The following is a 57,671-nucleotide window of genomic DNA, read 5'->3' as shown; positions in this document are numbered from 1 at the left end:
TTCAAGGCGAACAGCTCTGGGTTGTGGGTCACATCTAGTTCTTCTATCGGCGTGTTATTACAGTCTAGCCGGATAAGATTGGCATTTTGGCTAACGTCCAGCTCAGAGATAAGGGTCTCGTAACATTCCAATTTTTCCAGAGATGTATTTTGCCCCACATCCAATGAACGAAGTTCTGTATAAGAGCAGTTCAGTTCCTTGAGGTTAGAATTATGTGTTATATCAAGTCCCGTGACTGAAGTGCCTGCACAGTTAAGTGATTCTAAGTTTGTAAAAATCGAAAGTCCTTGAAGATTTGATACAGAATCATCCCACTCAAAATCAATCTGAACTGCATTTTCTATTTCTTCCACAGATAAAAAGTTATCTTTGTCGGTGTCAAAGTTTTCGGACACATATTGTCGGAAGGATTCATCGGGGAAAGTTGTTTCACTGACAGCAATGGTCTGAGCCGAAGCTATCATTTCCGGGGATTCCGGTTCGGCATAAACAGTCATCGGGCAGATACATCCCAATAAAAATGCCGAAAAGATAAGAGGGGTTGTTTTTGTCTTTCGTGTTCGTTTTGGTTTCATAGTTTTCTCCCATTCCTTTATTGAATTTGTTGCACTTCTATTATTATACAGGGGATATAATAGGGGTGTCTAATCGGCAATATTGATAGGCTGCATAGGATTATAGATAGAATGAATAAAAGAGTAATGATGTGTGAGAAATGACTCTCTTTCCAAGAGACGAGATATTTGTTATAATACTAACGTGCATTTTGGAATAAGGGATATCCGGCAGCATGGAAGCCGGAGGCATTTCCCAGAGTAAGAGAGGAATTAACTAGATATGGATATTAACCAGAAGATTACGGAAGAATTGGGTGTGAAACGGTGGCAGGTAGATGCAGCGGTCAAATTGATCGACGAAGGAAACACAATACCGTTCATCGCGCGATACAGGAAAGAGGCTCACGGAACGCTGGACGATGAACAGCTGCGTAAATTATTTGAGCGCCTCACCTACTTAAGGAATCTGGAGGAGAAGAAGGAACAGGTACTAGGAAGTATAGAGGAACAGGGCAAGCTTACAGAGGAACTGAAGGCGCAGATTCTTGCCGCAGAGACGCAGGTGCTGGTGGATGATTTGTACCGGCCTTACCGCCCGAAGCGAAGGACACGGGCTACCGTTGCCAAGGAGAAGGGGCTGGAGCCGCTGGCCGCATTGATTACCCTGCAGAACGCGGACAAGCCTTTGGAGGAACTGGCGGCAGCTTACATTTCGGAGGAGAAGGGTGTGGCTGACGCGCAGGAAGCGATTCAGGGCGCCATGGATATCATTGCGGAATCCATATCCGATGAAGCGGATTACCGGACTTACATCCGAAGCATGACAGTGAAAAAAGGGAAACTCATTTCCACGGCCAAGGATGAAAAGGCAGAATCCGTGTATGAGATGTATTATAACTTTGAAGAACCAGTGTCAAAGCTGGCCGGACACCGTATTCTGGCATTGAACAGAGGAGAGAAGGAGAAGTTTCTGACGGTGAAAATAGAGGCGCCGCAGGAAGACATCATCCGCTATCTGAATAAAAAGATTATCCACAAAGAGAATCCATATACTACGCCGGTTTTAAGAGCTGCTGCGGAGGACAGCTACAGTAGGTTGATTGCGCCGGCAATAGAGCGGGAAATCCGCAATGACTTGACTGAGAAGGCGGAGGACGGAGCGATTCTTGTCTTTGGCAAGAATCTGGAGCAGCTTCTGATGCAGCCGCCGATTGTGGGGCAGGTCGTACTGGGATGGGATCCTGCCTTTCGTACCGGCTGCAAGCTGGCGGTGGTAGACCCCACGGGAAAGGTCATCGGGACGACGGTTATTTATCCCACTGCGCCGACTACTCCGCAGAAAATTCAGCATGCCAAAGATTTGCTAAAGAAGATTATTGCGAAATATAATGTAACCCTTATATCAGTAGGGAACGGTACCGCATCCCGTGAGTCCGAGCAGTTCATCGTGGAACTGCTGAAAGAGATACCACAGAAGGTACAGTACGTGATTGTAAACGAGGCGGGGGCATCCGTTTACTCTGCGAGTAAGCTTGCAACGGAGGAGTTCCCCAAGTTCGACGTAGGACAAAGAAGTGCCACCTCCATCGCGAGAAGACTTCAGGACCCGCTGGCGGAGCTGGTCAAGATAGACCCTAAATCCATCGGTGTGGGACAGTACCAGCATGACATGAATCAGAAAAAGCTGAGCGAGGCATTGAGCGGAGTTGTGGAAGACTGTGTAAATAAGGTTGGGGTAGATTTGAATACTGCCTCGGCGCCCCTGCTTTCCTACATTTCCGGTATCTCAGGGACCATTGCCAAGAATATTGTAGCTTACCGGGAGGAAAACGGTAAATTTGCAGACCGCAAAGAGCTGTTGAAGGTGGCAAAACTAGGGCCAAAGGCATTTGAGCAATGTGCCGGTTTCATGAGGATTCAAGGCGGCAAAAATCCACTGGATGCGACGAGCGTGCACCCAGAATCCTACGAGGCCGCGAAGAAGCTTCTGGACAAGCAGGGATTTGCCCTCGCAGATGTGGCAGAAGGCAGGCTGACCGGGTTATCGCTCACAATCAAGGATTATAAAAAATTGGCGGAAGAGCTGGGGATAGGAGAAATTACCCTGCGCGATATTGTAAAAGAGCTGGAAAAACCGGGACGCGATCCCCGTGACGAGATGCCCAAGCCTATCCTGCGTACCGATGTGCTGGATATGAAGGATTTGAAGGAAGGCATGATACTGAAAGGAACTGTGCGCAACGTCATTGATTTCGGCGTGTTCGTGGATATCGGCGTTCATCAGGACGGTCTGGTCCATATTTCCCAGATAACCGATAAGTTTATCAAACATCCACTGGAGGCCGTGAGCGTCGGCGATATCGTAGATGTGAAAGTGATGAGCGTGGATTTACAGAAGAAACGGATTCAACTCACCATGCGGGGAATTTCCCAGTAAAAGGGATACAATGGGGACACAATGGGGACAGGTCCCAACGCGTTGGGGACAGTCCCCGATGACGTTAGGGACAGTCCCCGATGAGTTGGGACCTGTCCCCATTGAAAAAGTACTTGTATATTATGGTGTAACGCGCTATAATAATCACGTAAATAAAATAAGGAATAAATCTTCGGGGTCGGGTGCAAGTCCCAACCGGCGGTATAGTCCGCGACCCGCGGTGAGCAATCAAAGCGGCTGATTTGGTGTGATTCCAAAACCGACAGTAAAGTCTGGATGAGAGAAGAAATGACGACAGTTACAGTACGGATGTAACGCACAGGCAGTATTTTGACCCCGGTATTTTACCGGGGTTTTTATTATAACATAGGAAACTTTGTTCCCTATGTTATAAAAACCCTCCGGGGGGAGGCGCACTCGCGCGAAGATGTAATATGTCGCGAGCGACCGCTCTCGGCGCGAGAATGTGCCAAAGCACATTCTTTATTATAATATAGGAAACTTCTTTCCCTATGTTACAAAAACCCTCCGGGGGATGCACACAATGTGCAGAGGAAAGCTGCTTCTGCGCAGTCTCATATTTCCAAGAAGATTTTCTTTCCTGACGAATTCAATTATCAAGCATGAAAAGGAGAGAAACAAGAATGAGTACAAATGTAATGACAAATCCGAATGCAAAAGCAAAAATGAGCACAAGAAGCATTGCGCAGATAGGGGTACTGGGAGCGCTTGCCGGAATACTGATGTTATTTGAGATTCCGCTGCCCTTCGCACCGAGCTTTTATCAGATTGATTTCAGTGAAGTACCGGTCTTGGTCGGGGCGTTCTCCATGGGGCCCGTGGCGGGAGCACTGATTGAACTGGTGAAGCTGGTGATTCACTTTATTATGAAAGGGTCTGCGACGGCCGGAGTGGGAGATTTGGCGAACTTACTCATCGGATGCGCGTTCTGCCTTCCTGCCGCCATTATTTACCGCAAGTTCCATACAAGGAAAGGAGCGCTCATAGGCATGGCAAGTGGAACTGTCCTCATGACAGTCGTAGGCTGCTTCCTCAATGCATATGTGCTGCTTCCGGCTTATGCAAAAGCATTTGAAATGCCGATAGATGCGCTGGTGGGCATGGGAACGAGCGTGAATGCAAAGATTACAGACTTATTCTCACTGGTAGTGTTTGCTGTAGCCCCATTTAATTTACTGAAGGGAATACTCGTTTCGCTGGTGGTGTTATTGATTTATAAAAAAATAAGTCCGATTTTGAAAATGGCACGCAGATAATTGCAGGTGGAGAAATATCCGGGAACACGGGAGCGCAGGCGCCCGTGTTTCTTTTGAGAATTGCTGTAAATTTGACAATTACAGTAAAATGGAGGGGAAATATCATGGCAGAACAGAATTTCGCAAAGGACACATCGTCAAGAACAGGAAAAGAGTGGGCACAGGGCTTAAGCGTGCTTCTGGCCGGGCTCATCATTGCCCATCTGGGGGTCACACTTTTTGTGCTCACAGAGCTTGGGACGGATACTTTTACTATATTCGTACAGGGAATTGCCAGAAGCGTAGGACTGACCATAGGCACATGCCATGTAATCATATTGATTTGTCTTATGATTGTCATGGTGCTTACAACAAAAGGTTATGTAAAGCCCGGCACAGTTGTCTGTGCGTTTTGCGGGGGATGGATAATCGACTTCTTTATGTGGCTTCTGAAAGACTGGATAAATGCGGGGCTTGCCATGCCTCTCAGAATCGCCGTGATGGCGGCGGGATGCATTATCCTGAGCTTCGGAATGTCTATTGTAATCAAAAGTAATTCGGGAACTGGCCCCAATGACTTGATTGCTATGATTCTCACGGATAAACTGAATGAGAAGAAACAGATTTCATTTCGCTGGGTAAGGATAGCATGCGATGTATTTTTTACTGTGAGCGGACTGTTGCTCGGCGGAACAGTAGGAATTGGAACCGTAGCCGCGATTTTACTCACGGGGCCAGTGGTACAATTTTTCCTTCCCAAAAGTGAAAGGATGATACATAAGATATTTCCGGCATTATAATCTTATACCGATAATTGCAGTACAACTGGAATATACAGACACAGTTGTGTTTCGCGTGAATGTGAAACAATTATTTGCGGATTTGTGATAAATTGTTAGAAAAGGATACGTTGAAATTAATGAAAGGATTGGAGAACTCTGGTATCACCATAATATAATTTTGTTTTGAAAACTCAACGATTGGAGGAGAGACTGTGGGAAACAAATATAAAAAAAGCAAATCAAATTGGATATATGTGCTGGGAGCATTATACGTGGTAGCCGCTTATACCTTTATCTTTCTGGCAGCATACATAAGTGAGATTGGACTGAATGAGAAATCAGGTGTAATATCGCAGTGGATTATCTGGTTATGGCCTATTATCTTAGGAATCGTCAATCTGGCCGCGATGCTGATTACGGGAAAAAAATGTGACAGAAACCAGTTGTTGAATTGTGTGATTTTAATCAAATATGGTATGATTCCGTTCTATATTATTGGTGGTGGGTGTGTATTTCTGTTTCTTGTATTTTCCTTTATTCCTGTGCCGTTCATGATTTTTGTGGGACCGTATATGGCAATGGTCTTGTGTATATGCGGCTGGCTGATTATGGTCGGCACTGCACCCATTACACTTGCATATATCATAAAGTCCTATAAAGAAGGCCTGCACGGAATCATATCCTCTGTGATAGCGGGCGTGGCACAGTTCTTTTTTATTTTTGATGTTCTCTCTATTATGGTCATGGCTGTAAAGGAAGGCCGGTGGAAGAAATTGACGATTACCATAATAATTTTAGTTTTGATTTTGTGTAGTACTCTTATACTAGGTGGTGTCATGCTTTTGAGGGGGGTGTAGGTGTAATCATCCTTCCGCAAGTTATCTTAATTTGCGTGGTATTGGGCCATGATGCAGTTAGAATGAACAGCGGTTGACAGGCTGTTCCAATTATTACACTAGGAGGTTTGGCTTTGAATGGTGAACTGCTGCGAATTACTTTATATGCCATCTTTCCTGCATCCGAAAAAAATCCCACTTTCTGAAATTGACGAAGTCGTGATTTATCATTCGTGGTTTGAACCAACCCGCAAGGGTGTCAGAGGACGACGGTGGACAGTACGGGTCCGGCATTCCAACAATAAGCATACACGCTTTATGATTTGCGACAAGGAGATACCTAATTATGAGCGTCTCTGGGGAAAAACTTTTTGGGGTATTCAATGCGGGCTGGGCCAATCAGGCGGGGCAACATCTTATTGACGTGATGAAGAGCCACGGTGTCAAATGCAGATGGGGGATAAAAATCCAAATTATGATACGAAAATAATCACTGCAATAATAACAGAAATAAGCAATATCACTATACCCAAAATATAAAATAGAATTACCAATAAAGATGTACCGAAAGGCTTCTTTTCTGCATATGCCTGTTCGGGGAAAGACGGATTATAATAAACAGTCATCTCACTTCCTATAGGCCATAAGTCTTGTGCCATCTGTTTCATATTTGTTATAGTACCTATTGGTACATAGAGATAATCTTTATCTGTCACATATGCCCCTTTAGTTACATATAAATTATTCAAAGACACATTTGTTCTGGTGATAATGCCGCGAAAGCGCCGGACAACCGTGTAAATCTTCCCATTCACCTGATATTCCACAACAGGTTTTATGTTTCCGTTGCTGTTCAAAATGTGCTTCACTATATGCCCCGTGGTTAAATGTGTACATTTTTCTGAATTAGTCTTTTTAGAATACTGAAGTACGACTCCGGTTATTATTAGTGCAGCTCCCAGACCTCCAGCGCTCAAAAGTTCTAGCAAAGCAATCTGCATATTTCCCATGATAAACAATCTCCTCTCAACTTTTTTAAAACTTTGTTTCTTTTTAATATTAACATGCATGATCATGGAGAACAATTTTAAATTGTCCATGTGGCTTGCAGTTCAGGCACTATTTTTTGCGGTTCATAGCACTACCCCCCTTTTTTCTTCAAAAACATGCTAAATAATATAGTAAGGAAAAATAAATTAGGAGGGATAAAAGTGGGCGATGAAAATAAAATACCGGCCTATTTATCTGACGCAGACTTATTATGGAGAGCGTCTTTGGACAAAAGTGAGGCTATATGCGCCATTGATTACATTTACAGTGAAGGCTGGCTGAACGAAAAGATTTACAGGCAATGTGTAGAATATATAAAGCAAAGAGATACAGGTAAGGACGAAGCCAATATTGCAGTTCTTGGTTTCACCACAAAAATCAGAAGATGCTTAAAGAGTGCCAAAATAACTACAGTAGGACAACTGCGCTATATGCTGAAGGGCAACGCACACCCGCAGAGCGGAATAGACTTTTTCGACACAAGAAACATAGGGGCCAAGAGTGGAATCGAGATAATGCAAATCGCGATTGAGAAAGGTGTAATAAAAAAAGAAGAAATCGGAGTAAATCACAAGAAGCGAAATAAAGCAATATGGAATACCTGCCGTGATTTTTTCGGACATGGACCTAGGAACACACAAACATAGGGTCGAAGAGAAAGTGAGGAAAAATGATTGATATTGTATTTAACATAATGGACAACCCCGGAGCGATAGTTATAGTAGTGACAATTTTGATTATCGTACTCATCTGCATGTGCGGTTATGTAAAAGCGCCACCGGACACAGCATTTATCATCTCAGGCTTTAAAAAGGAACCCAAGATACTTATTGGCCGTGCAGGAATCCGTGTACCGTTTCTAGAGCGGCTGGATAAATTATCATTAAGACAGGTGACTATAGATATCAAGACAGAAGGATTCATCCCTACACTCGACTTCATCAATATTCAGGTGGACGCTGTGGCAAAGGTACGTGTAAGCGTTGAAGCGGATATGATTAAGCTGGCCATGAAGAATTTCTTGAATAAAAAACCGGAGGAAATCATCTTGGATCTTCAGGATTCCCTTCAGGGAAATATGAGGGAAATCATTGGTACACTGGATTTGAAGACCATATGTAACAACCGTGATGAGTTCGGAAATCAGGTGCAGGACAAGGCAATGGTGGACATGCACAAGCTTGGAATTGAGATTATTTCTTGTAATATCCAGAACGTAGAAGATGAGAGTGGCCTCATCAACGACATGGGTATGGATAATACCGCCAAAATCAAGAAGGATGCAGCCATTGCAAAGGCAGAGTCAGAAAGAGATATCGCCATGGCTCAGGCGGATGCCGACAAGCTGTCAAATGAACGTCAAATCGCATCCCAGACTGAAATCGCACAGCGAGAAAACGAGCTGGCAATCAAAAAGGCAGAATTAAAAAAACAGGCAGACATCAAGCAGGCAGAAGCGGATGCGGCATACAAGATTCAGCAGGAAGCCCAGAGAAAAGAGATAGAGATAACGACGGCCAATGCAGATATTGCCCGGCAGGAAAGAGAAGTGGAGCTAAAAGCCCGCGAGGTCGAGGTAAAAGAAAAGGCATTGGAGGCCGAAGTGAAGAAAGAAGCAGAAGCGAAAAAGTTCGAACAGCAACAGCGCTCAGATGGAGAGCTGTACAGAAGACAGAAGGATGCAGAGGCAAAGAAGTTCGAGATGGAGCGGGAAGCCGATGCGATGAAGATTCAAGCGGAAGCGGATAAATATACTCTTGAACAGGAGGCAATCGCCAAAAAGGCTCAGGCTGAAGCAAATAAATATTCGATGGTACAGGAGGCGGAAGGTATTCAGGCTAAAGGAGAGGCCGAGGCTGCGGCAATCCGGGCCAAAGGTCTGGCGGAAGCAGAATCTATGGAGAAAAAGGCCGAGGCTTACCAGAAGTATAACAAGGCTGCCATGGCGGAAATGCTTATCAAAGTACTGCCGGATATTGCAGGCAGTATAGCAGAACCACTGAAACAGATTGACAAGATTACCATTATCGGCGGCGGCAGCTCCGACGGCATGGACGCCGTAGCAGGAAATGTGCCTATAGTCATGTCAAAGTTATTTGAAAGTATGAAGGAAACCACAGGGATTGATTTGGGCGATGTAGTCAAGGCCGAGACAATTGACGCGAAGACGAACCGTAATATAAATATTGCGGGACTCGATGAGTCGGAAGGGTAGTGGGAAAAGTTATCCTCTGATATACGACACAATATGGCAGTGTGTGGCATCAACCATCCACTGCCCTTTTATTTTTAAAGTATAAAAATCAATATGTAACCTTTCTGGCCGCAGAGTGGTATTAATAGTGAAAGGGTTAAGAGGAGTGGGAAATTTGACGGAAGAGGAAGTGGTTCAGAAGTACGAAGTTTTTTGAAATATATAAAAGCAGGAACACATATTAAGGATGAAGAACACTTAAAAGCATGGCTCATCCGAGTCACGATTAATTGCTGCAACAGTGTACAGACAAGCTGGTGGAGAAAAAAAGTGGTGCCGGCAGAAGTACCGGGCAATATGGCGGAGACGGCGGACGGGGAAGAGAACAGCCGTATTACAGAGGCCTTAAGAAGTCTGCCGGGCGCGAAAGCGGCTTCAAGACATTTTAATGAGAGGAAGTGAGGGAGTGTGAATATTGAGAAGTATCGAAAGGCAGTAGAGAATATACATGCACCGGAAGAATTAAAAAAGACGACCATACAGAGAATGCGGAAAACTACAAAGAACGAAAGGCGTACACTCCGCTATATAGGTATTCCGGCAGCCGCGTGTCTGCTTCTCTTTGCCGGCGGATATTTTGTCCTGCATAACAGCAGCTCTGGTATCGAACCGGTACCCGGCCGGAATACAAAGATTGGAGAAATCAACACTCACACGGCAAAGGATGAAATAGCTGTTGAAGGCAAGGAGATGGATGTCAACAGCGACACAGTCCAATGGTTCTGCTCCGCCTATGCTATTTACACACAATTCAATAAGAAGGACTTAGGCATTGTCGGAGGACTTGGAAAAGAGAATGAGCATCTGATACCGTCAATCCGGAAGGCTCTCTTAATCGGATGGGAGATTAAGAATCGAGAAAGCGCCATAGAGGGAACAGACTGGCTTGTATCAGAAGGTCACCGGACAAAATACCGTGTACTGGCAGCCGAGATGCAGGAAAAAGGCTTGCTGGAGATGTCAGAAGAGGAACTGAAGAAAGGTACGTCGGCAAGTGATATCCCACTCTACCGTCAGATCGCAATCTCGCGGGCATGGCGCGCATTTGGAGAGAAGGGAATCGACGCATGGGACTACTGCAGGGCGCTTCAAGTTCTGGGAGACTGCTATCAGGCAGGATACATCAATCTGGAGGAATGTCTGGATTGCTCTCTCGTCATAGCAAAGACACTATAGACGGAGTACGAAAGCTGGGATGAGGTGGCGCAGAGCTACCTCTATGGTATACTTATTGGATGAAGGACAACCCCGACATCTCATGGTCAGAGTCGGGAGAGCACTGGAAGGTGTACGAAGAACTAAAGAAAATGGAGGACGGTCCCTACTCGATTCCCTATGACACGGATCTGTCCGCTGATTGGAAACAGTCCAAGGGTACAAAGCCGAATCTATGGGAGAATAAAAGATGAAGTGGAAGAAAAGAATCATGATGTTAATGGGAATGACAGTTATATGTACAAGTGTGCTGGCAGGCTGTCGGAGAGCAACACCACAGAGCGTGATAAGACTGGCACAGGAAAAATCCCGCAAATCGCAGTCCATAGAAGGAAATGTTCAGGTGGACATGGATATGGAGATGACCAACGACCCGGCGGTATATCATATGAGCGGAACGATGAGCGTGCTGCCGCCGGGGCAAACGCAGTGTTTTGAGCTGTACGGCGAAAGCGAGAAAGATGAATCCACCGGTTATATGAAATTGGAAAGAGGATAGAAGAAGACGGTGTAGAACTGAAGGGTGATAAGCTGGATGTCAATATCCGCTTTGACAAATATGACAGTGTTGATAAAATCAAAATCCCAGAAGAAGCAAAAAAGGCCGAGGAGGCAGATGTGGAGGATGACACAGACAACACTGAAAACAGCGGTCAAAATGCGGGGGACGATTACGACCCAAGAGATGAGAAGCTAGAAGAGGGCCTTTTAAAGGATGAAGAGGATAATTGTTATAGCATGAATGCAGAGAACTACCCGGAAATGGAAGGACACGCAAAGACGAAATAGAGAAAAATAGAGAAGAAATAGAGGAGAGAACGAGTATGAAACGAAAAAGAATCATCAGTATGCTTCTGTGCTTGGCAATGCTGCTGTCGGCGGCAGGCTGCAAGAAGCAGGAACAAACCGGTACAGGAGCGGACGAAGAGACGGCAAAGGTAAGCGCAGATAAGATGGCAAGCTCCATCAAGGACAAATACGCAAAGTCAGAGACAAAAGAGTATCAGGAAGGAGTCACAGATATTGAAAGAGACCAGCCGCTTGAAGTGCAGTGGGGGGTTGATATTAAAAATGACAGATTTGATGATTACACCCAGTTAGTTGAAGTCTTTCAGGACGCAGAACTGACACAAAGCATAGGGACACATTTTGAGTGGGACGAAGCAAGCAAGGTCTTATCCATCACACCTCCCAAGGCGCCGGCAGGCACCATTTCCAATGCCGAGCTTGACAAGGATACGCCGGGAAACGACCCAGTGTCCTATCATCTGTTCGATAAAGGAGAGCTGAAGGACTGGGGGAATCTGCCACAGTATTATCTGGTTCAATACGTAGATACGGACACAGGAGAGACTCTGGAAAAGCCACTTGTCACCGTGTTTACTGTCAAGCATGAGCTTCAAAGCGCGCCGAAGGTACGGATGGAGATTAACGAGGAGGGTCTTCCCACATTTACATGGGATGAGGTAGCGGGAGCAGACACCTACTATGTGATGAGCATGGATTACACGGAGGAAAGAGGCTATTATGGAAACGGCTGGGTTCAAGGAATTACGGATGAGACCTCATGGACGCCTGAGGAAGCCACGCATCTCAGAACCTATGATGTGTCAGAGGCCGAACGTAGTGAGGATTACATCATCGAGCAATACGGAGAAGGGACTGAGGCTATTCCAAAGGAGAGGGCAAGCGATACCTATTACTGTGTTATAGCCGCGTCAGACGATGGCACATCTGCAGTCAGCAATACCTTCAGTCTGGAAGAAATCGCAAGAAAGGTACCTTACACGGAAGAGGTGAAAATGAGTCTGGACGAAGAAGGCTCTAACTACGCCCAAAGCTTTGACAGCATGCCGGCCTACAAATGGGTTACTATGTGTGACGGAACATTGGTTCAGAAGCTGATCAATTATGATTTTGATAAGGCAAAGGTCAAAAAGGAAACATGGGCTCAGTATGAGAATCCCGATATGTCGGATTTGGAGACAAAGGAGCTGGATATTTTAAATGTACCCTACACCATCGACGGCACCGGTTACACAGGTGTTGTCAAGCTTGAAGAATTTGATGAAAAGACATGGGAAGCTGAGCTTGACAAGGTGCGCGAACGGCAGGAAAAGCTGAGAAACAGAGGCGGAAGCCGTCAGCCGGATGTAGAGACTGCGGCAGAAGACAATGAGGATAGCGCCACGAATAAGGAAAGTGTAGAGGTTCAAGAGTCAGGAGACAAAATATCGGCGAACTGCGCATTGAGCGAATATCTGGCAGCCAATATGCTCTCGGGAAATGCTAAAATTGACTTAAGCCGCTTCCCGGAGAGCGCAGATCAGGAATACCTTGCGGATGCGTGGATGGAGGCTGTCTATCAGAATCCGTTGATTCTCGGGGCAAAAAGTGCGTCAATTGCTAAAAATGGTAAGCTTCTGCTTGTGGAATATGACACAGATACAGAAACCATGCATAAGAAACAGGAGGCAATCCGTAATGAAGTGGAGTCTGTCATTGGAGAAATCATCACAGACGACATGAGTGATGTGGACAAGGAATTTGCAATCAATGAGTACTTGTGTGCCAGCGCAGAATATGATATGGACGCACTGGCGAATGCAGAGGAAAATGATTTCGTGACGGTGGATGAGGAATTCAGCGACTCCTTTACCCCTTATGGTATTCTTATCAATAAAAAAGGTGTCTGCGCCAGCTATGCGGGTTCATTAAAACTCCTCGCAGATGCGGCAGGACTGGAAAGCATTGTTGTGACAGGCTATCTGGACGGAACGGTTCCCCATGCATGGAATAAGGTAAATGTAGACGGACAGTGGCAGATTGTAGACAGCACAAACAATGATAATGAGTTTATATCAAACGCACTTTTGAATCTCTCCAATCAGGCGGCGGATAAGGTTCTGGTAGAGGACGATTTATATCTGCTCAACAGTGTAATAAAGGACTACGAGGCGACCACGGAGGACAAGGAATATTACAGAGTGAATCAGAAATATTTTGATACTGGGTCCGTGACAGGCCCACTTGCAGAGCAGTTGAAGACAGAAGGAACGGCGGTTCTGCGGACAGACTATAACTTGGATGATGTGATGTTCAATCAAATCGGTCAGGCGGCGGCACAGGAGGCCGGAAGCAGCGAACTGTACGGGTACTACTGGCTGGGAGTCATATACCTGACCGAGGACAGCAGTAATGTAGAATAGACAAATGATATGTGAAAAATGCCAGAAAGAGAAAAGTAAGAAGCTGCGGAATGGCATCATCGCCGCAGTGATAGTTGCAGTCATAGCTGCGGCAATACCACTCTCCTTCATGGCGGTGCGAAACTACAACTATAAAGAGGCAGTAAGCCTTTTGAAAGCGGAGAAGTTCGAACAGGCCGGAAAGATATTTGAGAAGCTGGACGATTACAAGGACTCCAAGAAGAAGAAAAACATATGTGACATGGGAATTCAATACAATGAGGCAATTGCACTGATGAAAGAAGAGAAGTATGGGGAGGCTCGCGCCTTGTTTGAGGAGCTTACAGACTCTGCTTATGAGTACAAGGATTCCCGCAAGCAGGAAGAATTCTGCGGGAACAAGCTGGCATATGCGGATGCACAGGCTCTGCTGGATGCGTCAGAGTACTACGAGGCGTATAATGCATTTCAAGAGATTCCAGACTTCGAAGATTCAGCTGAGAAAGCGCAGTCCTGTATCCAGCCGATGCCGTCTACAGGGGAGCTGTACAGAAATGAAGCCTACGCAGGGATGGACTGCCCAATCGAAATTTCGAGGACTTCCGCTACAGAGAAGTTGCCCATTATATTGCGGATTAGGACTACGGATGACACTGCTGTGGCAGATATCTTCATGGCGGCAGGCGAAGGATATAACATCAGCCTTCCTGCCGGAAGCTACAAAATCACACTGATTATGGGTGTAGATCAGTGGTTTGGTATAGAAGACATGTTTGGCGATCTTTCCTTCGAAAGAGAGATGAATTCCGGCAAGGACAACGGAGCTTATGTATTACAGACAAACTATACCTACACATTGTCGCTGTAAGAGCAGCTGCTAAGAGTCGGTATCAGGTCAGATGTTCTAAGGCCTGCATCACCAGTTTTTTGTATCGGCGGGATATGGGAAGGACAAGGCCGTTTCGAAGAGTGATAGAGTTGTTGTAAGCCTCCTGAATAAAGGTGGGATTTATACAGTAACATTGGCTTATTTTCAAGAATCCGTAAGGCTCGAATTCCCGACACATCCGGGTGAAGGTATCACGAAAGTTATAGGTTTTATCCTGACAGTGGATAGTAATCGTTTTATCGTATACTTCAAGAAAAATTATATTGTGGATATTTAGGCGGATAATACAAGACGGAGTTTTTAGTATGTATGTCTGCATCGTGTGGGCGGAACAGGAGTCAAGTGCTTCTAGAAGAACCGTTTCGAACTCGGCAGGGGAAAGCTTATCCTTTAACAGATAGCGGAATGGACGGACCTCAAAGGAATCAAAGACATATTTCTTCCAGACAGTGAGAAAAATAATTTCGGTCTGACAGCCAAGCTGGCGGAGTCGTTTAGCGGCAGTCAGACCGTCCACTTCCGGCATGTTGATGTCAAGATAAAGGACGTCAATATGTTCTGGATATTCAGATATCAGAAACAATAGATTCTCAGCATTTACGAATGTCAAAATGCGTATATCAAGTCTTCTCCTTCTCGCGATTCTACGAATAAGGCAGCTGTAACGATCTAGCGCATCAAGACTATCATCACAAAGTGCTATTGTATACATTACATGTTCCCTCCTAAATTGAGGACTGCGCAAGCAGTCCTTTTTATTGTTGCAGATTTAGATTTAATTTTATTTAACCACACACTATGCTTTGAATTTCACCCGCATACTCCCTGAAAACGACCGATTACGACAGACTTCGAGATGCGGAATAGTATTTCGCCTAAAATGTCTTATGAAATTAAATCACGCAGAGTCAGCTAATACAATGCATACCCTCGGTCAATAAATGTAAAGAGTGTGCGAAATATGGCGAAAAAGAGAAAAAATTGCGTTTCAGCAACTTTTTTTTGCGGTTCATGACAGTCAGGCGCACAAGAAAGGAAATCTCAATTAAAATGAAAACGGACAAAATAGAACTCCCTGATAAAAGGAAAATGCAAGAGGTGAAGGTGATGAACATAATTTTTTGCAAAAAAGATGTTGCCAGAGACAGGCATCTTCCGATGCTGCAGGCATTTGTAAAAAAGAATAATTACCAGACGGATATTCGCGTTTTTGGAGATGCGGAGGATATGCTTTTTAAGATTTCCGATATAGAATACAGTATTGATTTACTGTTGTTGGACGTATCGTTTCCGAACATTACAGGGTTTGAAGTGGTGAACCGGATGAAGAAGAACGGGTTTCGAGGAGAGGCGATATTCCTCACCGATATACCGGATCAATGGGACAGGGCATTTGATGTACAGGCATTTCACTATGTTCTGGAATCAAATTGCACCAAAGAGCGGTTTGAAGATATAGTCGGACGTGCCATATTGGAGTCCGAGAAAAAACAACAGGATACGATTGTTTTCACCTGTGCAGGGGAGCGTGTGATTGTTCCGGTGCGGGATATCAGCTATTTCATGGTGACCGACCGGTGGGTGACAGTCCATTACGGACATAATCAGTCCTTTGAATTCTTCTCCCGCATGGGCAAGATTGAACAGCATCTAACAGGAAGAGGGTTTGTTAGGATACACCGCTCATGTATCGTTTCTGTGAGATACATTGCCGCTGTCAGGTACAACCAGGTCATTCTTCAGGACGGGACAGTTTTGGCACTGGCACGCGGTAAATTTGCCACTGTAAAGGAACTTTTTGAACGATACGAGGGATTGGGGGAAGTCCTGTGAAGAAGAAAGGAATCGGGATGGCGGTTGCCTGTATTCTCGGAATCACATTGGCAGGAGCTGGTATAGCAAAAGCAGACTATTATGAGCATCATATAGATTGGCAGGGATATTGCATGCAGGCAAAGGATGTGACAGTGACAGAAGAACAAAAAGAAGAATGGGTGCAGGATGGGGTAATAGAGGAAAAGTTGACAGAAGAAAGCCAACTCCTAACCAGAGAGTTCCGTGAAAGCAACTGGAAAGAGCCATGGCTTACCTATGAAGGCACCTACTATGTAGATATAGGAGAGTTGAATGCAATGAGGCTGGAAGCTGGGGAGACGTCGAAGGAAACAAGTGTAACATTTTATATAGACGAAAACGATAAAGATAAAAACTATATTTCGGTGAATGTAAAGCTGATATCAGAAGCCGGAGAGTCAGGCAGCAAGGGGGAAGCGGAAAGTGAAAAAATCCTCGGTGGAATTGCTCTGACAAGCAGCAATGTACTGAACATGTTCACAGCAGCTAACATTGTACTAACGATGACGGCGCTGGCTGGATTTTCAATAAGTATTTACTCGGATTTCAAGGTATTGTACAGATACAAACTCATGTTGAGAAAAAGAAGGGAAGGCAGACGGTGAAGATGATATGGTGTATTGCTACAGGAATGCTTCTGGTGTCTGTAATTGCTACAGGAATTATTCTGAAGATATATACAAACGGCAAACTTAAAGATATAGACGGCATCAGTCCTGTCATCAAGCAGGAGCTGGGACAGGGGAGTATTATCGACCAATTCTGAGTGGATTTATGCAGGTGATTGAAGATGATTAAGAGAAAGGAGGCGGGAGCATATGAAAAAAACGATAGCGATAGCATTGGTTGGAATTCTCACACTCTCCGTACCGCAAAATGTCATAGCAAGCGGCAATGATTCCGCCGATGACGTGGGTGGGATAGAGGACGCATTTGAGTATACTGTCACGGAGGAACTCGAAGGAAACGGAGAATCTGCGGATATTACTCTAGAGATTATAGAAAAAGAGGGAGTCCTTTTGTCAGAAATCATTCTCCCTGACGGAACAAAGGTCGAGCCGGAGGACACGGGGAACACACCCGGATTCCGGCATACAACAGAGAGTGGAATAAGGAATGTAGTTACATATGAGGCACATAGAAACGGAACGGTTACATTCCGGGTAAAATACCGGATATCCGTATCGCAGACAGAAGGAACGGAAGAACAGGAGCAGGAGGTTGTCTATGACGTGTCTGAGATAACGGAGGAATCTTCGGCAGGAGATACCGCGGAGAATATTGGAAGCGGGACATCGCAGGATACGACAGATAATACCGGAGACGGAACCACGCCGGATGTTTCGGAAAAAACCGGAGGCGGAATAGCTAAGGACTCAGAAGGGAACAAGCCGGACAGTCAGGCTCAGGACACAGAAGAAGATAAGCCGGACAGCATATCCCGGAGGACGCAGCCGAGGGGCAGTGTCTCAGGTGAGCTCAGCTTGTCGGCGGGACAATCCATAGACAAAGAGCATCTGATACCCGGGCAGGAGGAGTATATCAACCTTACCCTCCGATGTGAATTATCGGCACAGGAGACGGAGCAGAAGCTAAGACTCAGCATCCCGGAAGGCTTTGAGGCGGTGAAGGTACCGGGGGCGGCGGACATAGAGTCTGTCTCGGAGGTCAATCTGGCAGGAAACATTCTGGAAATCAGTTTTGATGAGCCGTCGGATAAGATGGTTGTATTTGACATTCAAGTAAAGCAGAATAAAGAGCTTTTGTACCGGAATGCGTGCAGCGGCCCGGCAAGTTATAGATTTTATATGGAGAGACTTGACGGGGAACAGGTTGTATTCACACGAACGCTGGAGCTTAAGACAGCCGCGCTGCCGGAAGCCAGATACAGTATAGACTTTAAGCCGGAGCAGACATGGGAGAGTGTACAGCTCCCCGGAAACCGTGCGGCATATACGGCGGCAGAATATAAGCTGACCGTAACAAAGGGCAAGCAGACAAAAAGTGACGAGGATTTCCTGATACAGGTACCGAAGCTGCTAAAAAGTGGACAGTATACGCTGATCACCGGGATAACACAGATTTTAGTTAACAATGTGGCATACAAGGGAGACGAGCTGGCGCAGCACTTTAATATCAGCGAGGAGGAAGGCTTCTGGAGCCTTGTGCCAAAGACCCCGGAGATACACGAGGCCATGCAAAACGGCTACACAGCAGATAATGTGACAGAGCTTACCATAAGCTGCCGGGAAGAGAACACGCAGACCAGCATGCTTTTCGCGGGAAAGCGCTACGAATCCTCCGGTGCATTGGCAGTCATTGCAGGCGGACGGACACTGTACGAGAGCAGTCTTTCACTTGATGCTACAGCATATAAGAAGGAGATGGCGTTCACGTCACACTCCGGACTTTCGAATTCCATACAGTGGGCCGGGACGGATATAAGTGGTAGTTTCACTGTCAACGTGGAACCTTCCGCCTACAACATAGAGCATGCGGAGGTAACACTGGAGCTTCCGGAAGAACTGAGGCTAACAGCGCTTGGCGAAATCACTGGTATGGCATCCGTTCACACAAAAGCAATCAGGACAAATAAAAACAGAACAATTACGGCAGAAGAGATTCCCGCCCTTTCTGAGGATGAATATGTCACAAGCATAAGATTGTGCGGGAGCTTACTTCATCAAACATATCTCCATGTGAACTTTCAGGCACATATCCAAGAAGCGTACCAGAATGGCTCCGCTATAGAAAACGGCTGTACAACACAGCTTTATATAAAGGCGACAGCTCATGAGGCGGGAACACCGGATTATGAAGACTCGATACCCTTTACGATTGCAAGGAAGGAAAAAGATAATATCAACTTAGCGATAGACAATCTGGAGACAATAAATGCCCGTATTGGGATGAAGGATGAACAGCTTGCATCCATCTGCCTGTCGGGGGACAATAGCCGCCTTGACACACAGGTCTATGCAGACGCAGTACTAACCGTCGAAGGCAAAGAAGGATTGAGCCTGACCGACTACATCCGTTTCCAGTACAGCGGCTCCTCAGCTGTCCGGACACTGGTTCTTACCTATACGACCAACCTGCACCCGGAGGAACGCCGGGAGAGCGTACCGGGAGAAACCCGGGAGCTGCATTTTACTCTGGAGGAGGGAGAGTATCTTACCACACTTACGGTTCGGTGCGATGAGCTGGATTTATGCCGAGGCAATGGAGCTTACCAGTTCCGCGTCGTATTGATGTCTGAGCGGATTCCAGAGCAATTATCGCTGGACGGGACATTGCTTAAGGGCGGCCGTTATGGGATGCGGGCAGTGTTCAATGCGGAAAATGCGGAGCAGGAGAGGGACGCAGAAGGCCTTACCGCAGCGTTTGTATACCCAATAGATAAAGAAGTCATGTCGGTGGCAGATATGTCAGGAGAGCAGACAGACAGCGGCGCAGTGAATGTGACACTTGGAACCGTCAGCCTGTCCCGCATAGAAAGCATGGACAGAGTGACCTATGAGCATCCTGTCATTGATTTTACGGGGACAGACCCGGAGCTTTTAGCGATGATTACTGGATTTGAGGTCTCACCTAACACTTTGTTTTCTCAGTGGTATGTTACCACCAATCAAAGAGAGCAGATTATTCTTGCCTCACATGAAAGGCTGAGTCTAGACGAAGGAGAGTATGTGACGGGACTTAAAATTGTATGGGAAAACTTCCCAGCCTTTACCCCGACAACAGACTATACCATAAAACTTCTGGGGAATCCCAATCCACATTCCAGATTGACGGGAAAATATCTGGGAGATGAGTATACCGCTTATGATATCCATGTATCATTTGGGGCGGACAACCGCAGCCGCTATGAGGCATCCGGTAAGAGTACGGCCATCAGCGGCAAGAGCGGGGTAATTATAACCGGCCTTAGCACAGGTGCGATAGAGATAAGTGACAGCAGCGTATATCAGGGGGAGGAGTTTGTGGTCTCCATGAGCCAGAGCTATCATGTGACAAATCCGGCAGGACGGGAATTTGACATCAGAGAACCTGTATTTCTTATGGAAATCGACTCGGGATATGTCTGCGAAGCCGGAAGCGCTAAGGTGAATGGAACCAACGCAGATATCCAATGGCAGAAGAGAAAGCTGTTAAATGGTAACTCGATTTTGGAAATAACGGCAGTTGATTATGACGAGATATTCCACACAGACAATGTGGAGTTGGAAATAGAATTCACACTGAGAGCTTGCCCGCAGACAGGAGCGTCAAAAGGGCTACAGCCGGTGCGGACAGTCTGGACGGATTTTACCGGTACCGCAAAGTTCATGCCACGGGAGGGTCATGCAGCGGTCAGACTATCCAATACAGTGACCGGGGACACAGAGCTCTTCGAGGAACTTACCAGCGAACTGTATAAATGGGAACCTTGTATTGAAGGAGGACAGGAGATTCTGGAAGCCAACGAGCTCGGAATCGGGGCGCTTGGAATCCAAAATGAGAAATACGGTACGGAACTTATGGGGCATGACAATGAAGACTATGGTCTTCAACTCACAATTCTGTCTGACCCGGATAAGCCTACAAGAGACTGGGTCATCTATATACCGGTACCAAAGGCCGGACAGCAGGTTCTGTACAAAGCTGCTGCGGACGGGACAAGCAGTATAAAGGAGTCGCCTGTCTCCACCTGTGATTTGGAGCTAACCGGAGCAGTGGAGCTTAAGGACGCACCGAAGGAAACTGAGATAACTTATACCACCGAGGATATACCGGAATATGCTGCGGACGGAACAGAGGTGGGTGGCTACACAGCTTCGGTGGATAATTGGAGTGATGTAACCATGGTAAGAATCCGGATTCCTGTTCTTGAGGCAGGTGAAAGAGTTTATCCGGTTTTACATTATAGAAGCCCGGAAAAGACAAAGACTGGGCAGTTCATTACCTATTGTGGAGGGTATTTTAATACAAAAATGGGTGATGCAGAAGATTATCTTTATGGACAGGAAGGAGGATATTTACCACTTATCAGCTACAGACTTACAGACTATCAGGTAAGTGGAAGTGTGTGGGAGGATCTCTCCTCTGCCGGGAACAATGTTCTGACAGACGGAGACAGGCCACGGGAAGGTGCGCTCATAACGGCGTCCGGGACATCCGGGCGGATTTGGAGTGCAGCTACGGATAGCACAGGAAATTACATGCTGACAGTTCCGTCGGCAGGCAGATACACCGTGACAGCCAGACTGCCGGAGGAAGAGAAGGCATACCATTTCGTAGAAGCAGATTACGGAACAAGGGAGAACTCCTCCAAGTTCAATCCGAATACGGGAAGCACTGTTATCACACTGGATAAAGAAGATATCTATTATCTTAATGCAGGCTTTCGTGCGGAAGGTGCGTCTGGGAGCAAGAAGCCAGAAAAAGATGCTCAGATTCAGGTAACTGCACGGGCAGTCAATGGAAAGGCCGGGGTTGCAGAGGGCGGCAAGGCACCGGATATCACAGGGGAGAATACACAATCTGCAAGGATATCGTTGAATGTCAGAGCGGATATGGCTACAGGAGCGGAGGTGTCGCTTAAATGTGCGGCAAAGATGCATAACAGGCTGGCAAGAATTACGCTGTGTGATGAGGAAGGCAATGTGTGTACGCTGGCCGTGTCGGACATATCCGGCGAGGAGAGGAAGATTGGCATGGAACAGATAACGGCAAGATTTGATGAAGGGAACGGGAGCATATACCTGAAAAATGTAACACGGTCGCTTCATGTTCTGGTCGAATTCAGAGCCGAGCCGATTTTAAACACAAAAGAGGAAATCATGGATTTTGATTCAAGCTACTATTCAATGTGGGAGAACAAATAATTTAAGGGGTGACAATTATGAATGGAAAAAGGAAAAAACTAGATGAGATAGCGGCATATATCGATCGGGTACAATTTAGAAAGCAGTTTTTTGGTGTCAGCATTTCAGATGTCTATGAGTCCATGCAAGAATTGAATGAGATGTATCAGGACGAGATGGCACGCTACAGCGCACTTCTGGAAGAAGAGTATGACAATAGGGAAGAGGCAATCGCCAGAAATGAAAAGAAAATCAGAGAGCTTGCCGGCAAGGCCAACTCGGTGGTGGAAACCAGAAAAAGGGACCAGAAGCGCATCAGGGAGTTGGAGGAAAAGCTGAGAAGGGTCACCAGAGAACGGTCGGAATACCGGAGCCAGACAGACATTCTTGCCAGTAGTATTTCGGATACCCAGAAATGTAAGGAGGAGATACTTTTACGTGCCCGTACAGAGGCGGAACAGATTATTAGAAATGCTGAGGAGGCCGGACGGCAGATTGGACAGAGCAATGTCATGTCTATCACAGAGGAGAGAGCGCGTTATGCGGATTGTTTAGAGCGGCTTCATGTGGCCAAGGCGAAGGCTGAAGATAACCTACATCTCATTCGGATTGATTTGTACGACTTATGTGCAATGTTGACATCTCTCCGTGAGGAGCTGCAGGCTGATACACGGGCTGAGGGAGAACAGGAAGTACATTGTGAGGCAGAAGAACAGGTGCGGCAGGTGAATGCCGGCTAGACGAATAAAGGGGAGCTAGAGATGAAAGTTTACATTTGTGACGACAAAAGGGACGACCTTAAGAAATATGAGAAACAAATAAGGGATATCTGTGGAAAGCATGGTATCCAGTTGGAACTTATGCTCTACGAGAGCGGAAAAAAAATGCTTTTCGATATTGAGGATGATGTAAGACAGCCGGATGTGATTTATTTGGATATTCATCTGGAGGGAGAGGATGGCACTGAGGTTGCGGAGGCTCTGCGGCGGAAGCAGTTCAAGAATGAGATTATATTTTTAACTGCATCAGAAAAGGCAAATCATATCTTATACGGCTACGACGTTGAAGCCATGCATTATGTAATCAAGAATAAGACGCCCAAAGAAAAATTTGAGCAGATATTTCTATGGGCATTTGAAAAGGTAAGCAACAGAAAACGCGAGGTCATTAATTTCTCATGTGCAGGAGAAAGTTGTACTGTCCCTGTAGATGAGATTAAGTACTTTGAGGTAAAACGTAAGGTGATAACCGTTTATTACAGAGAAGATTCCTTTGAGTTCTATTCTACGATGGACAAAATCGAGAACATGCTCTGCCGGAAAGGATTCATCCGTGTACATCGTTCTTATATCGTCTCACTGCAGTACGTGGTGAGGGCGGCCTATGATGAGCTTGTTCTGGAAGACGGGACTAAGCTGCCCATGGGACGGAACTATCAGAAGCTGTTCCGTGAGATATGGAACGAGTACCAGATAAAGAAGACGGCCTGATATGGAGCAGAACGTTGTCTGTAGAAAAAAAAACGTTGTCTGTACCGTCGAAAGTCACAGAGGGAAAAAAGTATGGTAGAACATAGAAAAGTAATTACTGGCGGCGGTCGAAGGAGGAGCAGACGTGAATGAACTGGAATAGATGCAAAGGGAAATATTGTCTGTCAGTAGTTCTGATTATCTTTTCTTTGCTTTTTCTCTTGCCGGAGAAAAGCAAAGCCGCCGAATATCTGCATCAGGATGGAACAATCTATTGTGTATGTGCCGGTAATCTGGAAATGACAACGAAAGAACTGGAAATTTTCAAAGAAGAGGGAAGTCTGCAAGAGAATATTCTAAAACGTTCTGCGCCGATTATCCGAATATTAGATTCGATGACAGAATATGAAGGCGGCATGGGGAGAGTCGATATAGAAAAATTTATGAATCTGACTGTCGAATATGGCAGTGTAGCTGTTCCGGTGACAATGTATGTAAATGCAGAAGCTTCGGAAGAAGGCTGGATAACGATACAGGTTACAGTAACCTTCGTTGAAGTAGAACCGGAAGTGCCGGATGGACTAGATGCGCCGGACACACCCGATACGTCAGATGTACCAGATACTCCGAACCAATCGGTGGCAGCGGCTATGCCGAAGTTATACGAGGCGCAGGACACACCAAAGCCCCGAGAGGAGGCATTGCTGCCGGTGGCTCTGACCATGCCAAAGATTTCGGAATTTCCGGCCATGACGGCTGAGGCAGACAGGCAGAAAGCATGGAAGACAGCAGAATACGCTGGAAAAACCACTAAGGCGGAAATGCAGACAAAGAAAGAAACAGAGACAGAAACCATTAGTACAGTTGATGCTGTACTGCTTGTGAGCTGCGTAGCAAGCGCTCTGGTATATGGCATTGTCCTGATTCCGGATTTCAGATTGATACGTTGGTTCAACAGGCGGAAACAAATAAATATGAAGAAAAGTAATGGAGGTTAAGACATATGACATATTATCTTATTGCTATTCTGGCGGTTATCAATGTAACGGGAATTTCCCTTAAGCTGTATACGAATCGCAGGAAACAGGCGATGGATGGTGTCAGTAAGGTCTGTACTTTTGAACAGATAGATGAACATGTAATCGGTGAACTTTAAGGAGGATAAGTACTATGGGAAGAGTACGGGAAGAGGACGAGTTTCAGAAGATAGCGAATTATCTGGACCGGCTTCATTTTAAAAAGAGTATATATGGAGCCAGTCTGGAAGATGTGTACTCTTGTATGAAAGAGTTGGACAGAATGTACAGAGATGTACTGGATGACTATAAGGATTCCCTTCAGCATGAGATGGAAGAACGCAAGCGGGAGATAGAGCAGAGAGAAAGTAAAGTCGAGGAGATGATGGGCAAGCTCTCTCAGATACAGAGAAGCAGGAAAGAAGATCAGGAAAAAATCAAAGAGCTGGAGGCAAAGCTTCAGGATGAAGAGAGGATGCAGAAGGATTACAAGGAGAAGACGGCTCTTCTTGCTGAGACGCTGACAGATACCCAGAAGAACAAAGCATTCGTGCTGGAGCAGGCGAACCGAGAGGCGAGAGCAATCATCTTCGAGGCGAACCGGAAAGCCGAAGACATTATCGAGCAGAGCAAGGCAGCCGCAGCGGCGGAGGAAGAACAGAGTAAATCGGTACTGGAGGAAATCAGCAGACTGCGGGGGAAGGCTTATGACAATCTGAAGCTGATTGAGGTGGATTTACAAAGTCTCAGCGAGGATGTGGTGAGAGTGCAGAATGAAATCAAGGAAGTCCCCGATCACATTGATTCAGTGAAAGTGGAAATCGGACATATCAGAGATATAGATAGAACAGATATCATGAGGTTTGACCAGTATGAAGCAGCAAAGAAATAGCAGGGAGGGAGAGGAACAATCCCCTGCAGAGGTGCTGGCGAGGAAAATTACTAAAAGTGCAAAAAAAAGAGAATGGAGTGTGCTTCTGAGAGATTTGTTTCTGACAATGGCAGCGGTGTATCTGCTATTTGGTGTTATTTTTGGAATATCGTTTGTAAAAGGAAACTCCATGGAGCCAAATCTTCGCTCGGGGGATATGGCCTTGTTTTTGAGAGTTGGTAAGAATTATCGGGCAGGTGATGTTGTCATTATGCATAATACAGCTACCAATGATTACATTAAGCGTGTGGCAGCGGTAGAAGGTGACCGGGTATCTATAGACAATGGGAGCGGAGTACTTATGGTAAATAATAAAAGGGTTCAGGAAGATGATATATATTCAGAGACTTATACAAGGCCAGAGGGAATTGAATTTCCGCTTACAGTAAGTAAAGATAATGTATTTCTACTTGGGGATAACCGTGAAGTGTCCAAAGACTCCAGAGAATTTGGGGTAGTAAGAACAGAACAGATTGCAGGGAAAGTTCTTATTATTATCAGAACCCAGTCAAAATTATAAAAAACAAATTGATAGAAGATTTAAGACGCACAGGATGAAAGGGTGATATGAAAATGAAAGAATTAAGAAAATACAAGGAAAGGAAGAAAGTGCGCAGGCTGCTTTGTGTTGCGGCGGCGATTGCAGTATTAGCAGGATTAAGCGTTATTGCATTTGCGACAAGAACAGAGGAATTTCCATGTCCCGGGCATCAACAGCACGATGAGATGTGTGGTTATCGTGAAGCAACCGATGGGACTGAGGGACATCCTTGTGAGCATGTATGCGAGATATGCGATCCGGTTTTAGAACTGGAAAAAAAGAAAGGGGATTATGATAAATATATAGAGAGTGAATCCCATCAGGAAGTAAAGATTATATACAAGAAGAATCATGACAGTTTAGAAGAAATTAATACCTATGTCTATAATGAAGATGGTGCCCGCCTGCAGGATGAACAGGGAGAATGGGTGAAGGTAACTCTGAATAAGAATATAGATTATACAATACTATCTGTACCAGAAAATGAAGAATTCGAACAGATTGTATTGAAAGATACTTATGTGGACAGTTTGTATAACCTTCCTTACATTTTCAATCTGGAGTTCAAAAGTGGAAATACAAAGGAGTATGAACTGAAGGTTGATGATACGACTCCAATGGAACAGCCGGAAGAAAATGCGGAAAATCTAGAAGAACCGGGAGAAGAGGCCGGATTAGAGGAAGACACGCCTGCATTGTATCAAGATGAAGAAAATAGCAAAGCTGTTGGGGCTTATACGGTAAGTCAGATAGTATCCTCCATGGCAGAAGATGACACCACTTACCGCTTTACAGCGGCAGAGTCTAATGGGATGCTGCAGATTACTGCGAATCTGGAGACATCGGGCGAGACAGGGCGCTATGTATTGATAGAGCTGCCAGCTTACGGGATGGTGCTTACAGACACTCTCCCAGGAACTGGGGGAGGAATCACTCAGGTGACGAAGATAGATGAGAGAACTCTTCGTCTGGATATTGCGGATACGGTTAATGAAATACTAAATATACAGATTAGTTACAAATGGCAGAACCTTACGAAGGAGATGGAGCTTAATTGGCGTAAGGGAATCGTACCGGGGGCAACCGGTTTTAAAACATCTGTCTATGGAACAAAAAGCGGAGTGGAACAGGAGTTGGCCAGCAATACTTATGGGAACTGGAAGATAGATACGTCTGGAACAGATGCAGTCGTTTCAGGTTCTCCATCATATGTTTTATGGCCGGATATTCAGGGTGTGTATACAGGAAATGTGCTGAACCTAAATTCAAGCGGCTGGCCTGAATCACCACCGGCTATTTCAATGAGCTTTCCATTGTCATCAACGAAATATGGAATGCCGGGTTCAGAATCTTTAATGTTAAGCTATTTGAAATCAATTAAATTATATGGTGATCCAAAAGTTTTAGCTGCATTTGACACTAATGTATTTAATCAGAATTCTGCAATTAATGCATTTGGATATGTCCCAAACTGGGATATTCAGAAAGACGCGGAAGGGTATTACTATGAAATAACTCTTCCGGAAGATGAAATGGGATGTACGAATTCAGTAAACAGTACTCAAGTGGGATTTTTCCCGCCTTCAAGTATAGGTTACTATACCCGTTTGTACAATAAGGAAGCGGCAAAGCTGACACCGAATACGACATATCCTATGAAAATGGTATGGACCATAGGTAGGTATACAGAAAGTGGAGTGGCGGACACGAAACGCACGATAGACCTTTCTTTAAAAACGCGGGAAGTAGTGAACAAAGATTTATTCAAACCGGGCTTTAATAACAGTACAGAATTCTTTCAGCCAGCGCAGAGGGCGGCTGTGGCAGATAATGATGAAAATATAAAGACAGCTGCCGGGACTTATACAGAGTCTTTGATGAGCTTTAAGAATGCAGCATGTGGCCTTACCCGTTTGAATCCAACGGCTGTTCAGGAAAATCAGGAAGATTTATATGAAGGTCTGACAGAAGAATATGAATTTCCATATGAGATACAGCCTACTGAGATTACATTTCCAGCGGGAGTTGTATATGTATTTCAGCAAAGCAAGATAGAGCAGGTGTATTATGAATTGTCTAACGGAGTTACAGGGATTATAACGGCTTCAGATTTGGGCTGGGCGGAGTCAGTAGAAGAGATTGGAGAGGATACTTCATATACTGCCTCGTTTAATGTGCCGGATGGAGTGCGGGTTACAAAAGTAAAGATTACATGGGAAAAATACTATCAGACGCATTCTATGTCAAATAATGCGAACTACTTAAGAGTGGATGATATGGGCGCCCTTTTCTCCTACAAAGTAGCAGAAGGGAAGGAGGACGGTTCAGATTTTGAAAGTGGTTACCATGTGAATGTAGGTGCAAAGCTGTCTAAAAAAGATGGAACTGTATTGGCGGAAAGTACTGCAAATGATTTGAACTTTTATTTTAAGAATGCTCTACATACCTGTCCAAGATTAACACATAAAGGTAATAACAAAGCAATAGGAGGTTTGTTATCGGAAGAGGGGAAGACTTCAACTTATACTGTAGGAGCATACAGAGAAAATTATTATACGATTGAAAAAGCTGTGCCAGGAGTCAATTATGTCATGAGTGAGATTGTGAAAAATCCCAAAGTAACTGTTCGCTGGAGGCATGATGGCGCGAATATTTCTGGACTTACAGATGAGGAATTAGTTGGATATTCATTGTCAGGGACGATGAAAGTATATCCGGTTCTGGCGGGATGGAAAGTGACTTATCATACAAGAAACCTCGGAGAACAGTCCTTTACACTTCCGGATGATATACCGGAGGAAGGATATACGATGGTATTGCCTGTCGAAGACAACGATAGACTTGTCGGATTTACTAGTTCAGCGTCAGGTTATTATTCGGTAGTGGAAATTAGCAAGGATGGGGATGTGTCAGGGTGGAAAGCAGCCCAAGGAAAGAGAGCTATTGGAAGTATAGAATATATCTATCCACAGCAGACGGACGATGGACGAGATTTAGACGGAGGCGTCTATGATATAAAAGAATATGAAAAAGGAACTATAGATTTAACACTCACAAATGATACCTGTACGGGAACTGATGACGGAAGTTCAGGTTATAATCATCAGCATGTAAATCCGAGTGCCCAGACGACCTCTATGCCTATATACACGGTATTTGACAGTGAGATTAGGATGGACAGTCAGGATTACTTTGGCAAGAATGCTGACAGTATCTATCAAGATGGTAAGGCTGAGGTGAGTGTGGGTGGAACTATTCAGCTGCAGAATCCAAATGTAAACGTAAGCCCCAAAACATGGTCCGGAGTATATGGAGACGGCGCACTTGTAAATGCCGGACGGGAGACAGCACTGCGTCAGGAATTCAACCCAGTTGTATATGCGAAGATAGATAACCCGGATATGGTCTATATAGGAGATGACGCGACGATTGAAGTGTCACCTACAGGTTCATCACCACTGATGAGCGGTGTGCCGCAACTTGGCCTTGGAACACCTCCTGTAGTGAGTGTACCGGCAGAGGTAAGTATCATTCAAGATAATAGTGGAGCTTCCTGGATTCGTATGGAGGCAAAGACCTCCATAAGTATTGAGGATGTGTTCAAGCTAGTTAACGATAATGTGTTAAATTCTGTCGAGTATGAAAGAATGCTGGGAGTTGGCACATTATATGCATCCATCAGAGGAAAAACAAATATGTATGCTTATGCTGGCGCAGCACTTGGGTCATCACAGCCTGTATTCGGAGATGTTTATATCGAAGAAGATTGGGATGGATGGAGGAACGCTTACCAAAATACGCCGGAGGATCATTATACAAAGTTGGAGATAGATGGTCTTGTGCCAGATACACTTGATCTTAGAGGAACCGGTGATACGGTGACACCAAGTCTGTATTATTACCATGGGACTTCTAAAATAGCTGTACTTCAGAAGGTGTTCGTGGGAATTTCTCTGATTCCCGGTATTGATTCTTCTTATGCAGTGGATACCAGAAGCCAGAATATTTATCCATATAATTATCAGAATGTAAGTGCGCTGGTAAATGTTTCAACGGGCAATGATAACTTGAAAAATCATATTTCAATATATGAGCTGCCAAGAAAGGGTAAGAGCATTACAGGTAACAGGTTTGGAGGTACGACGGAGGAGACACTGGAATCTCAGTTTGACTTATATCTGAGAGGTCCGGTAACGGTAGTAAGCAATCCGGCAGCCGCGTCACCTGTTTATGAATACCGTATTGGAGGCAGTTGGTGCAGTGAAAGTCAGGTGGCAGCAAAGGGTGGCTGGACAGCAGTAGACGCTGTGAAGATTACGATGCCGGATTTGAGAAAAAGCAGTGCGATTTCTTTTAGCTTCCCTCTGGAAACAAACAGTAAAACTGACACGGACATTTTGAAGAGCTATATGGGTGGTACTTATGAGTATACAACAGAAGGCGGCGCGAGTGTGTCCGACATGAAGATAACACTTGCGGAATTTATCTATTATCCATACACTGTGTCAGGACATGTATTTCTGGACAAGGATGAAAATGGTACGCAAGATGGCGCAGAAGCTGGTGAACAAGGAGTTACGGTGAATTTGAAAAACAGCAGAACAAATGTTGTTCTGGCGACGGCAGTAACTGATGCAAGTGGAAACTTTATGTTGGGGACACTGTCGGATAGCAATCTTTGTGTAGAGATTGTTCAGAAGGAAGGACAAAAATGTACATTGCAGAGCAGTGTTTCTCCAGAAATTGCAGACGATGACTCGGATTTTGACCGGGATACAAATCAGTGTATGTTGGAGAACCCTCTTACAAAAGGAAGTTATACCTTAAGCGCAGGAGTAATTAATCTGCCGGTTCTGGAAGCACCGGATGTGGTTGTACGGATGGAAACGCCGGTGAATACAAGCGTGACGTGTATCTGGGATGGAGGAACGCCATCTCTGCAGTTTGAACAGGCAGAGGATATTGGCATTGTGACTGTAGATTCTCTCGCAGAGGGAAATACAGGAGCGCTGACACCTGTGGCGCCGGGAGAGACAAAGGCGAAAGTATGGGTAGAAAATTCCTTGGGAGACCGTGTGGAGAAGACATATAATATTACGGTTATTCCAAGAGAAGTCACGATTGATTTAACGAAGCAGCTTACAGAGGTAGCAGACAGCGACTATTCATTCATCTTTAAGTTTGAGCGTCTTGCAGACGATGGAAGCACTATACAGACATTCTATCAGACGATGAAGATACCGATGGGAAGCAGCAGTGCGGTAATCTCTGTGAAAGAGCTGGTGCCGGGAAATTACAAGATTACAGAACTTGACAGTAACTGGCGTTATGAGGTACAGGGAGCGGCAAGCCAGAATACAAATGCTACCAACCCTGATGAGGCTACAGAAGTAACATTTATCAATAAATATAGTAAGAATGGATGGGTCAGCGATAATTCAGTAGTAACAAATACAATGAATAGGGTGATGCCCTAGATGAGGAGGAATAGGTTATGAAGAAGGCATTCAGGATTATTACCGGTCTGCTAATCACCTTAATGATTACAGCAATCCTCATCTTGGTGGCACCAAGAATATTTGGAGTAAAGCTATACAGCGTTCTCTCGGGAAGTATGGAACCCGCTTATTCTGTCGGAGATTTGCTTTATGTCTTTCCACAGGAAGCTTCAGACATCAAGGAAGGAGATGTTATTACCTTTGTATTGAATGATGACGGCACAGTGGCAACACATCGTGTTGTAGAGGTGGATAAAGAGAATAAGCAGTTCTATACCAAGGGAGATGCCAATGAGCTAAGTGATGGAAGGCCAGTGCGATACGAAAATGTATTGGGTAAAGTTAAGTTCGCAATTCCTGTGATTGGGTTCATAATTGGCTACATGTCGACGGTACCGGGAAAAATTGTGACTATTACTATTATTGTGGCGATTATTCTTTTGATTTTTCTTCTGCAGACGCAGATAGAGAAGGAAGAGGAGGATGAAGAAGAGGATATTTGGGAAGCAAGGCCGGAAAGGAAGAGTAGTTCGGTAAAACGAAGGCAGACACAAACTTCAGAAACCTCACGTATCGTTTTTAATGAACGAAAAAAAGATAAAAAGAAGGAAAATCGTAGGGACAGCAGGAAGGAGGAGAATGATGAGTATAGGGATGAGAAGATAGCTGTACAGAAGAAAACAGCAGCCGAGCCGATGAAAGAGCCGGCAAGAAAATTTGCCAAGGAGTCTGTCCCAAAAGAAAAAATCAAGCATTTTAATCAGGAGAGAAAAAGTTTGCGATTTGAGCCACGACAGACGGTTGATGATAGAGAAGATATTCAAGTGCCGGATACATATAGAAAAAATTCTGGCCGGCCAGTAAGACATGAACCATTAGATGCAAGTCTGGATTATAAATGTCAGAAGTTGCAGGTGTGCTATAAGATGCTTACTTTGATGGAAACTATGTGGGATGACACCATAAACGGAGATTTTAGAGAAACGCAGTCTCAGGAAGTAGGTGTTGTATATGAAGATGAGCCAGAAATATGGAATTTTGATGAAGGGAGTTATATAGATATAGAAAAAAATGAGAAAGGAGGGGAGAAGCCTTATGCGAGAAAAACAGAGGAAAGGTATACCATATCGTAGGAGGAGAAACCGATTTAAGTCTTATCTGCCCCGAGGCCTGCCAGTGATGCTGATATTTGTACTTACAGCAGTAGGAACGATTATGTATCTGACAGCCAGAACCACTACAGCGGTAAATGCATTTAGTGTGGGGGAAGGACAGATTCAGATTGTGGAAGAGGGTATTGATCCGGATGCTGTAGCTTGGGGAAGTGATAGTAAACCAGTGCAGCTTATGAATCCAGAAGATGCTGCGCCGGGTGTAGTTAGAGCCATGGTACTTCCATACCTGACAAATGCAGCTACAGGTGAACGTCTGGGAGGAAATCTTGGGGAACTGACAGCGCCATCAGGAACAACTATGGTGTTGGGGGATATTACCTTTCACTTTGCAAGTGACTGGAGTGCAAACTGGTTTTTTAAGGACGGTTTCTTTTATTACAGAAAAGTCTTGAATCCAGGTGAGAAGACCACAAAGCTTTTATCGGGATTAACTCTTGAAAGCGGGAAAGAAGTAGAGTATGAGAATGTCACTGTTAAAGTGGATATTACTGCTGATATTCTGCAAAAAGAGGGAGACGCACCTCTTACAGAGTGGGGGGTTAATGTTTCTGGTAATACGGTATCACCAAAGTAAAAAAGATTTTGGGCAACAAAAAAAGAAAAGGAGACAAAAAGATGAAACAGAGAACGAGCAAGAAGAAAAAAGTGACTGCCATTTTGCTGACTTGCCTAATCGGTGTGTTGGCGATTGGAGGTACATTAGCTTACCTGACAGCAAAGACTGCGACACTGACTAATAATTTTACATTCAGTGGCGGAGTAACAGCGACCTTAACAGAACCCGCATGGGAGGCAGGGAAAGCTGCAGACGCAAATTATGGTACAAATTTGACACCAGGTACAGAGCTTGGTAAGGATCCAATCGTCACAAATACCTGTGCAGAGGATGAATATGTTGCATTGAAGGTAGTATTCCAGAAAGGTGATGGAACTACATTATCAGATGCAGAATTCGCAAAATTAATGACGATGATCGATATTCAAGGCTGGGGTACTGAGTGGGTAGCGGACGCAGCGGTAGGACCTACAACTATCTACAACTACAATACACAGCTGGTGGCAGGCACTGAAACAACCCCTCTTTTCCAGAAGGTTGTTATCAAGAGTACACTGAGCAATACAGATATTGAGTGGTTAAGAGATGCGGGAACAGGACTTGGCGGATTTAACATCGTTGTATCAGGTGCAGCAATTCAGACAGATGGATTTAGTACATACACAGATGCAAAGACAGACTTAAATGCGTTATTTACAACAACACCTTAATTAGGAAATAAGGACATAGGAGGAAAAAAATATGAAAACAACAACAAAGAGAAATATATCTATTCTTTCAGCCGTAATACTAAGTGCTTCGATAATTATTGGGGGGACACTGGCTTACTTTTATGACAAACAGGAGATTACCAACCCATTTACAACAGCAGGTGGTGCGGGTACAGATACAGGAGTAGACATTACCGTCACAGAGCCAAACTATGATCCAGATACATCTCAAGATATGTATCCTGGAACAACAATTACAAAGGACCCAACTGTAACAAATGATAAGGGTGAGTCCTATGCAAGATTTATTGTAAAGCTGGTAGAAAAAGATACTGATACTGTAATTACAGATAAGGCAAGAGCGGATAAAATCATGAAGACTTTATTCTATGATGTAAAATATGCAACAGGAAAGGGACAGACATTAGATACAGCGCTCGGCTATACGGAAGCTCAGCTTGCCGCTCTGGTTGGTGCAGATGTGAAAACACCAGTTAATCCTGAATTCGTTCTTGATACAACTAGAGGGGGCGTTGGAGAATACTATTTTAATTACAACGGAACATTGCAGAATGGTGATGTAAAGAAGCTTTTTACTCATGTATCTATCCCGTCTGACTGGACACAGGTAGATTTGGCATTAGTAGGCGATTTTGACTTGAAAGTAGAAGGACAGGCAATCCAGAAAGCAAATATTGCAGATGCTGACACAGCATTTACAGCACTGGATGGCGAGTTGGCAACAACACCATAAATATAAGGATTCTGGAGATAGGGAAAGAACAAGTTTCTTTCCCTATCGGATAATATAAGGAGGTAAAGCATGAACAAGAAATTGACAAAGATTATTGGACTGTTTGCTTTGCTTGCGTTTGGACTATTACTGGGTGGGACACTTGCATATTGGAGAATAGAAGGCAGTGCCGCAACAACGTTGGCTACCGGACAGCTGAAAGGCTCTCTTATCAATGAATATCAGGCAGAGTCAGTGCTGTATCCGGGAGGCTCTCTGAATCAAGTCATCAGTGCAAAAAATTCAGGAGATTTGGATATGCTGTTGCGGTTGAAAGTCGATAAAATGTGGGATGATTCACAATTATCTGACGAAAAACTCCATATTAACTATAATAGCAAATATTGGATGGATGGCAGTGATGGATACTATTATTATAAAGGCATACTAGAGCCGGGAGAGGCGTGTGAAGAACCACTTTGCGAATCTATATCTCTGGATGCAGATGCTTCTAACGAATATTCAGCAAAAAGCGGTAAGATTCAAGCAACGTTGGAATGCCTTCAGGCGACATCTGACGCAGTATCTACATGGGACAAGACTTATGCAGATCTGGGGGTAGAGGAGCCGAAGTTACGTAGTGCCGTGCCAAGTACTGTCACAGTAACATCTGATAAAAAAATTGAGTTCTCTCCATCAGGGGAGGCAGCTATGCCAACATTTGCCGGCTTGACGCCGGGAGAGACCTGCACGCAGGTAGTCACCCTCAAGAACGCTTACAGCGAGGATGTCGGCTTTTATCTCTCAGTTACCGGTGATGGTAGTTTGGATAAGAAAGCAGCGGATATGTTAAGCCAATATACTACATTAACTATTCTGGACAATACGGGGAAGGAATTATATAAAGGTTCCGCTGTTGACAGCGCGAAAGCAGAATTTGAGCTTGGAAAAGCTGAAAAAGGAAAAAGCAATACTGTTACGGTGATGCTTTCTCTGGATCCGGAGATGGGTAATGAATATCAGAAACTGTCAGGAAATCTGCAATGGAAGTTTGTAGCTCAGGGGGAAGATATAAAAGAAGACGGGAACGGAGCCGTGGATGACAATCAAGGTAAGGTGGCCAGCGGAACGACAGGACTTCCCAAGACAGGAGATTCCTATGTAATGTTGATTGGAGTCAGCCTGTTGCTGTTACTTACAATCGCTGCAATTCTGTATATATATTATAGGGAGAGAAAGAGCACACAAACAGAATGATGAGAGAGTAGGACAAAACATGAAAAAGCGAAGACATACAAAAGGAATAAAAAGAACACTGTGTCTTTTTTTGACAATCATGGTAATGACCGGTTTAATTAACCGGTCTTTTGCTGATGAAATGGAAGATATTGCAGCCGTTTCGCAGGAGATGTCACAAGAGACGGCAATTACGGTGGCGGAAGAGCCGGTGACAGAAGAAGAGGTGGTAGAAGAACAGGTGACAGAGGATTCTTCTGTTCCGGAAGATCCAGTGGTAGAGGAATCTGAGGCGGAAGCACCGTCAGACATAGAAGAGTCAGTGTCGGAGGAGGTACTTATAGCGGAAAAACCGGTGCAAGAGGAGGTGCCCGCAGCAGAGGAAACGTCAGAAGTTCAAGATCAAGATTTATTGGAAGATGCAGTTAGTCCAGCGGGGGCGACTGAAGCTCAAAAAGTAATGGTACATTGGATGGAGAATGGATTAAATGCTTCAGAGACAATGAGTCCGATTCATTATGCTGGGAGTAAAATTGATGTAGATATCTATCAGGCAGCATCAGCGGAGGGACCATGGACTTATGTGCAGACCATTTCTCCTTTTAAGAATGGTAACCAGAATTGGCTGCAATTTTTTAATCGGGATAGTAGTCTTTACTATAAAATAGAACCGGTTGTGCCGGACGGGTATAGCGCAGTTTTTGAAATTAAGGATTATGCGCCAGGCGTCATCACTGAGGGAAGTAACATTCTGAAGCCGGGCACACCGATAAGCTCGTTCGGAGTAGAAATCTACATGGTATATGGAGAAGTTGTGAAACCGGAATCGCCAATTACAGGTTTTTATGTAGGTGATTTACCAAGTAAAATGGATTATACAATAGGAGAGTCTTTGGACAAAACCGGAATGACATGTAGAGCAAGAAGGTCAAATAATACTTTTGTTGATATTGATCCGGCAGATTGTACTGTAGAACCGGCAGTTTTTACAGAAGTGGGTAAGCAGCTAGTGATAGTAAGCTACTATGATTCCAGTTCGGGAAAGACTTTTAAAGACGCCGGATTTCTTGTAACTGTTACAGCGGGAGAGACGCCAGTCAAAACATTATCAAGTATTGCCATAACCACGGCGCCGGCAAAGATAACCTATACCGAGGGTGAATCATTTGACAAGACGGGAATGGTAGTGACAGCGACCTACAGCGACAACTCTACAGAGAAGCTGGCGGACGGAGCTTATACGTTTGCGCCGAACCGCCCGCTTACGACGGCCGATACCAAGATAATAGTCACTTATCAGGGAAAGACAGCGATTCAGAACATCAAAGTCAATCCTCAGGAAGCGACACTTACGGAGATTTATGTGAAGAACGCCCCGGCAACGGTCAATTATATCGAAGGGCAGAAGCTGTCACTGACGGGAATGCAGGTGTATGCAAAATATTCGAATAAAACAGAGAAGGATGTGACCGGTTCCTGCACGTTCCTGCCTGCAAATGGTGCCGCCTTAAAGACAACTGACACAGCCATTTCCATTTCTTATAAGGAGGGGGCTGTCACGAAAACAGCATCCCAAACTATAACGGTATCTAAGAAAGAGATGACAGGACTTGTCATTACCGGGACAGCAGCAAAGACCAATTATCTGACCGGTGAAACATTTGACCCGGCAGGTCTTACATTCACAGTACAGTATAATGACGATAGCACCAAGGCCGTATCGGCAGATGCATGTAAGATTACGCCAAGTACGCTGACAAAGGAAACGACTAAGGTTACAGTTACCTTCACGGAGGGCGGTAAGAATGTATCCGCAGAATATGGCGGTATTACCGTGGAAGATGACTTGTACGTACTTGACAGTCTTGAGATTACAACACCGCCGTCCAAGATTACCTATATTGAAGGCCAGACATTTGACCCTGCCGGGATAGTGGTTGAGGCAGTATCAAAGAACAGTAAGGGTGAAGAGAAGCGGGAAACAGTGACAGCTAGCTGTACCTATGTACCGTCTCTTACCACACCGCTGCAGACAACGAACAGTAGTGTTCAGATATCTTATTCAGATACATCAGGTAAGGATAAGACTACAAAAACTGTGGTTCAATATATCACGGTGGTAAAGAAGACGCTGACGGAGATTGTTCTTTCAGGGAAAGCGGCTACGACTACTTATATGGAAGGGGAGAGCTTTGAGCCGGATGGAATTACCGTTACAGCTAAGTACAATAATGGCTCTCAGAAGGTTCTAAAGCCTATAGAATACAGTATCTCGCCGGCTGTACTGTCAGTTGGCGACAAAAAGGTAACATTTTCCTACGAAGAGAATGGCGTGAAAAAGACGGCGGATTACACAGGAATTACTGTAAATGCAGTTCCGGCGGTTCTTCAGTCTCTTCAGATAACACATAATCCGGATAAAGTAATTTACACAGAAGGGGAGAATTTTGATCCTACAGGACTAATCCTTACGGCTGTGTATGATAAAGGAGGGAACAAGGTACTGAATCCGGGCGAATATACGGTTACGCCGGACAGAGCGCTTCGGACAACAGATACACAGATGACATTCTCTTATACTGACGGCGGAACTGCGAAGCAGGTTTCTCTTAAGATTACAGTAGAAAAGAAGCCGGAGCCTGTCACACTTACAGGTATCCAAGTGACGACTCCCCCAACGAAAGCCAACTATGTGGAGGGGCAGATATTCAATCCGGCAGGAATGGTAGTGACGGCGACCTACAGTGACGGGACTATGAAGACGGTTACTGGATATACCTGTACTCCGAGTGCGGGCACAGCGCTGACAACAGCTGACACCAATGTTACTGTCGCTTACACAGAGGATGGGAATACATTTACCGCATCTTCGCCGATTCATGTGGCAAAAAAAGAGGTCATAGGGATTCATACCGAAGGAACTCCCAAGGTAACTTATGTTGAAGGAGAAAGCTTTCAAGCGGCTGGTATGAAAGTATTTGCCGATTATAATGACGGCACAAAGGCTGAGGTCAGCGGATATGTAGTTACACCGAATCCACTGACAAAGGAAACGACAGAAGTAACAATTACTTATGCTGGCTTCAGTGTTAAGTATACTGGTATTATTGTGGCAGAAGCGCCGGTTGTACTGGACCACATCTATATCCATGATGAGCCGAAGACAACTACGTATGTAGAAGGACAGAGCTTTAAACCGGAAGGGCTGGTTGTTATGGCGGTCTACAGCAATGATCAGGAAGCAGAAGTAACAGGCAGCTGTTCATTCAGTCCTGATATTGCTGAGAAGCTTAAGACTACCCATACGAAAATTGTGGTTACTTATAAAGAAGGTGATGTAGAGAAGACCACAGAACAGGAAATCAAGGTCAATCCAAAGGTACTCGCCAGCATCCGCCTTGAAGGCAAAGCACAGAGAGAGTACAAGACGGGAGAGAGCTTTAATCCAGAAGGTCTAAATGTGTATGCGGTATACAATGACAACAGTGAAGTTGCTGCGGCACTGGGCGCGTGTACAATAGAGCCAGATCCGCTTACCGCAGGAATTACACAGGTTACGATTACCTATATGGGCAAATCAGCTGTCTACCGCGGACTTACAGTAACCGATCCGGTGGTAGAGCCGACACTTACAGGAATCAGTGTCACCGTTCTTCCAAAGACAAGCTATGTGGAAGGTCAGACATTTGACCCGGCGGGGATAGAAGTAACAGCCAGTTATAGCGATAACACAAGTAAGAAGGTGACAGACGTCACTTACAGCCCGGACGAGAATACGCCGCTGACTACGGATGACACAAAGATCACGGTAAATTACACAGAGAAGGATATAACGGTAGAGACAGAGATACCGGTCACTGTAACCGCCAGAGTACTTGACAAATTGGTGATTACGGGAGAAGCAAAGAAAGATTACAAGGAGGGAGAGAGCTTCGACCCGACAGGGCTGACAGTGACAGCGGTATATGACAACGGAGACGAGGAAGTAATAGACCTTGCGGACTGCACGATCGCTCCGGACCCGTTAACAGAGGCTGACACGAAGGTGACCATCAGCTACATGGAGGATGGCGAGACAAAGAGCGTTGGCTACGAAGGACTGACAGTGACGAAGGAGGAAGCGCCGGAAGAACCACGTATCCTGACAAGCATCAAGATAACAGGAGACGCGAAGAAAGATTACAAGGAGGGAGAGAGCTTCGACCCGACAGGGCTGACAGTGACAGCGGTATATGACAACGGAGAAGAGGAAGTAATAGACCTTGCGGACTGCACGATCGCTCCGGACCCGTTAACAGAGGCTGACACGAAGGTGACCATCAGCTACACGGAAGACGGCGAGACAAAGAGCGCTGACTACGAAGGACTGACAGTAACGAAGGAGGAAGCGCCGGAAGAGCCACGTATCCTGACAAGCATCAAGGTAACAGGAGATGCAAAGAAAGATTACAAGGAGGGAGAGAGCTTCGACCCGACAGGGCTGACAGTGACAGCGGTATATGACAACGGAGAAGAGGAAGTAATAGACCTTGCGGACTGCACGATCGCTCCGGACCCGTTAACAGAGGCTGACACGAAGGTGACCATCAGCTACACAGAAGACGGCGAGACAAAGAGCGCTGACTACGAAGGACTGACAGTGACGAAGGAGGAAGCGCCGGAAGAGCCACGTATCCTGACAAGCATCAAGGTAACAGGAGACGCGAAGAAAGATTACAAGGAGGGAGAGAGCTTCGACCCGACAGGGCTGACAGTGACAGCGGTATATGACAATGGAGACGAGGAAGTAATAGACCTTGCGGACTGCACGATTGCTCCGGACCCGTTAACAGAGGCTGACACGAAGGTGACCATCAGCTACACAGAAGACGGCGAGACAAAGAGCGCTGACTACGAAGGACTGACAGTGACGAAGGAGGAAGCGCCGGAAGAGCCACGTATCCTGACAAGCATCAAGGTAACAGGAGACGCGAAGAAAGATTACAAGGAGGGAGAGAGCTTCGACCCGACAGGGCTGACAGTGACAGCGGTATATGACAACGGAGACGAGGAAGTAATAGACCTTGCGGACTGCACGATCGCTCCGGACCCGTTAACAGAGGCTGACACGAAGGTGACCATCAGCTACACGGAGGATGGCGAGACAAGAATCGCTGACTACGAAGGACTGACTGTAACAAAAGATGCAGAGAAGACACTTACGAATATCATAGTGACGGCACAGGCAGATAAGGTGGCTTACGAAGAAGGCGATACACTTGACCTTACCGGACTGGTTGTGACTGCATACTACAGTAATGGTGAGACAGCAGATGTAACAGCACTTTGTTCTTATGTTCCAGCACAGGGACAGAGCCTTACCGAGTTAGACAGTATTGTTGCGATTGCATACACAGAAGGTGAAGAAACTGTTAATACCACGATGACTATCACAGTGATAAAGCCGGAAGCACCGCGCAAGCTGGACAGCATCAAGATAACAGGAGACGCGAAGAAAGATTACAAGGAGGGAGAGAGCTTCGACCCGACAGGGCTGACAGTGACAGCGGTGTATGACAATGGAGACGAGGAAGTAATAGACCTTGCGGACTGCACGATCGCTCCGGACCCGTTAACAGAGGCTGACACGAAGGTGACCATCAGCTACACAGAAGACGGCGAGACAAAGAGCGCTGACTACGAAGGACTGACAGTGACGAAGGAGGAAGCGCCGGAAGAGCCACGTATCCTGACAAGCATCAAGGTAACAGGAGACGCGAAGAAAGATTACAAGGAGGGAGAGAGCTTCGACCCGACAGGGCTGACAGTGACAGCGGTATATGACAACGGAGACGAGGAAGTAATAGACCTTGCGGACTGCACGATCGCTCCGGACCCGTTAACAGAGGCTGACACGAAGGTGACCATCAGCTACACGGAGGATGGCGAGACAAGAATCGCTGACTACGAAGGACTGACTGTAACAAAAGATGCAGAGAAGACACTTACGAATATCATAGTGACGGCACAGGCAGATAAGGTGGCTTACGAAGAAGGCGATACACTTGACCTTACCGGACTGGTTGTGACTGCATACTACAGTAATGGTGAGACAGCAGATGTAACAGCACTTTGTTCTTATGTTCCAGCACAGGGACAGAGCCTTACCGAGTTAGACAGTATTGTTGCGATTGCATACACAGAAGGTGAAGAAACTGTTAATACCACGATGACTATCACGGTGACAAAGCCGGAAGCACCGCGCAAGCTGGACAGCATCAAGATAACAGGAGACGCGAAGAAAGATTACAAGGAGGGAGAGAGCTTCGACCCGACAGGGCTGACAGTGACAGCGGTATATGACAATGGAGACGAGGAAGTAATAGACCTTGCGGATTGTATGATTGCTCCGGACCCGTTAACAGAGGCTGACACGAAGGTGACCATCAGCTACACAGAAGACGGCGAGACAAAGAGCGCTGACTACGAAGGACTGACAGTGACGAAGGAGGAAGCGCCGGAAGAGCCACGTATCCTGACAAGCATCAAGGTAACAGGAGACGCGAAGAAGGATTACAAGGAGGGAGAGAGCTTCGACCCGACAGGGCTGACAGTGACAGCGGTGTATGACAATGGAGACGAGGAAGTAATAGACCTTGCGGACTGCACGATTGCTCCGGACCCGTTAACAGAGGCTGACACGAAGGTGACCATCAGCTACACAGAAGACGGCGAGACAAAGAGCGCTGACTACGAAGGACTGACAGTGACGAAGGAGGAAGCGCCGGAAGAGCCACGTATCCTGACAAGCATCAAGGTAACAGGAGACGCGAAGAAAGATTACAAGGAGGGAGAGAGCTTCGACCCGACAGGGCTGACAGTGACAGCGGTATATGACAACGGAGACGAGGAAGTAATAGACCTTGCGGACTGCACGATTGCTCCGGACCCGTTAACAGAGGCTGACACGAAGGTGACCATCAGCTACACGGAGGACGGAGAGACAAGAAGCGCTGACTACGAAGGACTGACGGTGACGAAGAAAGACAAACTGGAGAAACCGTCTGACAAACCTGACGATGGGAAGAATCCGGATAACTCCAATCCTTCAGATACTAATAAACCGGGAAGTACCACAGGTACATCTGGTAAAACAATCGTTTCAGGGAATAGTACAACAAAGAATACCTCTGGAAAGGGAAGCTATTCCAATACGGTTAAAACGGGGGATATGACTCCGGTTTTTGGAATAGTACTTGTGCTGGCAGTAGCAACGGTTATTATTGGAGGAGCTATAACTTCGATAGTGATTCGAAAGAAGAAAACTGAAAAAGAGGATGATGAAACAGACGAACAGAATAAGGATGAGTAATTACCGTTTCAGAAGGAGACGATATCGTCTGATAACGGGCCTTCTGGTATTTGTGGCACTCGGCTGTATGCTATATTTATTCAGCCGGTACCGGGGATATCAGGAGGGAATTAGGATTTACGATGCGATTCGGTCGAGCATTACGGTGGAGGAACCGGAGAACCCGGAGCGCGAGGAGGATATTAGAGACATATTGAAGGATAATTTACCCGGGCAGGCATGGATTTACTGCCCGGGAACTCCTATTGATTACCCGGTTATGCAGTCCGGGGACAATCTGTATTACTTAACTCATTTTCCGGATGGAAGGGTAAATGGTAATGGAAGTATTTTCTTGGATTGCCGTAATACTTCGGATTTTACAGATGACAACAGTATATTGTACGGACACCGCATGATGAACGGGACTATGTTCGGCGGAATAGCCAAGTATACTTCGACTGCATATTATAAACGAAATCCATATTTTTATTTATATACAAAGGATGCAAGCTATCGGGTAGAATTGTTTGCGGGTTATGTGTTGGATGGAGGAGACTCTCTACCGCTTAGGTTTGCGGAAGAGGGGCAGCAGGCCTTTATACAGGAGGTTAAGGCAAAGTCTAAATTTCAAAGTGATATTACACCAACCATGGAAGACAGACTGCTGACAATGATTACCTGTGACTATGAGTGGAATAATGCTAGATTTGCCTTGATTGGCAGACTGGTACCGATTGTATAAATATGAGGGAAGAATCAGGTAGAAGGAGACAAACATAAGATGACTATAGAGAATAATGCCGAAAAAAGAAGTATAGCAGGTAAGGGGAGCAATGCAGGAAGACGAAAGATACTGATAATTAGGGGAGTTATAGCGGCCGTTATTGTAATTGCACTAATAATAGCTGTGGTAAAGCTACTGGGAGGAAATTCAAGGAGCACGGCTGCTTATAATAAGCCAGACAAAGCGATAGAAGAGTTTGTGGACAAGCTGGCTTCCGGAGATTTCGAAGGAGTGCTTGGGATATTTGACAGCAAGGAGCGCGCAGAGTCAATCAATCTCCAGAAATATATTGAGCGTATGCAGGTACTTGTGCCCTCAAGTATGCCGGCGTCAGGAGAATACCGGGTGCTTAATGAGGCGGAGTTCCGGGGACAGGCTGCGGCTCAGACAAAGTTTTTTGCCTATAGCCTACAGTCCAAAGAAGAAATCAGAGATTCAGTCTCTGGAAATGTAGCTGTGTCTGACGAATTGTCGGCAGAAGATATTGTGAAAGCCTTGAATCCGGAAAAGCTGAAGGGACTGAAGATGGTGAGCTGTGACGTAGCGGATGAGGTAACCCAGAAGTCAGACCAGTACAAAGCCAACATGAAGGATGTATGCGCCATTTATGGATGTAAGACTATAAAGGAGTATACGGCTTTGTTCAAACTGGGGGATAAATATCATCAGGCATTCTTTACATTAGCCGAATATGAAAAGGGGTGGAAGATTCAGAGCCTTTCCACTACTCTTCTTGAAAATGATATGGGTACGGGTGCGACGATGGAGACGACAGAGGATGAATATAAGCAGCAGCTGAAAGATAAAGAATAGTATAAAAGTTTATCAGGTGGTACAAAAGGAGAGGATAGAATGAAAAAAAGCAGATGGAACATGATACTTTGTGCTGTTCTGGCAACAGGAATACTGGTTCCACTGGCAAACAGTGCTTTTGCGCAGGAAGAACAGAGTAACATGATTGACGGTACCTCCTCAGCAGAAGTTCAGGAGAAACAGGAGGCAGCGCTGGGAAATGAAACAGGAGGAGCGACAGTACCGGGAAACGGAAGCGGGTCCGAAGAAGTAATGACCCCAGATAGTGGAAGCGAGTCAGAAGAAGAGACAACACCGGATAGTGGTACTGAGTCCGAAGAAGTGTCAACGCCGGACGGTGGAAGCCAGTCCGAAGAAGTGTCAACGCCGGACAGTGGAAACGAGTCAGGAGAAGAGACAACGCCGGATAGCGGTACTGAGTTCATAGAAACGGCCACGCCGGACAGTGGCAGAGAATCCGATGAAACAACACAGGGTAATGATACAGCATCCGGAAGTATTTCAAATAGTGAAGCCTCACGTAAAGAGTCCGCAAAATCTTATACAGATGGAAACACGGAAGTGAAAGCGCCGGTATTTGTCTACTCGGACAGCGTTCTTCCACAACAGTTCAAGGATTTGAAATTGTCTAAGACACAGATTGAGGAACTTGTGCGCATGACCCGGGGGGAGATGAGTGAAGAACGTCTTCAGGTCGTACTTCATGCATATTCACTAGTGGGAAAGGTCAATTACTTTTGGGGAGGCAAATCAAGTGCTATAGGTTGGGATTCCCGCTGGGGAATGGCGGCGACTGTCACAAGTGAAGGTAATGACACTACAGGGACAATCCGTACATATGGGCTTGACTGCAGTGGATATGTGACATGGGCTTTCTTAAACGCAGCCGGGAATCGGGATATCATCAAGAGTGTGGGACATGGAACAACAGCACAGTGGGCCAATTCTTCCGCTATCGAAGAAAAAGAGGCACTGCCAGGTGACTTGGCTTTTATGGCCCCGGGAGGCACATCGGTTAATCACGTGGGCATTGTAATAGGAAGAAATATGGATGGCCAGCTCATGTTTGCACATTGCAGCGGCGGATATAACAATGTGGTGGTGACGACCGCAAAGGAAGGCTGCTTCCGATATTTGAGAAGGCCAAATGTTTATACAGACGAGACAATTGAATTCTCAAAGATGGTGCATGGTAATCCGAAAGCAATGACAGAGAATAATAAAGAATTATATGAGAAATATCAGGATTTAAGCCTAATGAAGAATGAGGGATAAAAGAGCATGTGGAAGAATCTGCTGCTTGTAGGAATTTTAGCTGTAGTTGTCTGTACGCTGCGCTGTCTGACCAGACAGCGCAGGAAGGAGAAAGGGATTCCGATTTTTTCTGTCAAGGCAAGGCAGCATGTCATTCTTTCTCAGCCGGTACTTCAGACAACACCGGTATTTACATACGAACATGGAGAGCAGGATCGGATACTTATAAAAAAGTACTATCATGGCAGAACGGTAACGGCAGGATACAGGAAGTTCAGGATTGACAGAGTGAAGAAGATACCGCGGGAAAACTGGAGGAATACCTGTTATTATCGTATGTATTTTCAAGAATATCTGGGTAAAGAACTTCCCTGCAGGATACAGATCGTGGGGCATGTAAGATATTGGAAATGTCTTTGCAAAAAGAATGAAGTTGTTTTGTATGACCACGTGGGCGGTGTGAGAAGACTTGAATATGAGGACGTGGCAGTAATCATTCAGAAGAAAAGAATGGTCATCGGTACGCTTCCAGCGAGAAGACGTTTAACAGTGTTCGACACACATAATTTTTATGGGAATGATTTTCAACTATTAAAAGAACTGCTGATTAAATATGGAAAACTTGGGGTTGGAAGAGATAAAAATTCATGAACATAGAGGAGGAAAGTATATGAGCATAACAGGCATAATGTGTATAGCGATTAAACAGGTTATAAATGATAATGTTATTGGAGAAATTTTTACTGTTTATAAAGAAGAACCGATTCCCTTCCATAATCTTCTGGATATGGTTTTGAAAATTGACTGCCTCATATCCGACATAGAGAAGTTGAAGGCACAAGGAATGAAGCCTGTACCCCGGTGGACAAGCGATAAATTCCAAACCAGCTGGAAGTCATTATACTTTTTTTTGATTGATGTGAAGTACAGCCAACACTCAACATGGCAGGGAACTATGCGGTACTCTGGAAAAGCTGGGGAGATATGCTTTAAAAGTGTACTGGATTTGCTGAAAAAAATGCTGGATATTATGTATATGAAGCCAATTATGGCCGATATGGAGAAGAGAAAACATGGATAGCTGAGATGAAAATTGCATTTCGGAAACTTTTTTTTGCGCTTCATGACAGTGAGACACACAAAAAAGAGATTTTTTGCTAGGATATGCAAGAGAGAAATAGTTGCAGCATCAGGTATTTCTAAGAATGAATAAAACATAGTAGAACAGGAGAAGCCATTATGAAGAGAAAACAATTATACGCGTTGGGGCTGGCTGTCAGCATTGCAAGCTCTGCCATGGCAGGCAGTACAATGAGTGTGGCGGCAATGGATGACAGTATGGACACAGCGATAGTTCAGGAGACAGCTGAGACTCCGGACGCTTCGGTGACAGGAGGCGGAGAAGTAGAAACGGAAGAGAATCTCCCTGCTGAAGGAGACGCTTCTATCGAAGAAAACGTATCCGCGGGAGAGAGCGCATCTATTGAAGAAAATATATCCACTGAAGGGAATACGACGATAGAAGGAAGTATAACAGCAGACAATGCGGTGGCTGCGGAAAATGCACCTGTGAAAGAAGAGACGAATAAAGCATCAACAGGAATGAAGCCGTCAACAACCTATGCAGTAGTTGACAAATCAGAACTGGAGGAAGAGATTCAGCGCGCAGAATTGGTTGAGGAAAATCAAAGCTGGTATACACCGGATTCTTATGCTCCTGTTGAATCAGCCCTGCAGGTGGCAAGAGCAGTTATGAACAACGACTCTGCAACAGAGGCTGAGGTAACAGCCGCTATCCAGAATCTGAGAACAGCACAGAGCGGCCTTGTGCTCACAGCACAAGGACTGCTGGATTATGTAGAGAGCCAGATATCAGGGCCAATGTCCTACACTCCGGAAAGCTGGGACGCATATCAGGCGGAAAAGGCCAAAGTGGAGGCGGTGATAGCCGATCCGGGTGCGTATACAGAACCCCAGTGGCAGCAAATCGCAGCGGATTATCAAGAGGCATACAGAAAGTTGGCCATGTTACCGTCACTGACAGATAAAGCAGGTCTGGAGACTTTGATTGGTAGAGCGCAGTCCGTTGTAAATAACGCAAGTTGGTATGACCCGGCTTCGGTGACAGCTGTGCAGAATCTGCTTAATTCTATCGGTGTTCAACCCGGCGATAATGAAGTTGCTGTCAGCGAGGCTGTTAAAGATCTGGATTCTTATGAGACAGAACAGATGATGAACCAGATTATGAACACATTGAATACTGTGCTTGTGTCACAAGAAGGATTAATACAGCTGGCGGATGAATTGGCGGCTCAGATACAGCAACTGGAAAATACAGGGTATTATGACACTACTGAATTACAGTCACTGGCTACCAAGGTTGCAAATGCCAAAAACGTTTTTGAAGCAGCGACCAGTACAACGGATCAAATTAATGGGGCAGTTCAGGATTTGAGCGATGTACAGGATGCACTGGATACAATTAAAATGAGTGCGGCTGATGTGAAGAATAAGTTGGCAGCACTGGTTGGTGAATCGGCATACGCAGGCCTTCGCACGGCTATTGAGGCGGGAGATAACACATATACGGAAAACAGCAAGGCTTTCTTTAAGGACTCTTATGATACAGCAAAGGCACTAGTGGATTCGACGGATATGGCAGAACCGGAAGAGTATCTAAATGCATATAATCAATTGAAGACAGCTATGGATAAATTGGTAACGACAGAGGACGCTTTTCAAGAAGCCAAAGATGATTTGGATAAATTCATCGAGCAGGAAAAGGACACGGTGGGAGAACCGGGCGGTATCAGCAAGGAATATATGGACAAGTTGACAGAAATGCAGACGAAGTTTGAGACGGCACTGAACGAGACACCAAATGACGTAGACATACTGTCACCATTGGTAGAGGAAGCAGGCGCACTGATTGCGAAAGCGAATATGAATCGAGTTTCTCAGCCGGTGACACCGGAATCACCGGAGCCAGAGAAGGAAACAGTTGTAGTCAAAGAGAAGACAACGGTGCTTACAAACAATAAAAAGACGAAAAAAACCGCAAAGACACCGCAGACTGGTGACCCGGTTTCTGCAACGGCCCTCTTGCTAATGCTTGGGGCAAGCGCGGGTGTGATTGGTAAAATGAAAAAGAAAAAAGAGGAGTAAGAGTATTATGCCGTTGGTATCGACAACAATCAATGTAATTGACGAAGAAGAACTGGCAGAACGTGTTTCGGAAAAATGCAATTATAGCAAAGAAACAATTGTGATGATATGGGATCTCATGTTGAAAGAAGTAAAAAAATCTACGGACAGTGGGGAGAAGATTGAGTTGGGAAAAGGTGTCCGGCTTGTCTTTGGATGCGAGTAAAAGGGGCAGATATATGGGAAAAAAAGTTAGATGTGAATACCAGATATACCTGCAGCCCCAGATACGATTGGACAGCGGAAAAGTAATAGGTGCGGAGGCGCTCGTGCGGGCAACCGAGGTTGGCGGAAAGATTATTGTGCCTAGAGATTTTGTTACTAAGACAGAGATGAAAGAGTACATTTTTAAGCTGGATTTTTTTATCATGGAAAGTGTATGCCGCATTCTGAATAAATGGCAGAGTGCAGTGCCTAATTTTCATTTATCGGTTAATTTATCCCGTGCCACTCTGAACAATCCAGAAGCAGTCAGACGGATGGAAACTTTGTGTTGTCAATACCAACTGAATCCGGGAAGCATAGTGCTGGGAGTTGCGGAGCGTTCTATTGCTATAAAAGAGTTAGACAGGAGAGTTCCAACTTATGTGGACAGGATAAAAAAAATCGGATTTCCCCTTTCGCTGGATGATTATGGAAGCGGTTTTTCGAATATGAAGATACTGTCTGAAATTGGGTTTAGTGAATTGAAGATAGGTAAGGGGTTAATCGACGACATCACCTATAACAAGAAGTCTGGAATCATAGTACAGACCACTATAGATATGTGTTGCCAGATGGGAAATATCCGATGCATTGCGGACGGAATTGAGACAGAAGCACAGGTTCGTCTGTTGAGAGAACTGGGGTGCAATTATGGTCAGGGTTCTTATTTTTACCGGCCAATGTCTGTCAGTGATTTTGAAAAATGCTTTTTTAATGCCGTCCCGCGTATGCGAGGTGGGGGACAAATAAAAGAAAATTATTAAAAATCAGGAGAGAATTATGACAAAAGCAGAATTAGCCGCAATTGTGGCACAAAACACAGAAACATCAACTAATACAACTATGAATGTGACAAATGAAATACTTAAAGTTATTTCTGAGAAACTGGCACAGGGAGAGAAAATTCAACTAGTTGGTTTTGGAACCTTTGACACAAAGCAAGTAAAGGCGCGTGAGGGCCGTAATCCACACAATGGTGAAATATTACAGATACCGGCCCATAAATCTCCTCGTTTCAGACCCGGAAAACAGTTGAAAGAAATGGTACAGCAAGTTTAACGGCAAAATGTCAGGAAACTATTATGAAAAAAATACAGAAAAATAATAGGGCGGTAGCTGACATCAACATTATGATATATGCAAAAACAATGCCGGAGTTGTGGCGATACCGTAATTTGTGCTACAGGATAGAGAAAAATGATAAATATCATATCAAACTTACGTTGACAAAGGATTTGGATACAGTCTTCCGTATTGTCGAGTTTCTAGAGGGAGGAGTGGATCTTTTTATTGCTGCACAGTCGATAGAGAAGTCCCTTTTTACCGTCCTGAGAAAGAAAATATGGGTGCAGGAAGAACAGGCCCAATTTATTATCAATGGAAGAGAAAAATATATGCATTATTATAGAAGTGATGGTGGTTACTCGTTGAAGAAACTGGATATTAAAGATTCCAGTGAGCTTTTAGAGTGTATTGAGACGATTATATTTCAGATGTCTCTGAAGAACTTAGGAGCTTTGACGGCCGGAAAACAATAAAAGGAGTTTAGTTATGAAAAGATTTAATAAAATCAAACTGTTGCTGATAATGCTTGCGTCGGCTATGCTGCTTACCTCGTGTAAGAAGGAGCTTACGGAGGCTGATGCGCAGGAGTACGTGGAAGCATGCTTTAAAGCTTCTCTGGAAGGTGACGTGGACGACTATGCAGAGGTTACAGGTAAGTCAAAAAAAGATGTGAAAAAGATGTATCAGGAAAGTCTGGATAGTCTGGTAGAACAGATGAGCAGCATTGCCGGAACAGGAGAAGAATTTCCCCGAGACTTCGTAGAAGTATGCAAGGAACTGCTTGCCTCTGCAAAATATGAAGTAGGGAAAGCTAAAAAGGATAAGGATGGTAATTTTATAGTAGAGGTGAAGGCATATCCGTCCGACGTTATGACTGTATTTCTAAATAATGTTTCACAATCAGCCGCAGGAACAGATATAGGAGAGGTTCTGCTGGATGCGTTGAAGCAAGCCGTTGAGGAGCAGTCCTATGGTGATGCGGTCAACTATGAGGTGGCTGTCACAAAAGCATCTGATGGAAAGTATTCCATAGACAGCAAGGATGCCAACGAAGTGGTGATAGGACTATTTGCGGAGATGGATACCATGTTTCAGGCATCTGGTAAAGATTATGGAAATGAGTATCTCAACTGGACGAAGTTAGAGTGGGAGGCTGCATCGGAAGATGAGAAGTCTCAGTGCTGTCTTGCAGTTGTGCAGTATTTGATGGGGTACACAGACGAAGAAATGGGGTTAATTGATATGACTGACGCAAATGCACAGACAAGCATTCAGCAGATGAAGGATGGTATCAATATGTCTTTCAGTGTCCCGACGGAAATTAGTATTGGTGATTATGCAGAGCTAGTTAAAAGTGCAGGCGGATTTGAATAATGGTATAACTAAGGGACACAGGAGCATAAGCACCGTGTCCTTTTTGCTTGTTAGACATTGATTCCTGTGGTATAATCTTAGCAGCAGAACGCTTTTGATACGGGAGGTAACGTAGATGTCAGTGAAATTTGACGTAAAGATGACAAAGAAAGCAATGTACAATTTCATGCTCCATACTTCATATACAAGCCTGAGCGGGATAGCGGGGACGGTATTCGGCCTTGTGACCCTTGCGCTTGGAATCCAGAATCTGACAGCGGGAGAGAGTAGTACAGCAATGACATTTTTCCTGTTTGCCTTTATTTTTCTTGTGGGCAATCCCATCAATTTGAAAATACGTTCCAGTGAGCAGGTGGCGAAATCGCCAATGTTTCAGGAAGCGATTACATATGAAATGACAGAGGAGGGCGTGAAGATATCGCAGGGGGAGCAGAGTACCCTCAATCCATGGGCAGAATTTCAGAAAGCGGTTTCTACAGGTTCTTCCATTATTTTATATGTGACCAAAGTACGGGCTCTCATTTTTCCGAGAGAAGCATTGGGAGAACAATACCCGGAAGTGGTAAAGATGATTTCTACGCATATGCCGCCGAATAAAGTGAAAATCCGCCATGTGAGCGCTATTTAGAATGGGGAGGCAACAAATACAATGGTAATTGAGACAAGAAGTGCTGCGGAAACATTTGAGCTGGGGAAAAAGATAGGGAGACAGGCGAAAGCGGGACAGGTCTACACTCTGGTCGGAGATCTGGGTGTAGGGAAGACGGTATTTACCCAAGGCCTTGCCGAGGGCCTCGGCATCAAAGAACCCATCAGCAGCCCTACATTTACGATAGTACAGGTGTATGAAGAAGGGCGTCTGCCGTTCTATCATTTTGACGTGTATAGAATCGGCGACATCGAAGAGATGGATGAAATCGGCTATGAGGACTATATCTACGGGAACGGGGTGTGCCTGATTGAATGGGCCAATCTCATAGAAGAGATTCTGCCGCCGGACCGCACGGAAATCGTAATAGAAAAAGACTTGCAATTTGGATTCGAATTCCGCAGAATCACTGTGGAAGAATTGTAATCATTAAAAATAGAAAAGAGGACGAGATTTTATGCGTATTTTAGCGCTTGACAGTTCCGGCCTTGTGGCGGCCGTTGCTGTTGTGGAAGAGACGGAGACAGGTGCGAAAACAGTCGCCGAGTATACGGTCAATTATAAAAAGACGCATTCTCAGACGCTGCTTCCGATGTTAGATGAGATTGCAAAGATGACAGAATTGGACATGGAATCGATAGATGCCATTGCAGTGGCAGGAGGGCCGGGGTCTTTTACCGGGCTGCGCATCGGTTCGGCTACTGCAAAGGGGCTTGGTCTGGCTTTAAATAGACCGCTGATTCACATTCCCACGGTGGACGGGCTGGCCTATAACCTCTGCTATACGGATTGCGTTGTCTGTCCCATTATGGACGCCAGAAGGAATCAGGTCTATAGTGGAATCTATTCTTTTGACGGTGACAGAATGAATGTGTTGGAGCCACAGATGGCTGTGGGGATTGAGGAGCTGGCGGAAAAGCTTCGTTCTTATGATAAAAGAATCATTTTTTTGGGGGACGGAGTCCCTGTTCATTGTCATGCCTTGAAGGAAGAACTTTTGAGGGAAAAGGATATTGCTTTTGCGCCGCCACACATGAATTACCAGCGGGCCGCTGCGGTGGGAGCGCTGGCGATACAGTATTATCATGAAGGAAAAATTGAAAATGCCGCAGAGCATAAGCCGGATTACCTGCGCGTCTCACAGGCGGAACGGGAGCGGGCTGAACGCCAAAAAGCTCTGGACGGCGGGAGATAAGGAGAAGGAGCGGATATTTCAAAAAGTACATCAGAGGAGGCAAAAATGCTTAGTATAAAGACGATGGAACTGGAAGATCAGGATTTGATAGAACAGACTGCCTTTTTGGAGCAGCAGATTTTCCCGGATGCATGGAGCTACCACGAGATAAGAAGTACGGTGAAACAGACCCACACCTTCTGTGCTGCGGCGAAGGAAGGGGATACCCTTCTGGGATATTATCTTTGCTATTATGTCTTGGATGAGTGTGAGATTGCCAGAATCGCTGTGACAGAGCAGGCCAGAGGCAGGGGAGTGGGGCAGCGGCTGCTTGAGCATATGGAATCGGTATGTGGTGAGAAGCAGTTGACAAAGCTGCTGCTTGATGTACGAAAGAGCAATAAACCTGCAATCAGCTTTTATACGAAAAATGGTTTTACGGTGGACGGTGAGCGGAAGTTTTATTACGGCGGGGACAATCCCGAAGATGCCGTGCTGATGAGCAAGACGCTTTGAGAGAAATGGAAGATTTAGTATGAGTATACAGTAGTTCCCACTAGGAATTGTAGTGGAGTGACTATATAATGAAGGCGTAACCAGATGAGATGAAGACCGGACGTCTTTCGGCGTGCGGACAGGATTCACAGGAGGAAAACGATGCGCCAGTTTAAAATTTACAACAAACAGGAAAAAGAAATCACAAAAATTATCTGCAATCAATGCGGAAAAGAAATAGAAGTAGTAAACGGAATTGCCAAGGAAGAAGTGTTGACTGTTGAAAAGCAGTGGGGATATTTTTCTGATAAGGATACCGAATTCCATCAGTTTGATATGTGCGAGCAGTGCTACGACAAGCTGATATCTTCTTTCCGTATTCCAGTGGAAATAAGACCAGAATAAGGAGAACCGATGTTAGATGTATGTTTACTTGGAACCGGCGGAATGATGCCGCTTCCTTACCGGTGGCTTACCGCTTTGATGACTAGATTCAACGGAAGCCATTTATTGATTGATTGTGGCGAGGGGACGCAGATTGCGATTAAAGAAAAGGGATGGAGCTTTAAGCCCATAGATGTTATCTGTTTCACTCATTATCATGGCGACCATATCAGCGGCCTCCCGGGGCTCTTGCTGACAATGGGAAATACAGACAGGACGGAACCCCTCACTTTAATCGGGCCGAGAGGATTGGAAAGAGTAGTGAATTCTCTTCGTGTCATCGCGCCAGAACTGCCGTTTGAATTGAAATTTATAGAAATCACAGAGCCGGTACAGTCATTTGAAATAAATGGCTACCGGCTGACTGCGTTTCGTGTGAGACATAATGTTATCTGTTATGGATATACGATCGAAATCGACAGGGCGGGAAAGTTTGATGTTGAAAGAGCGGAAGCGCAGGGGATTCCCAAACAGTATTGGCGATACTTACAAAAAGGAGATTCCATTGAGCTGGACGGGAAGATACTGACGCCGGATATGGTTCTGGGAGCGCCAAGAAAGGGCATTAAGCTTACTTACTGCACGGACACCAGACCCACGGATTCTATCAGGGAGCATGCGGCAGGTTCTGACTTATTCATCTGCGAAGGGATGTACGGTGAGAAGGAGAAGGCTTCCAAAGCGGTGGAGTATAAGCATATGACATTTTATGAGGCGGCAGCGCTTGCCAAGGATGCGGAGGTTAAGGAAATGTGGCTGACCCATTACAGCCCGTCGCTTACCAGACCGGAAGAATTCATGGATGCGGTAAGGGACATTTTCCCTCATGCAGTTGCCGGGAAAGACCGCATGTCCGTAGAACTGGATTTTCCGGAATAAAAAGGAGGAGAGAAGACGTGGACGAAGAGAAGAAGGATATATTGATTCTGGCAATCGAAAGCTCATGTGACGAGACGGCGGCGGCGGTGGTGAAAAATGGCCGTGAGGTGTTGTCTAACGTGATATCTTCTCAGATTGAGCTGCATAAGCTATACGGAGGAGTCGTGCCGGAAATTGCGTCAAGAAAGCATATTGAAAAAATCAATCAAGTAATAGAAGAGGCTTTGACAGAGGCGGAAGTTACGCTGGACGATATTGACGCCATCGGCGTCACATATGGCCCCGGCTTGGTTGGCGCGCTTCTTGTGGGGGTAGCGGAGGCGAAAGCCATTGCCTATGCTAAAAAAATCCCGTTGGTCGGCGTGCATCATATAGAAGGGCACATCTCGGCCAATTACATTGAAAATAAAGAGTTGGAGCCGCCGTTTTTATGTCTTGTTGTATCCGGAGGCCATACGCATCTAGTTTGCGTGAAGGACTATGGAGACTATGAGATTTTGGGCAGGACTCGAGATGATGCCGCAGGTGAAGCGTTCGACAAAGTGGCCAGAGCGATTGGCTTAGGGTATCCCGGGGGGCCTAAGATAGACAAACTTTCTAAGGAGGGCAACGCGGATGCCATCGTATTTCCAAAGGCCCACATAGAAGATTCCCCTTATGATTTTAGTTTCAGCGGTGTGAAGTCATCCGTGCTCAACTATATCAATGGCTGCCAAATGAAAGGAATCGAGTATAACCGGGCCGATATCGCGGCGTCTTTCCAGAAAGCGGTGACCGATGTGCTCGTGGAGAATGCGATGCATGCAGTGCAGGAGTATGGATTGAAAAAGTTCGCAATAGCGGGAGGGGTAGCTTCCAACAGTACGCTGCGTGCTGCCATGAAAAATGCATGTGAGGAGAACGGAATAGAATTTTATTACCCTTCACCCATATTCTGCACGGACAATGCTGCCATGATTGGGGTGGCCGCGTATTATGAGTATCTGGCAGGGACACGTCATGGCTGGGATTTGAATGCAGTTCCTAATTTAAAGCTGGGAGAACGATAGGGCAAGGTGGTGTCTATGAAAAAGAGATGTACGGCGATTGTTCTGGCGGCAGGCCAAGGAAGCCGCATGGGGACAAAGATTCAAAAGCAATATCTGGAAATTGAAGGGAAACCGGTGCTATATTATTCTCTGGCAGTGTTCGAGCAGTCGGACATTATAGATGACATTATTCTCGTCGTCGGTGAAGGGCAAGTGGATTACTGTAGAAGAGAAATTGTTGAGCGGTTTGGATTTGCGAAAGTGGATACGATAACTGTGGGAGGCAGCGAACGCTACGAGTCTGTCTACCGGGCTTTGCGCGTTATGGAAGATAATGGTCTGAAGACTCCTAATCAGGATGGCTATGTGTTTATTCATGACGGTGCACGCCCTTTTGTGGATGAGCAGATTCTTGCACGCGCTTATGAAGCAGTGAAAAAGCATGGCGCCTGTGTTGTGGGTATGCCGTCAAAAGATACCATTAAAGTGGCCGATGAGAATTCCTTTGCAAAGGAGACACCGGACAGAAAGTATCTCTGGATGATTCAGACACCGCAGGTATTTGAAGTTTCTTTGATTAAAGAAGCATATTTCAGGCTGATGGGGGAACCCTGTATACAGGTGACGGATGACGCCATGGTTGCGGAGCAGATGCTGCATGCACCTATAAAATTAGTGGAAGGTTCCTACGAAAATATCAAAATTACAACGCCGGAGGATCTGCCGATTGCAGAGCTGTTCGTGGGGCTCAGAAAAAGAAATTGAAAATCTTGTCAATTTCTTATTGACAGTTCTTTTGTAGTTGTGTTAAAATTCATTTTGTCGCTGAGTACGGCGGCAACAATTTCATAACTGGAGAGGTATCGAAGTGGTCATAACGAGGCGGTCTTGAAAACCGTTTGTCCGCAAGGGCGCGTGGGTTCGAATCCCACCCTCTCCGTT

52 protein-coding genes, 1 tRNA gene and 1 riboswitch (1 of these 54 cut by a window edge) are annotated in these 57,671 nt (G+C 45.4%); of the genes, 50 read left to right on the top strand and 3 right to left on the bottom strand.

The features are described from left to right. A protein-coding gene (locus tag BN6465_RS06440) for a hypothetical protein (RefSeq protein WP_066732925.1) crosses the window boundary here: on the bottom strand, nucleotides 1-575 show its 5' end (the start). Its footprint begins 1,378 nt before the window's first position; only the first 575 of its 1,953 coding nucleotides appear in the window; its start codon is at nucleotides 573-575; its stop codon lies beyond the left edge, outside the window. 262 nt (nucleotides 576-837) lie between these two features. Between BN6465_RS06440 and BN6465_RS06435 the strand changes: the two genes are divergently transcribed. The 4 genes from BN6465_RS06435 to BN6465_RS06420 all read left to right on the top strand — a co-directional run bounded on the left by BN6465_RS06435 (nucleotide 838) and on the right by BN6465_RS06420 (nucleotide 5,889). After that, nucleotides 838-2,994 (top strand): Tex family protein, encoded by a 2,157-nt coding sequence (locus tag BN6465_RS06435; RefSeq protein WP_066732923.1) that lies wholly within the window; start codon nucleotides 838-840, stop codon nucleotides 2,992-2,994. A 164-nt stretch (nucleotides 2,995-3,158) separates the two neighbouring features. After that, nucleotides 3,159-3,286, top strand: a riboswitch (FMN riboswitch). 352 nt (nucleotides 3,287-3,638) lie between these two features. Then, nucleotides 3,639-4,271: an ECF transporter S component gene (locus BN6465_RS06430; protein WP_066732920.1), complete on the top strand. Its 633-nt coding sequence runs from the start codon at nucleotides 3,639-3,641 to the stop codon at nucleotides 4,269-4,271. 104 nt (nucleotides 4,272-4,375) lie between these two features. Beyond that, nucleotides 4,376-5,050, top strand: coding sequence for a YczE/YyaS/YitT family protein (locus BN6465_RS06425; RefSeq protein WP_066732918.1), 675 nt, complete (start codon nucleotides 4,376-4,378; stop codon nucleotides 5,048-5,050). 194 nt (nucleotides 5,051-5,244) lie between these two features. Further along, a complete protein-coding gene (locus BN6465_RS06420; RefSeq protein WP_082891612.1) occupies nucleotides 5,245-5,889 on the top strand; it encodes a hypothetical protein in 645 nt (214 codons plus the stop codon). Between the two features lie 452 nt (nucleotides 5,890-6,341). On the opposite strand, the gene BN6465_RS06415 is transcribed toward BN6465_RS06420, so the two are convergent. Beyond that, complete coding sequence (locus BN6465_RS06415; RefSeq protein WP_066732917.1) at nucleotides 6,342-6,878, bottom strand: DUF3592 domain-containing protein; 537 nt, start codon at nucleotides 6,876-6,878, stop codon at nucleotides 6,342-6,344. 201 nt (nucleotides 6,879-7,079) lie between these two features. Here BN6465_RS06415 and BN6465_RS06410 point away from each other — a divergent pair, with 201 nt between their 5' ends. The 9 genes from BN6465_RS06410 to BN6465_RS06380 all read left to right on the top strand — a co-directional run bounded on the left by BN6465_RS06410 (nucleotide 7,080) and on the right by BN6465_RS06380 (nucleotide 14,443). Then, the gene (locus BN6465_RS06410) at nucleotides 7,080-7,565 is read left to right on the top strand and encodes a DNA-directed RNA polymerase subunit alpha C-terminal domain-containing protein (RefSeq protein WP_066732916.1); all 486 of its coding nucleotides are present in this window, start codon (nucleotides 7,080-7,082) and stop codon (nucleotides 7,563-7,565) included. Between the two features lie 23 nt (nucleotides 7,566-7,588). Next, entirely contained in the window at nucleotides 7,589-9,133 is a 1,545-nt protein-coding gene (locus BN6465_RS06405; RefSeq protein ID WP_082891611.1) for a flotillin family protein, read from the top strand. A gap of 192 nt (nucleotides 9,134-9,325) precedes the next feature. Then, nucleotides 9,326-9,574: a hypothetical protein gene (locus BN6465_RS06400; protein WP_066732915.1), complete on the top strand. Its 249-nt coding sequence runs from the start codon at nucleotides 9,326-9,328 to the stop codon at nucleotides 9,572-9,574. 6 nt (nucleotides 9,575-9,580) lie between these two features. Next, the gene (locus BN6465_RS06395; RefSeq protein ID WP_066732914.1) at nucleotides 9,581-10,348 is read left to right on the top strand and encodes a DUF1266 domain-containing protein; all 768 of its coding nucleotides are present in this window, start codon (nucleotides 9,581-9,583) and stop codon (nucleotides 10,346-10,348) included. Between the two features lie 110 nt (nucleotides 10,349-10,458). Continuing rightward, nucleotides 10,459-10,581 (top strand): hypothetical protein, encoded by a 123-nt coding sequence (locus BN6465_RS21315; protein ID WP_256278614.1) that lies wholly within the window; start codon nucleotides 10,459-10,461, stop codon nucleotides 10,579-10,581. Then, entirely contained in the window at nucleotides 10,578-10,886 is a 309-nt protein-coding gene (locus BN6465_RS06390) for a hypothetical protein (RefSeq protein ID WP_066732913.1), read from the top strand. Before BN6465_RS21315 ends, BN6465_RS06390 begins: the two co-directional genes overlap by 4 nt. A gap of 119 nt (nucleotides 10,887-11,005) precedes the next feature. Further along, nucleotides 11,006-11,176 carry a hypothetical protein gene (locus BN6465_RS20670; RefSeq protein WP_154670206.1) on the top strand — a complete coding sequence of 57 codons (171 nt, stop codon included), beginning with the start codon at nucleotides 11,006-11,008 and terminating at the stop codon, nucleotides 11,174-11,176. A 35-nt stretch (nucleotides 11,177-11,211) separates the two neighbouring features. Further along, nucleotides 11,212-13,596 (top strand): transglutaminase domain-containing protein, encoded by a 2,385-nt coding sequence (locus BN6465_RS06385; RefSeq protein ID WP_066732911.1) that lies wholly within the window; start codon nucleotides 11,212-11,214, stop codon nucleotides 13,594-13,596. Nucleotides 13,597-13,600: 4 nt separating this feature from the next. Next, a complete protein-coding gene (locus BN6465_RS06380; protein WP_066732908.1) occupies nucleotides 13,601-14,443 on the top strand; it encodes a hypothetical protein in 843 nt (280 codons plus the stop codon). Nucleotides 14,444-14,465: 22 nt separating this feature from the next. On the opposite strand, the gene BN6465_RS06375 is transcribed toward BN6465_RS06380, so the two are convergent. Beyond that, entirely contained in the window at nucleotides 14,466-15,176 is a 711-nt protein-coding gene (locus BN6465_RS06375) for a LytR/AlgR family response regulator transcription factor (protein ID WP_066732902.1), read from the bottom strand. Between the two features lie 395 nt (nucleotides 15,177-15,571). Between BN6465_RS06375 and BN6465_RS06370 the strand changes: the two genes are divergently transcribed. The 37 genes from BN6465_RS06370 (at nucleotide 15,572) to BN6465_RS06200 (ending at nucleotide 57,669) form a co-directional block, all read left to right on the top strand. Continuing rightward, a complete protein-coding gene (locus BN6465_RS06370) occupies nucleotides 15,572-16,297 on the top strand; it encodes a LytR/AlgR family response regulator transcription factor (protein WP_199882800.1) in 726 nt (241 codons plus the stop codon). Further along, complete coding sequence (locus tag BN6465_RS06365) at nucleotides 16,294-16,923, top strand: hypothetical protein (RefSeq protein WP_066732898.1); 630 nt, start codon at nucleotides 16,294-16,296, stop codon at nucleotides 16,921-16,923. The genes BN6465_RS06370 and BN6465_RS06365 overlap by 4 nt, the downstream gene beginning before the upstream one ends. Beyond that, nucleotides 16,920-17,084, top strand: a complete 165-nt coding sequence (locus BN6465_RS20665) for a hypothetical protein (protein WP_154670205.1) — start codon at nucleotides 16,920-16,922, stop codon at nucleotides 17,082-17,084. The genes BN6465_RS06365 and BN6465_RS20665 overlap by 4 nt, the downstream gene beginning before the upstream one ends. Before the next feature lie 52 nt (nucleotides 17,085-17,136). Beyond that, the gene (locus BN6465_RS06360) at nucleotides 17,137-22,185 is read left to right on the top strand and encodes a carboxypeptidase-like regulatory domain-containing protein (RefSeq protein ID WP_066732896.1); all 5,049 of its coding nucleotides are present in this window, start codon (nucleotides 17,137-17,139) and stop codon (nucleotides 22,183-22,185) included. Between the two features lie 17 nt (nucleotides 22,186-22,202). Continuing rightward, nucleotides 22,203-22,904, top strand: a complete 702-nt coding sequence (locus BN6465_RS06355) for a hypothetical protein (RefSeq protein ID WP_066732894.1) — start codon at nucleotides 22,203-22,205, stop codon at nucleotides 22,902-22,904. 21 nt (nucleotides 22,905-22,925) lie between these two features. Further along, a complete protein-coding gene (locus BN6465_RS06350; RefSeq protein WP_066732893.1) occupies nucleotides 22,926-23,654 on the top strand; it encodes a LytR/AlgR family response regulator transcription factor in 729 nt (242 codons plus the stop codon). A gap of 128 nt (nucleotides 23,655-23,782) precedes the next feature. After that, nucleotides 23,783-24,631 (top strand): hypothetical protein, encoded by an 849-nt coding sequence (locus tag BN6465_RS06345; RefSeq protein ID WP_066732891.1) that lies wholly within the window; start codon nucleotides 23,783-23,785, stop codon nucleotides 24,629-24,631. A gap of 5 nt (nucleotides 24,632-24,636) precedes the next feature. Then, entirely contained in the window at nucleotides 24,637-24,789 is a 153-nt protein-coding gene (locus BN6465_RS20660; protein ID WP_154670204.1) for a hypothetical protein, read from the top strand. A gap of 14 nt (nucleotides 24,790-24,803) precedes the next feature. Next, a complete protein-coding gene (locus tag BN6465_RS06340) occupies nucleotides 24,804-25,541 on the top strand; it encodes a hypothetical protein (RefSeq protein ID WP_066732889.1) in 738 nt (245 codons plus the stop codon). Continuing rightward, entirely contained in the window at nucleotides 25,522-26,100 is a 579-nt protein-coding gene (lepB, locus tag BN6465_RS06335; RefSeq protein ID WP_082891609.1) for a signal peptidase I, read from the top strand. Before BN6465_RS06340 ends, lepB begins: the two co-directional genes overlap by 20 nt. Nucleotides 26,101-26,153: 53 nt before the next feature. After that, nucleotides 26,154-31,598: an SdrD B-like domain-containing protein gene (locus BN6465_RS06330; protein WP_199882799.1), complete on the top strand. Its 5,445-nt coding sequence runs from the start codon at nucleotides 26,154-26,156 to the stop codon at nucleotides 31,596-31,598. A 17-nt stretch (nucleotides 31,599-31,615) separates the two neighbouring features. Then, complete coding sequence (locus BN6465_RS06325; protein WP_066732886.1) at nucleotides 31,616-32,752, top strand: signal peptidase I; 1,137 nt, start codon at nucleotides 31,616-31,618, stop codon at nucleotides 32,750-32,752. Continuing rightward, nucleotides 32,715-33,368: a hypothetical protein gene (locus BN6465_RS06320; RefSeq protein WP_066732884.1), complete on the top strand. Its 654-nt coding sequence runs from the start codon at nucleotides 32,715-32,717 to the stop codon at nucleotides 33,366-33,368. The genes BN6465_RS06325 and BN6465_RS06320 overlap by 38 nt, the downstream gene beginning before the upstream one ends. Before the next feature lie 41 nt (nucleotides 33,369-33,409). Then, nucleotides 33,410-34,060 (top strand): hypothetical protein, encoded by a 651-nt coding sequence (locus BN6465_RS06315; protein WP_066732882.1) that lies wholly within the window; start codon nucleotides 33,410-33,412, stop codon nucleotides 34,058-34,060. 31 nt (nucleotides 34,061-34,091) lie between these two features. After that, nucleotides 34,092-34,814, top strand: coding sequence for a TasA family protein (locus BN6465_RS06310; RefSeq protein WP_066732880.1), 723 nt, complete (start codon nucleotides 34,092-34,094; stop codon nucleotides 34,812-34,814). Between the two features lie 69 nt (nucleotides 34,815-34,883). Next, on the top strand, nucleotides 34,884-36,050 hold the full coding sequence (locus BN6465_RS06305; protein ID WP_066732878.1) for a hypothetical protein: 1,167 nt from the start codon (nucleotides 34,884-34,886) through the stop codon (nucleotides 36,048-36,050). 19 nt (nucleotides 36,051-36,069) lie between these two features. Then, complete coding sequence (locus tag BN6465_RS06300; protein WP_066732876.1) at nucleotides 36,070-43,380, top strand: bacterial Ig-like domain-containing protein; 7,311 nt, start codon at nucleotides 36,070-36,072, stop codon at nucleotides 43,378-43,380. Beyond that, on the top strand, nucleotides 43,373-44,104 hold the full coding sequence (gene srtB / locus BN6465_RS06295; protein WP_199882798.1) for a class B sortase: 732 nt from the start codon (nucleotides 43,373-43,375) through the stop codon (nucleotides 44,102-44,104). Before BN6465_RS06300 ends, srtB begins: the two co-directional genes overlap by 8 nt. A gap of 39 nt (nucleotides 44,105-44,143) precedes the next feature. After that, entirely contained in the window at nucleotides 44,144-44,959 is an 816-nt protein-coding gene (locus BN6465_RS06290; protein ID WP_066732871.1) for a hypothetical protein, read from the top strand. A gap of 39 nt (nucleotides 44,960-44,998) precedes the next feature. Beyond that, the gene (locus tag BN6465_RS06285; RefSeq protein WP_066732869.1) at nucleotides 44,999-46,234 is read left to right on the top strand and encodes a C40 family peptidase; all 1,236 of its coding nucleotides are present in this window, start codon (nucleotides 44,999-45,001) and stop codon (nucleotides 46,232-46,234) included. Nucleotides 46,235-46,240: 6 nt separating this feature from the next. Then, nucleotides 46,241-46,864, top strand: a complete 624-nt coding sequence (locus tag BN6465_RS06280; RefSeq protein WP_066732865.1) for a hypothetical protein — start codon at nucleotides 46,241-46,243, stop codon at nucleotides 46,862-46,864. 19 nt (nucleotides 46,865-46,883) lie between these two features. Then, entirely contained in the window at nucleotides 46,884-47,294 is a 411-nt protein-coding gene (locus tag BN6465_RS06275; RefSeq protein WP_066732862.1) for a hypothetical protein, read from the top strand. Nucleotides 47,295-47,452: 158 nt separating this feature from the next. After that, nucleotides 47,453-49,378: an FIVAR domain-containing protein gene (locus BN6465_RS06270; RefSeq protein WP_066732860.1), complete on the top strand. Its 1,926-nt coding sequence runs from the start codon at nucleotides 47,453-47,455 to the stop codon at nucleotides 49,376-49,378. A gap of 7 nt (nucleotides 49,379-49,385) precedes the next feature. Beyond that, complete coding sequence (locus BN6465_RS06265; RefSeq protein ID WP_066732858.1) at nucleotides 49,386-49,583, top strand: HU family DNA-binding protein; 198 nt, start codon at nucleotides 49,386-49,388, stop codon at nucleotides 49,581-49,583. A 13-nt stretch (nucleotides 49,584-49,596) separates the two neighbouring features. After that, nucleotides 49,597-50,385 carry an EAL domain-containing protein gene (locus BN6465_RS06260; protein WP_066732856.1) on the top strand — a complete coding sequence of 263 codons (789 nt, stop codon included), beginning with the start codon at nucleotides 49,597-49,599 and terminating at the stop codon, nucleotides 50,383-50,385. Between the two features lie 16 nt (nucleotides 50,386-50,401). Further along, complete coding sequence (locus BN6465_RS06255; protein ID WP_066732855.1) at nucleotides 50,402-50,680, top strand: HU family DNA-binding protein; 279 nt, start codon at nucleotides 50,402-50,404, stop codon at nucleotides 50,678-50,680. 23 nt (nucleotides 50,681-50,703) lie between these two features. Continuing rightward, nucleotides 50,704-51,159: a hypothetical protein gene (locus BN6465_RS06250; protein ID WP_066732853.1), complete on the top strand. Its 456-nt coding sequence runs from the start codon at nucleotides 50,704-50,706 to the stop codon at nucleotides 51,157-51,159. A gap of 13 nt (nucleotides 51,160-51,172) precedes the next feature. Beyond that, nucleotides 51,173-52,060 (top strand): hypothetical protein, encoded by an 888-nt coding sequence (locus tag BN6465_RS06245; RefSeq protein WP_066732850.1) that lies wholly within the window; start codon nucleotides 51,173-51,175, stop codon nucleotides 52,058-52,060. A 115-nt stretch (nucleotides 52,061-52,175) separates the two neighbouring features. After that, on the top strand, nucleotides 52,176-52,688 hold the full coding sequence (locus BN6465_RS06240) for a YcxB family protein (protein ID WP_066732848.1): 513 nt from the start codon (nucleotides 52,176-52,178) through the stop codon (nucleotides 52,686-52,688). A 21-nt stretch (nucleotides 52,689-52,709) separates the two neighbouring features. Then, entirely contained in the window at nucleotides 52,710-53,135 is a 426-nt protein-coding gene (gene tsaE, locus BN6465_RS06235; protein WP_066732846.1) for a tRNA (adenosine(37)-N6)-threonylcarbamoyltransferase complex ATPase subunit type 1 TsaE, read from the top strand. 31 nt (nucleotides 53,136-53,166) lie between these two features. Then, complete coding sequence (tsaB, locus tag BN6465_RS20445) at nucleotides 53,167-53,904, top strand: tRNA (adenosine(37)-N6)-threonylcarbamoyltransferase complex dimerization subunit type 1 TsaB (RefSeq protein WP_066732844.1); 738 nt, start codon at nucleotides 53,167-53,169, stop codon at nucleotides 53,902-53,904. Nucleotides 53,905-53,949: 45 nt separating this feature from the next. Further along, nucleotides 53,950-54,399 (top strand): ribosomal protein S18-alanine N-acetyltransferase, encoded by a 450-nt coding sequence (rimI, locus tag BN6465_RS20440; protein WP_066732842.1) that lies wholly within the window; start codon nucleotides 53,950-53,952, stop codon nucleotides 54,397-54,399. A gap of 141 nt (nucleotides 54,400-54,540) precedes the next feature. Further along, nucleotides 54,541-54,783 carry a hypothetical protein gene (locus tag BN6465_RS06220; protein WP_066732840.1) on the top strand — a complete coding sequence of 81 codons (243 nt, stop codon included), beginning with the start codon at nucleotides 54,541-54,543 and terminating at the stop codon, nucleotides 54,781-54,783. Nucleotides 54,784-54,792: 9 nt separating this feature from the next. Continuing rightward, the gene (locus BN6465_RS06215) at nucleotides 54,793-55,701 is read left to right on the top strand and encodes a ribonuclease Z (RefSeq protein WP_066732836.1); all 909 of its coding nucleotides are present in this window, start codon (nucleotides 54,793-54,795) and stop codon (nucleotides 55,699-55,701) included. A gap of 17 nt (nucleotides 55,702-55,718) precedes the next feature. After that, a complete protein-coding gene (gene tsaD, locus BN6465_RS06210) occupies nucleotides 55,719-56,750 on the top strand; it encodes a tRNA (adenosine(37)-N6)-threonylcarbamoyltransferase complex transferase subunit TsaD (protein WP_066732834.1) in 1,032 nt (343 codons plus the stop codon). A gap of 15 nt (nucleotides 56,751-56,765) precedes the next feature. Continuing rightward, entirely contained in the window at nucleotides 56,766-57,494 is a 729-nt protein-coding gene (ispD, locus tag BN6465_RS06205; protein ID WP_066732832.1) for a 2-C-methyl-D-erythritol 4-phosphate cytidylyltransferase, read from the top strand. Between the two features lie 89 nt (nucleotides 57,495-57,583). Beyond that, a tRNA-Ser gene (locus BN6465_RS06200) sits at nucleotides 57,584-57,669 on the top strand. The last annotated feature ends 2 nt before the right edge of the window (nucleotides 57,670-57,671 follow it).

Source organism: Bariatricus massiliensis, from assembly GCF_900086725.1.
In the GTDB taxonomy this organism is placed as follows: domain Bacteria; phylum Bacillota; class Clostridia; order Lachnospirales; family Lachnospiraceae; genus Allocoprococcus; species Allocoprococcus massiliensis.
This window is presented reverse-complemented; position numbering and strand designations above follow the sequence as displayed.

Coding starts and splice junctions, on each gene's coding strand:
- BN6465_RS20660 (WP_154670204.1), top strand. CDS start 24,637: ATGACATATTATCTTATTGCTATTCTGGCGGTTATCAATGTAACGGGA.
- BN6465_RS06390 (WP_066732913.1), top strand. CDS start 10,578: ATGAAGTGGAAGAAAAGAATCATGATGTTAATGGGAATGACAGTTATA.
- BN6465_RS06280 (WP_066732865.1), top strand. CDS start 46,241: ATGTGGAAGAATCTGCTGCTTGTAGGAATTTTAGCTGTAGTTGTCTGT.
- BN6465_RS06320 (WP_066732884.1), top strand. CDS start 32,715: ATGCGAGAAAAACAGAGGAAAGGTATACCATATCGTAGGAGGAGAAAC.
- BN6465_RS06415 (WP_066732917.1), bottom strand. CDS start 6,878: ATGGGAAATATGCAGATTGCTTTGCTAGAACTTTTGAGCGCTGGAGGT.
- BN6465_RS06275 (WP_066732862.1), top strand. CDS start 46,884: ATGAGCATAACAGGCATAATGTGTATAGCGATTAAACAGGTTATAAAT.
- BN6465_RS06270 (WP_066732860.1), top strand. CDS start 47,453: ATGAAGAGAAAACAATTATACGCGTTGGGGCTGGCTGTCAGCATTGCA.
- BN6465_RS06260 (WP_066732856.1), top strand. CDS start 49,597: ATGGGAAAAAAAGTTAGATGTGAATACCAGATATACCTGCAGCCCCAG.
- BN6465_RS06240 (WP_066732848.1), top strand. CDS start 52,176: ATGTCAGTGAAATTTGACGTAAAGATGACAAAGAAAGCAATGTACAAT.
- BN6465_RS06375 (WP_066732902.1), bottom strand. CDS start 15,176: ATGTATACAATAGCACTTTGTGATGATAGTCTTGATGCGCTAGATCGT.
- BN6465_RS06305 (WP_066732878.1), top strand. CDS start 34,884: ATGAACAAGAAATTGACAAAGATTATTGGACTGTTTGCTTTGCTTGCG.
- BN6465_RS06405 (WP_082891611.1), top strand. CDS start 7,589: ATGATTGATATTGTATTTAACATAATGGACAACCCCGGAGCGATAGTT.
- BN6465_RS06285 (WP_066732869.1), top strand. CDS start 44,999: ATGAAAAAAAGCAGATGGAACATGATACTTTGTGCTGTTCTGGCAACA.
- BN6465_RS06310 (WP_066732880.1), top strand. CDS start 34,092: ATGAAAACAACAACAAAGAGAAATATATCTATTCTTTCAGCCGTAATA.
- BN6465_RS06215 (WP_066732836.1), top strand. CDS start 54,793: ATGTTAGATGTATGTTTACTTGGAACCGGCGGAATGATGCCGCTTCCT.
- BN6465_RS06300 (WP_066732876.1), top strand. CDS start 36,070: ATGAAAAAGCGAAGACATACAAAAGGAATAAAAAGAACACTGTGTCTT.
- BN6465_RS06325 (WP_066732886.1), top strand. CDS start 31,616: ATGAAGAAGGCATTCAGGATTATTACCGGTCTGCTAATCACCTTAATG.
- BN6465_RS06425 (WP_066732918.1), top strand. CDS start 4,376: ATGGCAGAACAGAATTTCGCAAAGGACACATCGTCAAGAACAGGAAAA.
- BN6465_RS06220 (WP_066732840.1), top strand. CDS start 54,541: ATGCGCCAGTTTAAAATTTACAACAAACAGGAAAAAGAAATCACAAAA.
- BN6465_RS06385 (WP_066732911.1), top strand. CDS start 11,212: ATGAAACGAAAAAGAATCATCAGTATGCTTCTGTGCTTGGCAATGCTG.
- tsaB (WP_066732844.1), top strand. CDS start 53,167: ATGCGTATTTTAGCGCTTGACAGTTCCGGCCTTGTGGCGGCCGTTGCT.
- BN6465_RS06290 (WP_066732871.1), top strand. CDS start 44,144: ATGACTATAGAGAATAATGCCGAAAAAAGAAGTATAGCAGGTAAGGGG.
- BN6465_RS06370 (WP_199882800.1), top strand. CDS start 15,572: ATGAACATAATTTTTTGCAAAAAAGATGTTGCCAGAGACAGGCATCTT.
- BN6465_RS06315 (WP_066732882.1), top strand. CDS start 33,410: ATGAAACAGAGAACGAGCAAGAAGAAAAAAGTGACTGCCATTTTGCTG.
- BN6465_RS06330 (WP_199882799.1), top strand. CDS start 26,154: ATGAAAGAATTAAGAAAATACAAGGAAAGGAAGAAAGTGCGCAGGCTG.
- BN6465_RS06250 (WP_066732853.1), top strand. CDS start 50,704: ATGAAAAAAATACAGAAAAATAATAGGGCGGTAGCTGACATCAACATT.
- tsaE (WP_066732846.1), top strand. CDS start 52,710: ATGGTAATTGAGACAAGAAGTGCTGCGGAAACATTTGAGCTGGGGAAA.
- BN6465_RS06380 (WP_066732908.1), top strand. CDS start 13,601: ATGATATGTGAAAAATGCCAGAAAGAGAAAAGTAAGAAGCTGCGGAAT.
- rimI (WP_066732842.1), top strand. CDS start 53,950: ATGCTTAGTATAAAGACGATGGAACTGGAAGATCAGGATTTGATAGAA.
- BN6465_RS06355 (WP_066732894.1), top strand. CDS start 22,203: ATGAATGGAAAAAGGAAAAAACTAGATGAGATAGCGGCATATATCGAT.
- BN6465_RS06245 (WP_066732850.1), top strand. CDS start 51,173: ATGAAAAGATTTAATAAAATCAAACTGTTGCTGATAATGCTTGCGTCG.
- lepB (WP_082891609.1), top strand. CDS start 25,522: ATGAAGCAGCAAAGAAATAGCAGGGAGGGAGAGGAACAATCCCCTGCA.
- BN6465_RS06255 (WP_066732855.1), top strand. CDS start 50,402: ATGACAAAAGCAGAATTAGCCGCAATTGTGGCACAAAACACAGAAACA.
- BN6465_RS06265 (WP_066732858.1), top strand. CDS start 49,386: ATGCCGTTGGTATCGACAACAATCAATGTAATTGACGAAGAAGAACTG.
- srtB (WP_199882798.1), top strand. CDS start 43,373: ATGAGTAATTACCGTTTCAGAAGGAGACGATATCGTCTGATAACGGGC.
- BN6465_RS06435 (WP_066732923.1), top strand. CDS start 838: ATGGATATTAACCAGAAGATTACGGAAGAATTGGGTGTGAAACGGTGG.
- BN6465_RS06350 (WP_066732893.1), top strand. CDS start 22,926: ATGAAAGTTTACATTTGTGACGACAAAAGGGACGACCTTAAGAAATAT.
- BN6465_RS06430 (WP_066732920.1), top strand. CDS start 3,639: ATGAGTACAAATGTAATGACAAATCCGAATGCAAAAGCAAAAATGAGC.
- BN6465_RS06340 (WP_066732889.1), top strand. CDS start 24,804: ATGGGAAGAGTACGGGAAGAGGACGAGTTTCAGAAGATAGCGAATTAT.
- ispD (WP_066732832.1), top strand. CDS start 56,766: ATGAAAAAGAGATGTACGGCGATTGTTCTGGCGGCAGGCCAAGGAAGC.
- BN6465_RS06360 (WP_066732896.1), top strand. CDS start 17,137: ATGAAAAAAACGATAGCGATAGCATTGGTTGGAATTCTCACACTCTCC.
- BN6465_RS06345 (WP_066732891.1), top strand. CDS start 23,783: ATGAACTGGAATAGATGCAAAGGGAAATATTGTCTGTCAGTAGTTCTG.